This window comes from Pseudoalteromonas sp. Bsw20308 (genome assembly GCF_000310105.2).
Taxonomy (GTDB): Bacteria; Pseudomonadota; Gammaproteobacteria; order Enterobacterales; family Alteromonadaceae; genus Pseudoalteromonas; species Pseudoalteromonas fuliginea.
Genome location: NZ_CP013139.1, coordinates 576,712 through 634,382 on the forward strand (window position 1 = coordinate 576,712; position 57,671 = coordinate 634,382).

50 protein-coding genes (2 of these 50 only partly in view) are annotated in these 57,671 nt (G+C 38.7%); 28 read left to right on the top strand and 22 right to left on the bottom strand.

Annotated features, from left to right (window positions below):
* A protein-coding gene (locus tag D172_RS19750; protein WP_007376302.1) for an O-acetylhomoserine aminocarboxypropyltransferase/cysteine synthase family protein crosses the window boundary here: on the top strand, window positions 1-740 show its 3' portion. The gene continues 532 nt to the left of window position 1, outside the view; the window shows 740 of its 1,272 coding nt (coding positions 533-1,272); its start codon lies beyond the left edge, outside the window; it ends in the stop codon at window positions 738-740.
* Between the two features lie 41 nt (window positions 741-781).
* Here D172_RS19750 and D172_RS19755 read toward each other — a convergent pair whose 3' ends face one another.
* The 10 genes from D172_RS19755 to hisG form a co-directional block, all read right to left on the bottom strand.
* Window positions 782-973: a DUF1289 domain-containing protein gene (locus D172_RS19755; protein ID WP_007376301.1), complete on the bottom strand. Its 192-nt coding sequence runs from the start codon at window positions 971-973 to the stop codon at window positions 782-784.
* Window positions 974-975: 2 nt separating this feature from the next.
* Window positions 976-1,506 (bottom strand): hypothetical protein, encoded by a 531-nt coding sequence (locus D172_RS19760; RefSeq protein WP_007376300.1) that lies wholly within the window; start codon window positions 1,504-1,506, stop codon window positions 976-978.
* Window positions 1,507-1,625: 119 nt separating this feature from the next.
* Complete coding sequence (gene hisIE / locus D172_RS19765; protein ID WP_007376299.1) at window positions 1,626-2,240, bottom strand: bifunctional phosphoribosyl-AMP cyclohydrolase/phosphoribosyl-ATP diphosphatase HisIE; 615 nt, start codon at window positions 2,238-2,240, stop codon at window positions 1,626-1,628.
* On the bottom strand, window positions 2,231-3,010 hold the full coding sequence (gene hisF / locus D172_RS19770; RefSeq protein WP_007376298.1) for an imidazole glycerol phosphate synthase subunit HisF: 780 nt from the start codon (window positions 3,008-3,010) through the stop codon (window positions 2,231-2,233). Before hisF ends, hisIE begins: the two co-directional genes overlap by 10 nt.
* Complete coding sequence (locus D172_RS19775) at window positions 2,992-3,726, bottom strand: 1-(5-phosphoribosyl)-5-[(5-phosphoribosylamino)methylideneamino] imidazole-4-carboxamide isomerase (protein WP_007376297.1); 735 nt, start codon at window positions 3,724-3,726, stop codon at window positions 2,992-2,994. Before D172_RS19775 ends, hisF begins: the two co-directional genes overlap by 19 nt.
* Before the next feature lie 33 nt (window positions 3,727-3,759).
* Window positions 3,760-4,350, bottom strand: coding sequence for an imidazole glycerol phosphate synthase subunit HisH (gene hisH / locus D172_RS19780; RefSeq protein ID WP_002960265.1), 591 nt, complete (start codon window positions 4,348-4,350; stop codon window positions 3,760-3,762).
* Window positions 4,347-5,408, bottom strand: a complete 1,062-nt coding sequence (hisB, locus tag D172_RS19785) for a bifunctional histidinol-phosphatase/imidazoleglycerol-phosphate dehydratase HisB (RefSeq protein WP_002960263.1) — start codon at window positions 5,406-5,408, stop codon at window positions 4,347-4,349. Before hisB ends, hisH begins: the two co-directional genes overlap by 4 nt.
* On the bottom strand, window positions 5,405-6,514 hold the full coding sequence (hisC, locus tag D172_RS19790) for a histidinol-phosphate transaminase (protein ID WP_007376296.1): 1,110 nt from the start codon (window positions 6,512-6,514) through the stop codon (window positions 5,405-5,407). Before hisC ends, hisB begins: the two co-directional genes overlap by 4 nt.
* Window positions 6,504-7,805 carry a histidinol dehydrogenase gene (hisD, locus tag D172_RS19795; protein WP_007376295.1) on the bottom strand — a complete coding sequence of 434 codons (1,302 nt, stop codon included), beginning with the start codon at window positions 7,803-7,805 and terminating at the stop codon, window positions 6,504-6,506. The genes hisC and hisD overlap by 11 nt, the downstream gene beginning before the upstream one ends.
* 5 nt (window positions 7,806-7,810) lie before the next feature.
* Entirely contained in the window at window positions 7,811-8,710 is a 900-nt protein-coding gene (gene hisG / locus D172_RS19800) for an ATP phosphoribosyltransferase (RefSeq protein ID WP_007376294.1), read from the bottom strand.
* Between the two features lie 419 nt (window positions 8,711-9,129).
* On the opposite strand from hisG, the gene D172_RS19805 reads away from it, so the two are divergent.
* Window positions 9,130-9,366: a hypothetical protein gene (locus D172_RS19805; RefSeq protein ID WP_007376293.1), complete on the top strand. Its 237-nt coding sequence runs from the start codon at window positions 9,130-9,132 to the stop codon at window positions 9,364-9,366.
* Between the two features lie 356 nt (window positions 9,367-9,722).
* Here D172_RS19805 and D172_RS19810 read toward each other — a convergent pair whose 3' ends face one another.
* A complete protein-coding gene (locus D172_RS19810; RefSeq protein WP_007376292.1) occupies window positions 9,723-11,579 on the bottom strand; it encodes a cytochrome c/FTR1 family iron permease in 1,857 nt (618 codons plus the stop codon).
* Window positions 11,580-11,862: 283 nt separating this feature from the next.
* Entirely contained in the window at window positions 11,863-13,146 is a 1,284-nt protein-coding gene (locus D172_RS19815) for a cation:proton antiporter (RefSeq protein ID WP_007376291.1), read from the bottom strand.
* A gap of 519 nt (window positions 13,147-13,665) precedes the next feature.
* Here D172_RS19815 and D172_RS19820 point away from each other — a divergent pair.
* From D172_RS19820 to D172_RS19840, 5 genes are all read left to right on the top strand, one after another.
* Window positions 13,666-15,858 carry a M4 family metallopeptidase gene (locus D172_RS19820; protein ID WP_007376290.1) on the top strand — a complete coding sequence of 731 codons (2,193 nt, stop codon included), beginning with the start codon at window positions 13,666-13,668 and terminating at the stop codon, window positions 15,856-15,858.
* 89 nt (window positions 15,859-15,947) lie between these two features.
* Window positions 15,948-17,810, top strand: coding sequence for a M28 family metallopeptidase (locus D172_RS19825; protein WP_007376289.1), 1,863 nt, complete (start codon window positions 15,948-15,950; stop codon window positions 17,808-17,810).
* A gap of 106 nt (window positions 17,811-17,916) precedes the next feature.
* Entirely contained in the window at window positions 17,917-19,833 is a 1,917-nt protein-coding gene (locus D172_RS19830; RefSeq protein ID WP_007376288.1) for an ATP-dependent DNA helicase, read from the top strand.
* Between the two features lie 9 nt (window positions 19,834-19,842).
* Window positions 19,843-20,544, top strand: a complete 702-nt coding sequence (tsaB, locus tag D172_RS19835; protein WP_007376287.1) for a tRNA (adenosine(37)-N6)-threonylcarbamoyltransferase complex dimerization subunit type 1 TsaB — start codon at window positions 19,843-19,845, stop codon at window positions 20,542-20,544.
* A 68-nt stretch (window positions 20,545-20,612) separates the two neighbouring features.
* The gene (locus tag D172_RS19840; protein WP_007376286.1) at window positions 20,613-20,942 is read left to right on the top strand and encodes a hypothetical protein; all 330 of its coding nucleotides are present in this window, start codon (window positions 20,613-20,615) and stop codon (window positions 20,940-20,942) included.
* A gap of 98 nt (window positions 20,943-21,040) precedes the next feature.
* Here the strand turns inward: D172_RS19840 and D172_RS19845 are convergent, their stop codons facing one another.
* The 3 genes from D172_RS19845 to D172_RS19850 form a co-directional block, all read right to left on the bottom strand.
* Entirely contained in the window at window positions 21,041-22,330 is a 1,290-nt protein-coding gene (locus D172_RS19845; protein WP_007376285.1) for an alkaline phosphatase, read from the bottom strand.
* A 353-nt stretch (window positions 22,331-22,683) separates the two neighbouring features.
* A complete protein-coding gene (locus D172_RS21830; RefSeq protein ID WP_250636904.1) occupies window positions 22,684-23,145 on the bottom strand; it encodes a transposase in 462 nt (153 codons plus the stop codon).
* A complete protein-coding gene (locus tag D172_RS19850) occupies window positions 23,112-23,954 on the bottom strand; it encodes an IS4 family transposase (protein WP_007376284.1) in 843 nt (280 codons plus the stop codon). The genes D172_RS21830 and D172_RS19850 overlap by 34 nt, the downstream gene beginning before the upstream one ends.
* A gap of 539 nt (window positions 23,955-24,493) precedes the next feature.
* On the opposite strand from D172_RS19850, the gene D172_RS19855 reads away from it, so the two are divergent.
* From D172_RS19855 to rnd, 3 genes are all read left to right on the top strand, one after another.
* On the top strand, window positions 24,494-25,345 hold the full coding sequence (locus tag D172_RS19855; RefSeq protein ID WP_007376283.1) for an alpha/beta hydrolase: 852 nt from the start codon (window positions 24,494-24,496) through the stop codon (window positions 25,343-25,345).
* A 115-nt stretch (window positions 25,346-25,460) separates the two neighbouring features.
* On the top strand, window positions 25,461-27,113 hold the full coding sequence (fadD, locus tag D172_RS19860; RefSeq protein WP_007376282.1) for a long-chain-fatty-acid--CoA ligase FadD: 1,653 nt from the start codon (window positions 25,461-25,463) through the stop codon (window positions 27,111-27,113).
* A gap of 51 nt (window positions 27,114-27,164) precedes the next feature.
* Complete coding sequence (gene rnd, locus D172_RS19865; RefSeq protein WP_007377620.1) at window positions 27,165-28,295, top strand: ribonuclease D; 1,131 nt, start codon at window positions 27,165-27,167, stop codon at window positions 28,293-28,295.
* Window positions 28,296-28,450: 155 nt separating this feature from the next.
* On the opposite strand, the gene minE is transcribed toward rnd, so the two are convergent.
* Genes minE through minC form a run of 3 tightly spaced genes read right to left on the bottom strand, consistent with a single transcriptional unit; the run spans window position 28,451 to window position 30,235 of the window.
* Complete coding sequence (gene minE, locus D172_RS19870) at window positions 28,451-28,714, bottom strand: cell division topological specificity factor MinE (protein ID WP_007377619.1); 264 nt, start codon at window positions 28,712-28,714, stop codon at window positions 28,451-28,453.
* 1 nt (window position 28,715) lies between these two features.
* A complete protein-coding gene (gene minD, locus D172_RS19875) occupies window positions 28,716-29,525 on the bottom strand; it encodes a septum site-determining protein MinD (protein WP_007377618.1) in 810 nt (269 codons plus the stop codon).
* A gap of 5 nt (window positions 29,526-29,530) precedes the next feature.
* Window positions 29,531-30,235: a septum site-determining protein MinC gene (gene minC / locus D172_RS19880; RefSeq protein ID WP_007377617.1), complete on the bottom strand. Its 705-nt coding sequence runs from the start codon at window positions 30,233-30,235 to the stop codon at window positions 29,531-29,533.
* 155 nt (window positions 30,236-30,390) lie between these two features.
* Between minC and D172_RS19885 the strand changes: the two genes are divergently transcribed.
* Together D172_RS19885 and D172_RS19890 are read left to right on the top strand one after the other, a co-directional pair.
* A complete protein-coding gene (locus tag D172_RS19885; RefSeq protein ID WP_007377616.1) occupies window positions 30,391-30,678 on the top strand; it encodes a YcgL domain-containing protein in 288 nt (95 codons plus the stop codon).
* A complete protein-coding gene (locus D172_RS19890) occupies window positions 30,671-31,687 on the top strand; it encodes a lytic murein transglycosylase (RefSeq protein ID WP_007377615.1) in 1,017 nt (338 codons plus the stop codon). Before D172_RS19885 ends, D172_RS19890 begins: the two co-directional genes overlap by 8 nt.
* A 40-nt stretch (window positions 31,688-31,727) precedes the next feature.
* On the opposite strand, the gene D172_RS19895 is transcribed toward D172_RS19890, so the two are convergent.
* Window positions 31,728-32,273, bottom strand: a complete 546-nt coding sequence (locus tag D172_RS19895; RefSeq protein WP_010552940.1) for a GbsR/MarR family transcriptional regulator — start codon at window positions 32,271-32,273, stop codon at window positions 31,728-31,730.
* Window positions 32,274-32,478: 205 nt separating this feature from the next.
* Between D172_RS19895 and adhP the strand changes: the two genes are divergently transcribed.
* Entirely contained in the window at window positions 32,479-33,489 is a 1,011-nt protein-coding gene (gene adhP / locus D172_RS19900; RefSeq protein WP_007377613.1) for an alcohol dehydrogenase AdhP, read from the top strand.
* A 100-nt stretch (window positions 33,490-33,589) separates the two neighbouring features.
* Here the strand turns inward: adhP and D172_RS19905 are convergent, their stop codons facing one another.
* Together D172_RS19905 and D172_RS19910 are read right to left on the bottom strand one after the other, a co-directional pair.
* Window positions 33,590-36,007 carry a TonB-dependent receptor gene (locus D172_RS19905; protein WP_033023744.1) on the bottom strand — a complete coding sequence of 806 codons (2,418 nt, stop codon included), beginning with the start codon at window positions 36,005-36,007 and terminating at the stop codon, window positions 33,590-33,592.
* A 252-nt stretch (window positions 36,008-36,259) separates the two neighbouring features.
* On the bottom strand, window positions 36,260-37,537 hold the full coding sequence (locus D172_RS19910; RefSeq protein WP_007377611.1) for a metal-dependent hydrolase family protein: 1,278 nt from the start codon (window positions 37,535-37,537) through the stop codon (window positions 36,260-36,262).
* A 154-nt stretch (window positions 37,538-37,691) separates the two neighbouring features.
* On the opposite strand from D172_RS19910, the gene D172_RS19915 reads away from it, so the two are divergent.
* The 15 genes from D172_RS19915 (at window position 37,692) to D172_RS19985 (ending at window position 57,273) form a co-directional block, all read left to right on the top strand.
* Window positions 37,692-39,533: a DUF885 domain-containing protein gene (locus D172_RS19915; protein ID WP_007377610.1), complete on the top strand. Its 1,842-nt coding sequence runs from the start codon at window positions 37,692-37,694 to the stop codon at window positions 39,531-39,533.
* Window positions 39,534-39,630: 97 nt separating this feature from the next.
* The gene (locus tag D172_RS19920; protein ID WP_007377608.1) at window positions 39,631-40,143 is read left to right on the top strand and encodes a YcgN family cysteine cluster protein; all 513 of its coding nucleotides are present in this window, start codon (window positions 39,631-39,633) and stop codon (window positions 40,141-40,143) included.
* Window positions 40,143-40,655, top strand: a complete 513-nt coding sequence (locus D172_RS19925; RefSeq protein ID WP_007377607.1) for an RNA methyltransferase — start codon at window positions 40,143-40,145, stop codon at window positions 40,653-40,655. Before D172_RS19920 ends, D172_RS19925 begins: the two co-directional genes overlap by 1 nt.
* Window positions 40,656-41,019: 364 nt before the next feature.
* On the top strand, window positions 41,020-41,913 hold the full coding sequence (locus tag D172_RS19930) for a substrate-binding periplasmic protein (protein ID WP_007377606.1): 894 nt from the start codon (window positions 41,020-41,022) through the stop codon (window positions 41,911-41,913).
* Window positions 41,914-42,204: 291 nt separating this feature from the next.
* Complete coding sequence (locus tag D172_RS19935) at window positions 42,205-43,458, top strand: sugar MFS transporter (protein WP_007377605.1); 1,254 nt, start codon at window positions 42,205-42,207, stop codon at window positions 43,456-43,458.
* Window positions 43,459-44,389: 931 nt separating this feature from the next.
* Window positions 44,390-45,478, top strand: a complete 1,089-nt coding sequence (locus D172_RS19940; protein WP_033023743.1) for a GGDEF domain-containing protein — start codon at window positions 44,390-44,392, stop codon at window positions 45,476-45,478.
* A gap of 8 nt (window positions 45,479-45,486) precedes the next feature.
* Window positions 45,487-46,101, top strand: coding sequence for a DsbA family protein (locus D172_RS19945; protein WP_007377603.1), 615 nt, complete (start codon window positions 45,487-45,489; stop codon window positions 46,099-46,101).
* 231 nt (window positions 46,102-46,332) lie between these two features.
* Complete coding sequence (locus D172_RS19950; protein WP_007377602.1) at window positions 46,333-47,085, top strand: DUF3450 domain-containing protein; 753 nt, start codon at window positions 46,333-46,335, stop codon at window positions 47,083-47,085.
* A 10-nt stretch (window positions 47,086-47,095) separates the two neighbouring features.
* Window positions 47,096-48,463, top strand: coding sequence for a MotA/TolQ/ExbB proton channel family protein (locus tag D172_RS19955; RefSeq protein ID WP_007377601.1), 1,368 nt, complete (start codon window positions 47,096-47,098; stop codon window positions 48,461-48,463).
* Window positions 48,464-48,466: 3 nt separating this feature from the next.
* Window positions 48,467-48,994 (top strand): MotA/TolQ/ExbB proton channel family protein, encoded by a 528-nt coding sequence (locus D172_RS19960; RefSeq protein ID WP_007377600.1) that lies wholly within the window; start codon window positions 48,467-48,469, stop codon window positions 48,992-48,994.
* Between the two features lie 51 nt (window positions 48,995-49,045).
* Window positions 49,046-49,456, top strand: coding sequence for an ExbD/TolR family protein (locus D172_RS19965; protein ID WP_007377599.1), 411 nt, complete (start codon window positions 49,046-49,048; stop codon window positions 49,454-49,456).
* A 9-nt stretch (window positions 49,457-49,465) separates the two neighbouring features.
* Window positions 49,466-50,071, top strand: coding sequence for an energy transducer TonB (locus D172_RS19970; RefSeq protein WP_007377598.1), 606 nt, complete (start codon window positions 49,466-49,468; stop codon window positions 50,069-50,071).
* Between the two features lie 51 nt (window positions 50,072-50,122).
* Window positions 50,123-51,463, top strand: coding sequence for a tetratricopeptide repeat protein (locus D172_RS19975; RefSeq protein ID WP_007377597.1), 1,341 nt, complete (start codon window positions 50,123-50,125; stop codon window positions 51,461-51,463).
* Window positions 51,464-51,769: 306 nt separating this feature from the next.
* The gene (locus tag D172_RS19980) at window positions 51,770-54,565 is read left to right on the top strand and encodes a hypothetical protein (protein WP_007377596.1); all 2,796 of its coding nucleotides are present in this window, start codon (window positions 51,770-51,772) and stop codon (window positions 54,563-54,565) included.
* Between the two features lie 74 nt (window positions 54,566-54,639).
* Entirely contained in the window at window positions 54,640-57,273 is a 2,634-nt protein-coding gene (locus tag D172_RS19985; protein ID WP_007377595.1) for a TonB-dependent receptor domain-containing protein, read from the top strand.
* 92 nt (window positions 57,274-57,365) lie between these two features.
* On the opposite strand, the gene D172_RS19990 is transcribed toward D172_RS19985, so the two are convergent.
* Window positions 57,366-57,671, bottom strand: the 3' portion of a protein-coding gene (locus D172_RS19990; RefSeq protein WP_007377594.1) for a hypothetical protein. Its footprint extends 114 nt past the window's final position; the window shows 306 of its 420 coding nt (coding positions 115-420); the start codon falls outside the window, past its right edge; its stop codon occupies window positions 57,366-57,368.

Consider the following 57,671-nt stretch of genomic DNA (forward strand, 5'->3'; position numbering starts at 1 on the left):
TTGATAATACCGTGGCTACGCCGTATTTATGCCGCCCATTTGAGCTAGGCGCCGATATAGTGGTTCACTCACTGACAAAGTATATAAACGGGCACGGTACTGCCATTGGCGGCATGATTGTCGACTCAGGAAAATTTGATTGGAAAGCGAATGCTACGCGCTTTGCAATGATGAACGAGCCCGATCCGTCTTATCACAACGTGGTGTATACCGAAGCCTTCGCTGAAGCTGCATTTATTGGACGCTGCAGAGTAGTGCCACTTAGAAATACCGGCGCAGCGCTTGCGCCTAAAAACGCATCTGATATTTTAATTGGCCTTGAAACTTTAGGCTTGAGAATGGATCGCCACTGCGAAAATGCACAGCATCTGGCTGAGTATTTAGAAAATCATCCAAAAGTGCTTTGGGTTAATTACGCAGGGCTTAAATCAAGCCCGTATAACGAAATGAGTCAAAAAATTACCAGTGGTAAAGCATCCGGTATTTTAAGTTTTGGTATTGCTGGTGGACTAGAGGCTGGTACTCGTTTTATTGATGCGCTAAACATGATTTTACGCTTAGTTAATATTGGCGATGCCAAGTCGCTTGCGTGCCATCCTGCGTCAACCACACACCGCCAATTAAATGATGGAGAGCTTGCTAATGCGGGTGTAAGCCGCGATTTAATTCGTTTGTCGGTTGGTATTGAAAACATTGCAGATATAATTGCCGATGTAAGCCAAGCGCTCGATAAAGCATAACGTTAATTTAAAGCCTTGAGGTATCGAGGCTTTTAGCTCTATTACGCTTTTGTGATATCGGCTCGTGGTGTTTCTAAAATCGCTTTTTTTTCATCTTCAGATAATATTATCCAATCAAATATTTCTTCGTTGGTACGCCCACAACCGGTGCAGTAACCGCTGCGCCTTTCGCATATTCCTAGGCAATCAGTTTTAAATTTAGATGGTTTTTTGTTTTGATTTAATTGGCGCATTGTTAAAGTCCTAATGGTGGTGCAATTTCAAAGCGAGTAGAAAACTCAATACCTTCTTGATTAGTAGCAAGTGTAATGACAGGGGTTTTAGTATCAAGTACAAAGGTGCTGTAAATTGAACTTGCTGTTTCTTTTTGGCTTTCAAACCAGCCTGCTTTGGTTAAGCATTGGCGTAATTGCTTAGCCAGTTTTTGATGTGACTTTATTGTTTGCGTTTGTGTTTTAACAGGTGTTTGGCATTGGTAGCTTGCTTGCCCTGACTTATTTAAAGTAACCGTACAGTTTGCTCCAATCATATGAGTATTAGTACGCCATTGATTAGTAAACTGGTTATTTACTTTATCTGTTTTTATTGAATTAAAACCAGACTCATAACCATTTATTAGGTTATTAATGGTGCTGCATTCATCGGGTATTACTGAGGTTTTTACAGACTGATTTGTTGTATTAGTGGTTGCTGTAGTCTGATTAGTTTTGCTGGTACAGCCCGCTAAAATAAACGCGATGATAAGAAGAATAATATAGTTTTTCATAGTTCACAGTAACCGATTAATTGAGCCTCGCACTATACCATACATAATTTACTCAACTAAAAGCGAAAAACAAAAAGGCCCATAAAATATGGGCCTTTTGTAATTTGCTTTAGCAGGTGCTATTTATGGCGACCTTGCAAGCATTTAACTACATCTTCAAGGGCTAAGCCTTGGCGTTGTAGCAATACTGTCAGGTGATAAATTAAATCAGCAGATTCGTTTGTTAGCTCATCGTTATCGTGTTTCATAGCGGCAAGGGCAACTTCTACGCCTTCTTCACCTACTTTTTGACAACTACGGCTTAAGTCTTTTGCAAATAGTGACGCAGTGTAGCTTTTTTCAGGGTCGTCGTTTTTACGCGCTACAATCACATCTTCTAACTGTGCTAAAAAGCTTAAACTTGGTTTTGCTTCATCACCAAAACAGCTTTGTGTGCCTAAGTGGCACGTTGGGCCTTCTGGGTTGGCAAGGACTAAAATTGAATCGTAGTCACAATCTGTATGCACAGATACTACGTTTAAGTAGTTTTCTGATGACTCACCTTTAGTCCATAAACGCGATTTTGAACGCGAGTAAAACGTTACCTTATTGGTATCAAGCGTAACAGCGAGTGCTTCGCTGTTCATAAAGCCTTGCATTAAAATAACACCCGAGCGGGCATCTTGAATAATAGCAGGGATCATGTCACTTTTAGCGAAATCGACTTGAGCTTGGTTTTGTTGTGTTACTTGCATAATCTTGCTGCCACTTGGTTATCTGTTAAAAATTGTTTTAGTTCGCCAATGTTAATCACATTTTTATGAAAAACGCTGGCGGCTAGTGCACCATCTACTTTGCTTTGTTTAAATACATCAACAAAATCTTGCATACTACCCGCACCGCCAGAGGCGATTAAAGGAATGTCACACAGCTCGCGAATTTTACTTAGTTGCTCGTTGTCGTAACCGTTACGAACGCCATCTTGGTTCATACAGTTTAATACAATTTCGCCTGCGCCTAGGTCTTGTACGCGTTTAACCCATTCTTGTGTTTTATAGCGCGTACGGCTAGATGCATTAGGATCGCCGGTTAATTGATACACTAAATACTCGCCGGTAATTTCATCAAAAAAGCTGTCAATGCCGACTACAACACATTGCTTGCCAAACTCATCGTGTAATTCTTTAATGAGTTCAGGTCGCGCAATAGCAGGGCTGTTAATGCTTATTTTGTCAGCGCCGCGCTCAAGTACCCGCGCTGCATCAGCCACTGATTTAATACCGCCCGCTACACAAAATGGAATATCGATATTTCGTGCAATACTTTCTACCCAATTTACATCAAGTAGGCGTTTTTCAACGCTTGCACTGATTTCGTAAAAAACCAGTTCATCGGCGCCAGCTTCGCTGTAGGCTTTAGCCATTGTTAAAATATCGCCAACAACTTCATGGCCTTTAAACTTAACGCCTTTAACTACTTGGCCGTCTTTAACGTCTAAACACGGGATTATGCGTTTTGATAACATGCCAGTGCCTCCTCAACGCTAAATGCGCCATCAAGCAATGATTTACCTAAAATAACGCCGCCAACACCCAGCTCTTTAAGCTTTTTAATGTCATCTAGTGAGCTTACGCCCCCTGAGGCTTGCACTTTAATTGTGCTGTTATGGCGAGTTAAATCTTCATATAATTCAAACGATGGGCCCGTCATAGTGCCATCTTTACTGATGTCCGTGCATAAAAAATCGATAACACCTAAGCTTACATAAAAATCTACCAGCTCAAGTAAACCAAATTCAGATTCATTTAACCAACCGTGTGTTGCTGGTGCCCAGCCCGTGGCTGTTTTATTTACATCAAGAGCAATTACAAAATGCTCTGCGCCAAATTGCTCAATCCAGGCTTTTACTTGTTCGCGTTTTTCTACTGCCATTGAACCAATAACAACTTGGTTTGCACCGGCTTTTAGCCAATCACTTACATCTTGCTCTGAGCGAATACCGCCGCCCACTTGGTAAGGTACGTTAAGTGCTTTGGTTGCAGCTTGAATATGTTTCCACTGTTTTTTACTTGGATCGCGTGCACCTTCTAAATCTACAAGGTGTAGTTTACCTGCGCCACTGTCGGCGTATTCTTTTAAACGCGCGCCAAGTTCGAAAGGGTAAAACTGTGCTGTGTCGTATTTACCTTGGTACAAGCGCACAATTTGATTTTGTAATACGTCTAATGCTGGAATAATCACAAATAATCTCTTTTTTGTTAGTTAATGGGCAGCTTATAACTGCCAATCAACAAAATTTTGTAATAAACGTGCGCCAACTTTTGCGCTGCGCTCTGGGTGAAATTGCATGCCTGCGTAATTGTCTTTAGCAACAATGGCTGAAAAGGTTTGACCATATTCGCCGCTCACTAGTGTGGCGTCGTTTACGGTGTGCGCAAAGCTGTGAACAAAATACACTTGCTCATCAAGCGTTAGCCCTTTAGTTAATGCATGCTCTTTGTTAACGCTTAAGTTATTCCAACCCATATGCGGCGACGTTAAATTGCCTACATCAAGCGCTTTTACTTGCCCTGGTATTTTACCTAGGCACTGTACGTTACCTTCTTCGGTGCTTTCGCACAGTAACTGCATACCTAAGCAAATCCCCATAAGCGGGCGCTGGTATTCATTTATTGCTTGTTGCCAGCCGTTATCTACTAGGCGTTTCATAGCAACCGACGCGTGACCTACACCTGGCAATATAGCGCGCTCAAAACCCGCTAATTGCTCTGGTGAAGTAATTACTGTTGGCGTTTGGCCTAAACGTTCAAACGCAAAACGTACTGAATTTATATTGGCACAACCGGTATTAATTATGGCAATCATAAACATCCCTTAGAGCTGGCTGTTTGTTGGGTCGTGTCTTGTGCTACTGCCATACGAAGAGCACGTGAAAACGCTTTAAATAAGCCTTCTACTTGGTGATGACAGTTACCGTCGCTTACCGATAAAATAAGGCTAATAGCGGCATTATCACTTAAGCTTTTGAAAAAGTGCTCAACCATTTGCACGTCTAAGTCGCCGGCTTTTTCGCGGCTAAAATTAGCGTTTAATACAAATGATGCACGGCCCGATAAATCAATTTGTGCTTCAGCTTTACATTCATCCATCGGCAGCGCAAAACCATAGCGTGCAATTTGCGATTTAGTGCCAAGCGCTTGTTTAAGTGCAACACCTAAGGCAATACCAATGTCTTCAACAAGGTGGTGCTCGTCTATGTGTAAATCGCCTTTGGCTTTAATGTTTAAACCAATGTTTGCGTGCGTGCGAATTTGATCAAGCATGTGATCAAAAAAGCCAAGTCCGGTGTCTATGCTGCCATTTTTAGTTTGATCTAAATTTATGGCTACATCAATTTGGGTTTCTTTAGTGTTGCGTGTAACACGACCTTCGCGGTTTGCGGTAGTTAATTTTGTCACTATCGCACTCCAATCGCCGTCGTATAAAATACCTTCACAACATAAGTTTTGAGCAAGGCCAATATCGGTCTGGCGATCGCCAATAACAAAAGAGCGCGCTAAGTCTACTTTGCCAGAGCGCATAAGCTCGGTAAGTAAGCCCGTTTTAGGTTTACGGCAGTCACAATTTTGCTCGTCAAAGTGTGGGCAAATTAATACGGTCTCAAAGCTAATGCCTTGGCTTTGCATTATGTCCATCATTTTGTCTTGTGCTATGTCAAAATCAGCAGTCGGGAAGCTGTCTGTGCCTAAACCATCTTGATTCGATACCATTACTAAACGATAACCTGCGGCTTGTAATTGTAATAACGCAGGGATAACACCAGGTAAAAATGCTAGCTTTTCAAGGCTATCTACCTGTTTGTCGGTAATTGGCTCTTCAATAATAGTGCCGTCGCGGTCTATAAATAAATAGGGGTTACTCATGATACTTCGTTTCCTGCTAAAGATGCTGCGGTAGCCGGCGTTTGTAAGCCATCTAACCAAATTTTTACTTGTTCAAGTTCTTGTTCACTGCCAATTGAAATTCGTAGCCAGTCGTCTTCACCGTATAGTGTAAAAGCGCGCATAACCAAATCTTGCTCAAGTGCAATTTTAAAGTAGTTTTTATCGGCTAATTTTAAAGTAACAAAGTTACCTTCACCAGTGAGAATTTTTAATGCAGCAGGGGAGGCGTTTAGCCAATCTACCAACTTAGCTTTTAAGCTATTTAAAATAGTAACTTGGCGGCGCATTGATGTAATTGCATCGGGTGCAATTGCTTGCGCTGCAATACTTGCTACTACGCCCGATACCGGATACGGCGCAATGACTTTACGAATTGGCGCAAGAGTTGCTGCTTGTGCAAGCGTAAAGCCCGTTCTGAGCCCTGCTAGCGCAAAGGCTTTAGAAAGCGTGCGCAGAACCACTACATTACTAAACTCATTAATAAGTTTTGTGGCGCTTTGCTTTGGGCAGAACTCTATATAGGCTTCGTCAACAATAACCAGTGCTTTACCCATAAGTGCTGTTGCAATCGCTTTTACTTTATCAAGTGGTGTTAGGCTGCCCGTTGGATTATTTGGGTTACAAATAAATACCAGTTTTGAGCTGCCAACAGCTGCAACTATTTCGTCAGCACTGCCACTTAATAATAATTCTTGGGTAAGCGCGTTAATACCAACGTTGTGTGTATCGGCGGTAACTTTGTACATACCGTAGGTTGGTAAAAATAGCGCAATACTATCTTTAGCTGGCTCACAGTATGTGCGCACTAAAAGCTCAATGCCTTCATCTGCGCCGCGCGTCATTAATACATTTTCGCTTTCAAGCTCTGTATAAGCGGCGTAACGGTCAATAACCAGTTGCGGTTGTGGATCGGGGTAGCGATTTAAATCCTCAATACTCAGTTCAAGGTTTTTAGCATACGGGCTTTCGTTAGCATTGAGCCACGTAGTACCGGTTAGCTTTTCACTTTTTGCAGAGCTGTATGCAGCAAGGGCTGCAATATTCTTAGGTAATAAGCTAGACGCTTGTGCGCTCTCATTGCTCATTTTTAATTGCCTCTAAACGAATTGAAACCGCATTAGCGTGGGCATCAAGGCCTTCTGCATCTGCAAGTGGTAAAATTGCTTTTGAAAGCTGCGTTAAACCACTTTTAGTAATTGTTTGCACTGTGTATGTACGAAAAAAATCAAGCAAGTTTAAACTCGAGTATGTTGCACTGTAACCATATGTTGGTAACACGTGGTTAGTACCCGATGCGTAATCGCCTGCAGATTCTGGTGTGTAGTCACCTACAAATACTGAGCCTGCATTTTTAACTTTATCTAGGTAAGGTGTTGCATCGCCTAGTTGTAAAATTAAGTGCTCTGGGCCGTATTGCGCCGATACATCAAATGCTTGCTCAACTGAATCAACCAAAATAAGTGAAGAATTAGCGAGCGCTTGTTCGGCTGTTTCTTTACGGCTCAAATTAGCTAACTGGCGTGTAAGTGCCTGCTGAGTTTGTTCTATAATTCTTTCGCTGTTACATAGTAAAATAACTTGCGAGTCTGCGCCGTGCTCTGCTTGTGAGAGTAAATCGGCGGCTATAAATTCTGGGTTTGCACGTTCATCTGCAATAACTAATACTTCAGACGGACCTGCTGGCATGTCAATTGCCATACCTGGGATAGTTTGCGCAACGAGCTGTTTAGCCATTGTTACGAAGCTATTACCTGGGCCAAAAATTTTGTTTACTTTAGGAACCGATTCGGTGCCATAAGCCATTGCTGCAATTGCGCCTGCGCCACCACTTTCTATCAAAGTAGTAATGCCACATAACTTAGCTGCATATAAAATAGCAGGGTTAATTGCTTTATCACCTTGTACCGGCGTAGCTAGTACAACGGTTTTTGCGCCACTTAACTGTGCTAATACACCTTGCATAATAACCGACGATGGCAGTGGAGCACTGCCACCGGGTACATAAATACCGACTGCTTCGATGGCTTGATATTTCAGTTCACATACAACGCCTGGTTGGGTTGATAATTTAATATCTTTTGGCAACTGCGCTTCGTGAAAACGTTTAACATTTGCATAAGCGGTGTCAATTGCGTATTTAAGCTCAGCACTTAGTGCTTGCTCAGATGCGTTAATTTCATCTAGCGGTACGCGCAAACGTGGGTTAGCTCTATTATCAAACTCTTTGGCCATGCTAAGTAAGGCCTCATCGCCTTGCTCTTTTACATTAGCTAAAATAGTTTTGCATATTGCTTCAACCTTTGCGCTTACAGAAACTGCAGGGCGCATTAGCGCCGCGGCTTGTACTTGTGAAGATTCCTCATTCCAACGAAGCATGGTACTTACTCCATCATTTTTTCAATTGGCATAACTAAAATAGAGTTAGCGCCTAGGGCCTTTAACTGCTCCATTGTTTCCCAAAATAATGTTTCGCTGCTTACCATGTGGAGTGCTACGTATTCTTCATTACCCGCAAGGGCAAGTAGAGTCGGTTGACCAGAACCAGGTAAAATTTCACAAATTTCATCAAGTTTATTTTTTGGTGCGTGTAGCATGATGTATTTGCTTTCTTTAGCTTGTCTAACACCACGTAGGCGCGGCATAAGCTTATTGATTAGTGCTAGTTTGTCAGCGTCTTGCAGATCTTTATTTTGAATTAAACATGCGTTTGATTCTAAAATTGTATCACCTTGAATTAAGCCGTTAGCTTCAAGTGTTGCGCCAGTAGATACCAAATCACAAATTGCATCAGATAAACCTGCACGTGGTGCTACTTCAACAGAGCCAGTAAGCATTACTGTACTTGCGTTAATGCCTTCGCGCTTTAACCACTGAGTTAAAATTTCTGGGTAGGTAGTTGCAATACGTTTGCCTTCAAACCAGCTCTTATCGCGAGCGCCTAGCTCTTGTGGCCATGCAAGTGCAAGACGACAGTAACCAAAATCTAGTTTTGAAAGTTTGTTTACTTCGCTGGGAACACCTTGACGTTCACGTTCTGCTTGAACTTCTACTAGTACGTTTTCGCCAACAATACCTAAGTCACATACACCGTCCATTACTAAACCCGGAATATCGTCATCGCGCACACGTAGTACGTCAATTGGCATATTAGTTGAGTGTGCAATTAAGCGTTGTTCACGAAGGTTAAGTTTAACACCTAACTGTTTTAGTAGATCTTGACAATCTTTAGATAGGCGGCCGCCTTTTTGGATGGCGATACGTAGACGATTACTGTTGTTCATTATTCATTTTCCTTTAATTTAAAAACTAAAAACCCCGAGGGGAACCTCAGGGCGAAAATGAATCAATGTTATTTGAATCGCCAGAGGTTCCTTTTAGGAATAACCTCTCAGCGAAAGACCTGACAGGTTATTCCGGTGAATGGTGGTGATGATGTACTGTTGTCAGGTTTAAGCGCATTTTTTGTCCTATGTAACTGCCCGTAAGTTCGCAAACGTGCAGTTGTTATTCGTTTAAATAAATTTCGCATTCATAAAAACATAAACGGCCATATTATGGCAAGTTTTTTTTAGCTTAATTAAAGCATATGTTATAACTGTCGATAATATTAAGATAATAAGCGCAATTTTAGCGAATAATTGTTTGTTTATCATTCAAATTTAGCATTTTGATAATCAAACAGTTAAATAAGGAAGTACGTATGGATATCATGATCCCTTATTTAGGAAGAATCACCAGGCTAGAAGTTGAGTCAAAAGGCGCTTTCCATATTGCGGGTGTGCAAAGTGGATCGGCTACTGAAAAAGTTGAACTAGAGAATAAAAAAAGGCGTGAGTTACAAAAAAAGAAACAGCTCAATATGCTTGATGATCAAAGTAGTAAAAAAAAGTCTAACGTAGACGATGACGAAAACCCCCATTTAGATACATGGGCATAGGTTACGGTTAATAGGTAACAGTTACTTATATATTGCTAGAGTTTAAAAAGGGAAGCCTAGGGCGTGTTGATCTTTGAGGATTAAAATTTGTTCAATCTAGGGGCGATTTAATCGCGGCGCGAGGTTTGTAACCTAGTGGGCTAAGTAAAAACCGAGCAACAAAGAGTTAATCGTCCCTAGAAAGAACCCAAAGGGCAGCGTATGTTTGGTATTTATGCTGCGTTATCGCCAATTTATGGGGAATAACCACACTACATAGGCTCTGCCTTGCCTGAAAACCAAACATACTGCTGCAAATTCAACCTCGGAAGGTCAACACGCCCTAGTAAATAGGCTTCCCTTTTCTGTTGAACTAATTAGTTTTGACTTTTACTTTTTAATAGATAAAAGCTAAATATTGCAAACACACATACCTGAGCCACAATACCTTGCCATGTCGATTTTATACCAAGCCATGCTATATCAAAGCTCATCGGCAGCGACGCAATACCTATTATATCGGCCTCTTGTAATGCAATAACGGCTTTGCCCATAAGCACAAACGAGAGTGCAAATAGTAGGTAAGTGGTAATGGCAAAAAACTTAGCCACCGGTAATTTAATTGAGTATTTAATTAATACCCACGTAATAATAGCCAGTATTGCTATAGCTATCGCAAAACCCGATGCAATAGATGAATATTGAGCAGGTGAGCTTTGCGTTAATAAAGACTGATAAAACAATACGGTTTCGAATACTTCACGGTATACGGCAATAAAAGAAAGCCCCGCTAATCCCCATAATGTACCCGACTCAAGGCGCTTATCTATATTGTCTTTTATGTATTTTTGCCATTGTTGCGCACTTGTTTTACTGTGCATCCATACGCCAACATACAGTAAAATTACAGCGGCAAATAATGCGCCAACACCTTCCATTACTTCGCGGCTCGCACCACTTATTTCTATTAATGTTTGCGCAGCAGCCCACGTTAAACCACCAGCAATAAGTGCTGTTATCCAACCAATATGTACATATTTTAGCGCATCTTTGCGTTTAGTTTTAATAAGCACAGTCATAAGGGCAATAATAACTAAGAGTGCTTCTAAGCCTTCTCGCAGTAATATAACTAAACTTGCTGAAAGTAGCGCGCCGTCAGTTAGCTTAGTTTCGTTTAGCATGCTATCTGCTTTAGCGAGTTGAGTTAGTGCCGCACTTACTTTTTCGGCAACAACGGCCGTATCTTTTTCGTTTTTGAATGTTTGGCGCAGGTTCATCAGTCGTACTTCGATGTTTTTACGCAGTGTTTCATCGTAGGCATTTAAGTTGTTTTCAACAAGCTCAAAGCCATCTAAGTATGCGCTAATTGCTAAATCACTTGCTTGTGAGTAATTGCCTTTAGCATGCGCTGCTTGCGCTGCAAGTAACTGCGTGCGAGTAACTGTTATCGGATTTTTGTTAGCGCTAAATAATTGCTCTGGATTACCACGAAGCCATTTAACGTAATGTGCTTGTGCTTCACTTTGACCTGCCGATAATTGTGCGGGGTTTAGGTTTACAATCTGCGAAGCGGTAATGTTTTGTTCTACAGTTTGTGGTTTTTGAACATCTTTAAATGCCAAGCTACCTACATAAAAAGCTAAAGACCATCGTTGTTGTTCATTAAATTGGGTAAAAGCAACCATAGGTGTGTCGTCAATGCCGTTGCTTACAGCGTCAAACAACCCCATTAAAGAGCGGTTTGTTGCGCGTTCTTCATCGGTAAAGTTGGTAGGCTCTGGCGATAAGTTTTTTGCAAGCGGGCCGTCGCCTTGACCATTTGGGCCGTGGCACATTGAACAGTTAGCAGCAAAAAGCGCTTTGGTTTGCTCAACGGAAAGTAGTGATGTAGGTAACGATAATTGCGGCATAAAGGTAAGTAGTGACTCACGAAGTGCTGAGCTTGCTGCACGTACATCTACAACACTCGCTTTATTAGCAATCGCTGTATGCAGTGCTTTAGCTTGTGCCTTTACTGTATCAAACTCATTGGTTTGGCTTGATAGCTGTCCAGCTTGCTCAATAATGACGTGCGAAAATTCAGTCATTTCTTGATATTCGTCAGGGTCTAGTATTTCACCATTTCCAACAGCTGCCACGTAATCTACACCTACATACTCTGCAAGCTGTGCAATTTGTTTTATTTTTGTTTGCTCATTAGGTGAGGCCGACACATTAAAGCTTGCCATAGCCATTATAAAAAACACAAAAAAACAATGAAATTGATGTTTGCCTAGAGATACAAAATTAAAAAACACGTGAGAATTATTTTTGGACATTGAAAAGCCCTACAGAGGAAAAGCCAAAATTATAATTGTTTTCATTTGTATTTCAAGCGGATTAATTTAAACAAGGCAGATAAATAAAAAGGATAACAATTTATAGAACTTTAAAGTGTTTTTGTAACACGAGAGTAACAGTAACCAAGTGATTTATATAATAACTTGGTTACTGATTTGATTGCTCACAAAGCATTTATTACTTTGCTTGCTCAGCTGATTTAATGCTGCTTTGAATAAGCGGCGAGATAGTTAAACCTTGTACAATAATAGAAAATATAACCACAACGTAAGTAACAATAACAATAAGGTTGTGTAAGTCAGAGCCGCCTACAAAAACTTGCTCGCGAGGGATTGCTGCCGCCATTGCAAGTGCAAGTCCGCCACGTAAACCACCCCAAGTTAATATTTTAACACTGTGCTTGTCGTAAGTTCTAAAGCGTTTAAAGATAACAAAGGGTGCGCCTACGCTAATAAAGCGTGCTAGTAATACTGCAGGTACCATTAGTAAGCCTAAGCCAATTTCCCCGATTGTAATAGGCATAGTCACAATTAGCATACCTATTATTAAAAACAGTAGGGCATTTAAAAAGCTATCGGTTGCATGCCAAAAATCTTTTACGTAACGAGTATCTTCAGGCCCCGTGCGCTCGGTTGCTTTAGTACGAGTAATGTTACCCATTAATATGCCGCTCGTTACCATGGCAAGTGCGCCTGATATTTCCCAAATATTTGCAGCAGCAAAACCTGCAGTAGGAATAGTTAAGGTTATCAATAAACGAATATTTACATCGCGGCTGTTAATAATTAAAAAGTGGCCAACCAAAGCGATAACCAAACCAAACGCAATACCGCCTAGGGCGTCTACAAAAAAGAGTTCTGCTATATCGCCAAATTGTGCATCGGTGCCATAAAAAGCAACCGAAAAAATGGTCGTAAATATTACTAAACCAATACCGTCGTTAAATAGCGACTCACCTTCTACTTGAACTGAGATTCCTTCTGGCGCTCGCATTTGTTTAATAATAGCAAGTACAGCAATAGGGTCGGTTGGGCTAATAAGCGCACCAAATAATAAACAATAAATAAAAGGCACTGGCCAGCCAAGAAAAGCAAATAAGTAAAAGCTTAAGTAGCCAACAATAAAAGTAGAAACAAGAGTGGAAAACAGTACCAACACCGTTATTTCCAAGCGTTGTTTTCTAAGTGCTAACAGGTTTATTTCCAGTGCACCTGCATAAAGCAAGAAACCTAACATACCTTTGAGGAGTAATTCGTTAAAGTTAATACTCGAGACGATTTTTGTCATTTCAAGTGCGTTTTGATCGCCTAATAATTTTACTGCAACAATCAAAAGTAAAGAAATAACAACCGAGCCTGTAGTTATTGCAATAGTAGTTTGCATTTTGAGGATGTACTGATTTGCAAATGCAATAAAAATTGCAAGTGCAGAGAGAAAACAAATGAGGTACCAAGCATTCATTTAATAACCTTAATTAACGAGAAAAACATATGATTAAGCGGGATCTAAACATGCCTATGTTACTCCCGAGATATAGCTATGTCACAGTGTTTGTTAGACAATTTGTATTTTTATTTTTAATAAAAATAGTTTTGGTAAATAAGAAATTAAAGATGTTAAAGCTTCAGTCGCGCCTTTAAAAATAGGTTTTTTTTTAGGCCTTTTGTTAAATTTAATAGTGTTTGTATTGTAAAAATCACTTTATTAAATTTATACACTTAATTGTATTATTTTTATTTCAATATGTTACCCAAAGTAAATAAATGTTTACATTATGTTAATTAAATGTTTTCAATATTTGGTGGGTTTTTATTAAGCTGTTGAATTAAAGGCTTTTAATTTGTTTTTTAATACTTTAATTGTAAATTTTTTGTTTCATTTTCAATTGTATGATTTGTAGCCTAGGATTGCTTTAATCGGGAACAAGATGTACCGATTAATAAAAGTATATTCAAACAAATAAACAAATGGAGCGTAAACGTGAATTTATCAAAAATCACAATAGCAACACTTGCTGCCTTTACTTTGGTACAAGCAACAAGCGCAGTAGCTGCAAATAAAAAATATTTAAATCAACAAGCAAATATAAATAATTCAGCACAAAATGGTGTGTCTTCTGTATTGATGGTTAGCCCTGATCAGTTAGTAGGTTTAGAGGCAGGAAATGAGCTGGTTGTATTAAAAGAAATAAAAAGTAATAACGGTGATACAACTCGTCGTTATCAACAAGTATATAATGGATTACCGGTAATTGGAGATACGGTGAGCTTGACGTTTAACAATAATGGGCAACTTAAACGTGCTCATGGTGCTGCTGTATATGATATATCAAGCGATATTGACACAGTTACTCCAAAGTTAAATCAAAAATTGGCAGTAGCTAAGGGATTGCAAAAATCATCTGCAGCGATAAAGTCTGTTGGCTTAGAAAAACATAATGAAAAATCACAATTAGCCATTTGGGTTGATGAGCAAGGTGAAGCGCATTTGGTTTATGAAGTGTCTTATGTTACTTACGGAAGTAACCCATCACGTCCATATCAAATCATAGATGCAAATTCTGGAGATGTACTTTTTAGCTTTGATAACCTTCAACATGCTGATGCGACAGGCCCAGGTGGTAATCTAAAAACCGGGAAATACATTTATGGCACTGATTTTGACAGCTTAAATGTAAGTCAGACGGGCAATAACTGTTCAATGAATACCACAAATGTAAAAACCATTAACCTAAATGGTGGTACTAGTGGCTCAAGTGCATATTCATTTACATGTCCTGAAAATACCTTTAAAGAAATTAATGGTGCCTATTCGCCACTTAATGATGCACATTATTTTGGTAACGTAATTTTTAATATGTATAACGATTGGATTGGTACGCCGCCGCTTTCATTCCAACTGCAAATGCGAGTTCACTATAGTAGTAACTATGAAAATGCATTTTGGGATGGCAGTGCGATGACCTTTGGTGATGGCCAAAATACGTTTTATCCACTTGTTAGCCTAGACGTATCAGCTCATGAAGTAAGCCACGGCTTTACTGAGCAAAACTCAGGTTTAGTTTACAGTGGAAAGTCAGGTGGTTTAAACGAAGCATTCTCTGATATGGCTGGTGAAGCGGCTGAATTTTACATGAAAGGCACAAACGATTGGTTAGTTGGTAAAGATATATTTAAAGGCAACGGTGCTCTTCGTTACATGAATAATCCAACACAAGATGGTAGATCAATTGATAATCAATCAAGCTACTCTTCAGGAATGGATGTTCATTATAGTTCTGGGGTGTTTAATAAAGCATTTTATAACTTAGCAACTACATCTGGTTGGGATACTGAAAAGGCATTTAAAGTGATGGCTCGTGCAAACCAATTATATTGGACTGCAAGCACTAACTGGGATCTTGCTGGTAACGGCGTTATGGATGCAGCTTGTGATTTAAATTACGATCCAAGTGCTGTTAAAGCAGCCCTAAGTGCTGTTGGCGTAAACTCTAATTTAAGTTCGGGTAGTTCATGTGGCACAACCACTCCGCCAGCGGAAGATGAAGCGTTATCTAATGGCGTTACTCGTACTGGTATAAGTGGCTCAGCTAAAGAGCAGTTGTTTTTTACACTTGATGTACCAGCGGGTGCTAGCAATTTAGTATTTAATACTAATGGCGGCTCTGGTGATGCAGATTTATACGTACGATTTGGAAGCAAACCGACACTTAGCACTTATGATTGCAACAGTACAACTTCTACAAGTACTGAAAGCTGCTCTATAGCTAGTGCTCAAGCGGGTACATACTACGTTATGGTAGAGGCATGGAATGCTATTTCAGGCGTTTCATTAACAGGTAGTTATGACGGGTCTACTGGCGGAGGTGTTTCGCCAATTAACCGTACAGAAAGCAATGTGAGTGTTGCTTCAGGTGGTTGGACACGCTTTACGCAAAATTTAGATGCAGGGTATTCTTCACTCGATATTTCAATGGCCGGTGGTTCTGGTGATGCTGATTTATATGTAAATTTTGGTTCAGCATCTAGTACTAGCTCTTATGAGTGCCGCCCATATAAAAATGGAAACGTTGAAACGTGTACGATAGAAAATCCTCAAGCAGGTACATGGTATATAGACTTACAAGGTTATAGCGCGGCAAGCGGTATAACATTAAGTATTTCAGCCAATTAAGTTAATTTCTAGGGAGCATTCGCTCCCTTTTTTATTTTTCAAAACTCCCTCGTCTCAAAGGCAATACTCGACTTAAAAGGTATCAATTAATGAAACACGCGATAAAAATTATGCTATTCAGTGCTAGTACTTTATTACTTACCCAACCCTCATACGCACAAGACACTGAAAGTGTTTGGGTAACGATAGATCCCGTTGCAGCCAAACATTATAAACAGGTTCAAAACTCGTTTAAACCAAATGATGAATTATTGAGTATACAAGATACAACATTACAAACAGTGAATTTGTTAAAAATAAGGCCTGCAAATATTGCTCATTTAAGTGAGTTTATGCATGATAATTATCATCGCTGTGGAGGGTTTGTTGCTCACGATTCGTTAATCGAGGCTAATGAATACACTCAGCAGTTAGCTGCCGTTCAAAATCAAAATCTAAGTGCGTTAGCTGCTACATATAGCATTGACAATCCGCAAACAACTCAGCAATTAATAAATAGTATTAGTCCAAATAATTTGACGAACACAGTTAATTCGATGAGTAGCTTTTATAATCGCTATTACACGGCTCAAACTGGGGTAGATGCCTCACAATGGCTAAAAGATTACTGGCAACAGTTAGCAGCTACACGTAATGATATAAATGTTGATTACTTTACTCATAGCTGGGCGCAGTCGTCGGTCATTGTTACTATTGCAGGAGATGAAGAGGCTGATGAAATTGTCATTATTGGTGGGCATTTAGACTCAATTAATCAATCAAATCCAAGCAACGGTCGCTCACCAGGGGCTGATGATAATGCATCGGGGATTGCTGTATTATCTGAAGTGTTAAGATCGATTGTTGAAAATGATTATAAACCGCAAAAAACAATTCATATAATGGCTTTTGCTGCAGAGGAAGTTGGTTTAAGAGGTTCAAAAGATATTGCTTCATCTTATAAATCACAAGGAAAAAATGTGATCGGCATGGTGCAATTTGATATGACTGGAAACAATGGCAGTAGCGAAGATATTGTAATGATGACTGATTACACTACAAATGCTCAAAACCAATTTTTAGGTCAGTTAATTGATACCTACTTACCTAACATTACCTATGGTTTTGACCAATGTGGGTATGGGTGTTCTGATCATGCATCATGGTATCAACAAGGCTTTGCAGCATCAATGCCATTTGAATCTAGGATGGCTGATATTAATCCGCTAATTCATACACAGAATGACGCTAATTTTGATGCTGACCACGCTAGTAAATTTGCAAAACTTGCTGTGAGTTATTTAGCTGAAATGGCAAAAAATGCTGGTGATATAGTGCCACCAGCTAATAATGAGTTACAAAATGGTGTTGCAGTTTCTGGCCTTGCAGGTGATGCTAAAGCGCAGCTTATCTATACGCTACAGGTACCTAATAATGCAAGTAACTTAAACTTTACTACCTCAGGTGGCAGCGGTGATGCAGACCTATATGTTAAATTTAATACAGCGCCTACATTAGAAAATTTTGATTGTAAAAGTACAACATCATCGAGCAATGAAAGTTGTGATATTGCGAGTGCCCAAAACGGTATTTATTACGTTATGGTAGAAGCATGGAACGCTATTGCTAATGTTTCTCTTATTGCCAGTTATAGTGAAACAACAGCGATTGAACCCATTAATCGAACAGAAACTGATATTAGTGTTGCTACGGGAGATTGGGGGCGGTTTACACAAGACTTAGAAGCAGGGTATTCCTCTTTAAATATAACTATGGCTGGTGGCTCAGGCGATGCCGATTTATATGTGAATTTTGCCAGTCAATCAACTGAATCTGTATATCAATGTAGACCGTATAAAAATGGTAATGCTGAAACGTGTAGTATTACCAGCCCGCAAGCGGGCAAGTGGTATATTGACTTAAAGGGGTACAGCGCAGCTAGTGGAATAACCTTAACTATAAATGCGCAATAATAACTAATGGGAGCTCTGCTCCCTTATTTATATACTCAAACCGATTACTTAATTACTTGCCCTTGATGTTTAGCTTACGTAAAATCCCGCTATTATTTATTGTAAAGTGATTGGTATTATCAAACAACTGTTTAGCGCAACCGGACCTTTGGCGTTGTCTTTAGATGGATACACTCCTCGCCAACCTCAAATAGATATGGCTGTCGCCGTTGCTGATGCATTAAAAAACAGTTCGCAATTGGTCGTTGAAGCCGGTACTGGTACGGGTAAAACGTTTGCATATTTAGCCCCAGCACTTAAATCAAAAGGCCGAACGATAATATCGACAGGCTCTAAAGCCCTACAAGAGCAGCTGTACCATCGCGATTTACCTCAATTAGTGAAAGCGCTCAGCGCCTCTAAAAAAACGGCCCTATTAAAAGGTCGTGCAAACTATCTATGTACATACAGGCTTAATCAGCATGTTGCACATGTACCTACGGACGACTCTGATGTTATGCATCAACTAGCCATGGTTGCTAAATTTGCCAGCGAAACGCAATCAGGCGATTTAGCTGATTGTATTGGTATAGAAGATGATGCCAAAGTACTGCCTTATGTAAATTCAACAGCCGATAATTGTTTAGGTAAAGAATGCCCAGACTTTCAAAGTTGTTATATACGCAAAGCACGTTTAACTGCGGCCGATGCCGATGTTGTCGTGATTAACCATCATTTGTTTTTTGCCGATATGGCCGTAAAAGAAAGCGGCTTTGCCGAGCTTATGCCAAAAGCAGATGCTTACATATTTGATGAAGCCCATCAGTTAAGCGAAATTGCCAGCGATTACTTTGGTGAAAGTGTTAGCACTAAAAAGCTGGTGGACTTAATTAATGACTTACGTGCTATTTATAGAGCCGAAATTCCCGATATGCTGCAGCTCGGTAAAAGCTTAAATAAGCTTGAGACAAGCGTTGCTGATTTACGATTACAGTTTGGCGTTGATGGCGGCCGTGGCGATTGGCGTGAAAAGCTCAGTGATAAACAAATATGCGCAGCACTTCATCGTGTCATAAGCGATTTGGACTTTGTTTACCAAGTACTTAAGCTTTGCCTAGACAGAAGCGATAAAATAGAACACCCTTTTGAGCGTGCACTCGCTTTTAAAGGCCAATTAGAGCGGGTTTTTGATACGGCTCAAACCGGCTTTAGTTATTGGTATGAAACAACGCGCCGTTATTTAACGATTAATATAACGCCATTAAATGTATCAGCTAAGTTTGCTCAAATGATGCAAGACACGGGCGCAGGTTTTGTATTCACTTCAGCAACACTTTCGGTTGACAACAAACTAGCGCATTTTAATGCAAGCCTAGGTTTAAAACCAAAACAAAGCATGATGGTAGATAGCCCATTTGATTACCCTAATCAGGCGCTGCTGTGTTTACCTCGCTACTTACCCGAATCACACGCTGATAATATGCCCCATGCAATTGTAAAATTAACGCTTGAGCTTATAAAATCAGCACAAGGGCGTTGTTTTGTATTATTTACTAGCTATCGAATGATGCATTTGGTAGCCGAAGGGCTAACTACACAAATAGACTACCCAGTTTATATGCAAGGGCAAATGTCTAAGCGTATTATTTTAGAGAAATTTACCCGCCATGGTAATGCGGTATTACTCGGCACGGCTTCTTTTTGGGAAGGTGTTGATGTACGCGGCAGTACGTTAAGTTGTGTTATTATTGATAAATTGCCATTTGCAGCACCCGATGACCCATTATTACAAGCTAAAATGCAAGATTGCCAAATGCAGGGGAAAGACCCTTTTGCGCATATACAATTGCCACAAGCTGTTATTGCACTTAAACAAGGTGTTGGGCGTTTAATACGCGATAGCAAAGATAAAGGTGTACTTGTCATATGTGATAATCGCTTAGTTACACGACAATATGGCCAAGTATTTTTAAAAAGCTTACCGCCAATGCGCCGAACACGAAGTTTAGAAGATGCCAATAAATTTTTACAACAAATTAATTAGAGTAATAAAATGATAAAAAGTAACATTCTAGCCCTTGATGCTTCTACTGAGGCGCTTTCAATTGTTTTACATTTTCAGGGCCAAACATTTCATCATTTTGAAGAGTGTCCGCAGCAGCACAGCCAAAAAATACTTCCACTCGTGGATGAGCTGTTAACTAAAGCAAACTGCAAATTAAAAGATTTAGATGTAATCGGTTTTGGCCAAGGGCCAGGTAGTTTCACTGGTGTACGTATTAGTGTAGCAATAGCGCAGGGTTTAGCGTACTCAACTAACTTACCGCTAGTAGGTGTTTCAACATTGGCTATTATGGCGCAACAAGCGTTTGAACAAAACGGCAGTCTTAGTGTTTACCCAAGTATAGATGCGCGTATGGGTGAAATATATTTTGCCCATTACCAAGCGCAAAATAATTTAATGCTTTTAGTTAACCAAGAATGCGTTATAAAACCTGATTTACTAAACAATGAGTATATAGCAACCACTGAGCCATCTGTAGCGGTGGGCACGGGTTTTAAAACCTATTCTGATGCGCTTAATGACTTTGAAAATGTGACAATTAATAGTGAAATTACATTACCCGATGCACGTTATATGCTAGCGCATGTTGAAGCCGCTTTTTTAGCGGGTGATGTTGTAAAAGCGAGCGACGCTCAACCTAAATATGTGCGCGATACGGTGACTTGGAAAAAGCTACCAGGACGTGAGTAATCATATTATTTGCAAATTGGTTGTTTTTAAATCATAATTTTATGCATTATTAAGGTTGGAGACGCGTAATGACGCTGCCTATTGGTTCAGGTTTTTTTACCGGAGATATTCCGGGTAGGGTTAGCTCTACCAAAGTTGTTACTAATAAACCACAGAACTTATTAGACCAACCGGCTGCTAAAAAAACGAATACCGATTATGTAAAAAGCAGTGTCGAGGGTGTTGAACTGGCTAATCAGCTGTTTAAAAGCAGTGCTAAAAGCAATGAGTACAGGCAAACAATTTACGACCAACCGACAGCTCAAGTAAGCAAAGCGATTTCTACTTATACTGAATTTGCTAATTTAGAACGCAGAGCAGAAGTACAAAATTTAATAGGCGTTGATATATACGCTTAAAGTGCATTACCGCGCTTTACTTGAATATAGCTATAAGATTTAATAAAAAGCCCGAACATGTGTTCGGGCTTTTTGTCATTCAAAATGAAATACAATTTTTATTTTTCAATAAAGCCGATTAGTTTATCAGCAATATCGGTATTGTTTTGCGATCCAATAAATTGTTCACTGCCTTTACCATAAGCAAATACCTGCACGTCTACAGCGGTGTGTCCGCCGGTTGTCCAGCCAGTAAAGCTTGCATCGCTAATAATGCTTTTAACAGCTAAATTAAGCGCTTTTTCACCCGTTTTTTTAGCTTGCTCAAGTTTTATTTGGTTTTCAGTTGTAAATTCAATATTGGTGTTAGCAGTCCATACTGGTTTTAAATCATCAGAATCCAGTAAAAGTTGAGTTAGTTTACCAGCAGTTGCTTTAACACCTTTTACTACATCAGTTTCCCATTTGTATTGACCATGTGCGCCAAGGGTTAACCCGCCTGTTGAATGATCGGCCGTTATGACTAATATAGTGTCTTTGTTTTTATCAACATACGCTTTTGCTTGTTCTATTGATTTAGCAAAATCATCCATCTCAGCCATAGCACAGGCTATATCGTTTGCGTGACCACACCAATCAATTTGGCTGCCTTCAATCATTACAAAAAAACCATTCTTGTTTTGGTCATCTAGCAAATTGAGCGCTTTAGATGTGAGCTGAGTTAGGCGAGTTGGATTTTCATCAAGTGCGAAAGGCAGTCCTTTAGGTGCGTATAAGCCAATGGCTGGTATTTTTGTTATCTGGCTAAGGTTTTTAATATCGTCACCGTATTGATAACCAGCAGCTTTAAACTCATCAACTAAATTACGATCGTCTCTAATAAAGTATTGAGTACCACCACCGAGCATTAAATCGACAGGTAATTTACCTACAATTTTATTATCAATATAGTCGTTGGCAATGTCATTATAATTATTACGCGATTCATTATGTGCAGCAAAGCTTGCTGGAGTGGCATGATTTATTTGTGATGTTGCTACAAGCGCTGTTGTCATACCGCGCTCTTTTGCTATTTCAAGCATGGTTTTAACTGATTTTTTGTCTGTATCTACTGCAATTGCGCCATTGTAACTTTTATGACCGCTACTCAGTGCTGTTGCACCTGCTGCGCTGTCGGTTACATAAGTATGATCGTCAGGGTAAGTATGTGCCATACCTTTCAAAATTGTATCGAAAACAGTTCCTTCAATCTCTTTAGTCGCAGGGTCATCTTTAAAATAGCGATAAGCAGTGGTGTAAGCCGGACCCATGCCGTCACCAATCATATAAATTACATTTTTAGGTGCTGATTCTGCGTAAACACCTGATGTGGCGCATAAAAGTGCCAATAAGCTGATCTGTTTTTTCATGGTTGTACCTTATGAGTGTACCTTATTTAATAGCCGCTTTTATTGTATAGACTTAGTATGATAAATAAATGAATATTTGTAAGAAACCATTTCGGTAGGTGGATTATTTAAGCCGATAGGTTATAAATAGTAATTAGGGCGTGTTGATCTTTGGTGGGTGAATTTGCAGCAGTATGTTTGGTTTTTAGGCAAGGCAGAGCCTATGTTGTGTGTTTATTCCCCATGAATAGGCGATAACGCCGCATAAATACCAAACATGCGCTGCCCTTTGGGTTCTTTCTAGGGACGATCAACTCTTTGTTGCCTACATGGATGTCATAGGTAGGTACTTAAGAAAAATATTAAGTACAGCCTTAAAAATTTGGCTCTACCCCATACTGAAATACTCCTGTTTTTCGATCGCGTTTGGGGTGCGCCCTAGCTGCATTTTTCCTCAGAAAGTCAAATGCTCCATTAACTGCATTTAACAATCCTTTCCTATGCTTCCTAATAATCGCTGTTAATATGCCAATCCACCAAACACCCGTTGTTTTTGCTACTGTCATTGTAGACATTTCAGTTTTGAATATCTTTTCAATACAGCCAGTTAAAAACCTTTTAAGCGTGGTTACTATTAAACTTACATAAATTAGCGCCTCTTGTAAGGTTGCGTTTGATGTTTGAAAGCCGCGTAAATTATTATAAGACTTACACTCCTTAAAAAGTAATTCAACCTGCCAGCGTAACCTATATAATTTGCCTATTTCAGTCGCTGTAAATTCATCAATAGATAAATTAGTGACTAAAAATGTATATTGTTTTTCTTTTTTGACCAATACCCAACGACTCTTGTTAGCTTGTTTTTTATGCTAACATTCATATCAATAAGATCATTTTTAGGTAATTCGGGGAGCAATTCACATAACTTTGGGGAATGACTTCCTGTTAATTCCTGTCCATTTTGCTTAAAAGCATTATGTACTCTGACTGCTTTTAACCCCTTCGCTCTTAATACGTAAAATCCTCCTGCTTTATCTAATTCATGAATATAACTACCTGAATAATACCCTCTATCAGCAAGTAACAACTGTCCTTTCAACTCTTTAAATGTTGAAAGTTCTTCACGTTCAGAGTAACTGTCTGGTGTTATGCCTGCTTTTTCAAAGCAACCTTGCGTTAAATTTAAAGTAGCATGCAATTCAATCGCTGCTGGACACGTATTTGAAAATCGCCCAGGAAAAACATCTTTTAAAGAACGATGAAGCATAATAGAGCTACCGTCCTGAATTAAAATATTCTCAAACTTGAACAAATCTTTTTTCGTGTACTTAAGCGCATCATTTATCCAACAATTAAAAACTCTATTTGTTACCTCTCGCATTAGTTCAGCTAGTTCAGGTTTAACTAACTGGTTATGAAAAGGCTTATACTTAATAGACTGCCCTGTTAGCTGATTATAAACTCTTAATATTTCGGATAAATAGATCGTTTTTTTATCCCCAAGCGCAGCAACAAGACTAACAACCATATGAAATGCGGTAATATTTCTTTCTCTTTTAGTAAATGCTACTTGTTTACCAAGTCGGTTCAGTTTTTTTTCACTTAGGATACTTTTTAACTTATTAATAAAAATGTTAGCATTCATTTGAAGCTCTTTTCTTGATTCTGTGGTTTGTGTGGTAACAACCATTTGATCATGAATTGAGCTTCAACTCAATTTCTTAAGATCTTACCTATGACATGGATGTAGGTAAGGGGCGTGAGCAGGACGCGGAAGCTTTGCTCGGTTTTTACTTATTCTTACATGGATGTAAGCCATTAGGGTAACGCAGGAGCAGTTACCGAGCCCACTAGGTTACAAACCTCGCGCCGCGATTTAATCGTCCCTAGATTGAACAAATTTCAATCCACAAAGGTCAACACGCGCTAAAGTTGTCATTCACAGTATTTATACTCGTTATTATTTATAAAAACATGCAATAGATTAAAACGCTGTTTAGTTTTTAGAAAATTGATCTTTTCTTAAATTTAGGGTTTATTTAACTTATTGAAAATTAATGGTTACTTTGTTTTTTATTTATTGAGTGAAAGTCTCATCAAGGCTGAACAAATAGGGAGATGTTAGTGGTCTGACAACTTGTATGCTATAAATGACAATGCATTAAAAACAACAAGAGGTTTGGTGTGCAGCCATTTAATATTCAAACCAACAATTTAAATATTCATGGTCAAAAGAAAGGGTCGGGCGCTGATGTTGTAATTGCACTGCACGGTTGGCTCGATAATAGTAATAGCTTTGCTCCTATGCTTGATGGCGTTGAGCCTGAGCATACTTGGTACTGTATTGACTTTGCAGGCCACGGTTTGTCATCTTGGCGAAGTCAAGATGCTCACTATTATTTTGTTGATTATATTGATGATTTATACCAGTTTATAAATGCGCTTGGTGTAAAAAAAGTACATTTAGTTGGTCACTCGATGGGAGCCATGGTGGCAGGACTTTTTGCTAGCTGTTTTAACGATTATGTTAAGTCGGTTACCTTTATTGAAGGCATTGGCTGCGTTACAACCCCTAGCCAAGATGTATGCGAACAGTTAAAAAACGCGGTATTAAATAGAACAAGATTAAAAAATAAGAAATCGAGAATTTATAAATCGAAAACGCTAATTTATGAAGCACGCTCACAAACTACCGATTTGAATAATGAACTAATTATGCTTTTAATGAATCGAAACATAAAAGCAATCGATGGAGGGTTTGAATTAACGACTGACCCAAAGCTTAAAAATCACTCAGGTTTTAGGTTTGATGAAGCGCAATGTATTGGTGCAATAAAAGATTTAATTGCACCATGTCAATTAATTATAGGTAATGAAGGTTATACGTTTGTAAAACAGAATTTAGCTAAGTATATTAGTTATTACAGTGACTTAAGTGTAATTAATGTTGATGGTGGACATCATTGTCATATGCAAAGTAGTAACGAATGTTTTGAATATATTCAAGCATTTATGGTGCAAAGTGGTGCACGTTAATTGTATATTGTCGATAAATGTGGGATTATTCCCGCATTAGAGTATTTGCTCAATTGTTAAAGTGCCTTACTTAGATTAAGGTTAATAAAAATATAATTATAAACAGGGGCTAAGAGTGGAAAAAATCTGGCTTAAGCGCTACCCAGAGGGTATGCCTGAAACAATCGATCCTGAGCATTACAACTCGTTACTCGAAGTGTTCGAAAAAAGTTTTAGTGACTACAAAGATTTACCTGCATTTACTAATATGGGTAAAACACTGTCTTATGACGAAATTGATACAGCAACCAAAAAAGTTGCTTCTTACATTCAAAATAATTTAGGTCTCAAAAAAGGCGACAAAGTCGCTGTTATGATGCCCAATTTATTGCAAACGCCGATATCAATTTTAGGTATTTTACGTGCGGGTTGTGTGGTTGTTAACGTTAATCCACTTTATACCGTGCGTGAGTTAGAGCATCAATTAAAAGACTCTGATACCACCGCAATTTTTATTCTTGCAAACTTTGCAGATACGCTTGAAAAATCACTTGCACATACTGATGTTAAACATATCGTAGTTACGCAAGTAGGCGATTTGGTTGGTGGCCTTAAAAAACACATAGTAAACTTTGTTGTTAAGCACGTTAAAAAAATGGTGCCTACATACAATTTACCTAATACGATTAAGTTTTCTGACTTGTTAGAAGCAGATGCAGATGCATATAAACGCCCGGAAATGAACTTAAGCGATTTAGCTTTTTTGCAATACACTGGTGGTACAACGGGTGTATCTAAAGGAGCAATGCTGAGCCACGGTAATATGGTGGGGAATCTTGAGCAAGTATCGGGCTGTTTAGATAAAGTATTGGAACGAGGTAAAGAAGTTGTTGTTACCGCATTGCCGCTTTATCATATTTTTGCATTAACGGCTAACTGCTTAACCTTTATGAAATATGGTGGTTTAAACTTATTAATTACTAATCCGCGCGATATGCCCGGGTTTGTTAAAGAATTAGGACAAACAAAATTTACTGCCATTACGGGTGTTAATACGTTATTTAATGGCTTGTTAAATACTCCAGGTTTTGCTGAACTTGATTTTAGCCATTTGAAAATGTCATTAGGCGGCGGTATGGCCGTTCAACGTCCAGTCGCTGAAAAATGGCAAAAAGTAACTGGCTCAAAATTAATGGAAGGCTACGGCCTTACTGAATGTGCTCCTTTAGTGACTATCAGTCCTTACGATTTGAAAGCGTACAACGGTTCTATTGGCTTACCAGCGCCAAATACTGATATGAAGTTAATTCTTGATAATGGTGAAGAGGCTGCACAAGGTGAGCCTGGTGAGCTATGCGTTAAGGGACCTCAGGTAATGCTTGGTTACTACAAGCGACCAGATGCAACCGCTGAATGTTTAAAAGATGGTTGGTTTGCAACAGGTGATATTGCAACCTATGATGAGGAAGGTTTCTTTTTTATCGTCGATCGTAAAAAAGACATGATTATTGTTTCTGGTTTCAATGTTTTCCCAAATGAAATTGAAGAAGTTATCGCTATGCACGAAGGTGTGCTTGAAGTAGCAGCTATTGGTATTCCACATGATGCAAGCGGTGAACAAGTTAAAGTTTTTGTTGTAAAAAAAGACCCTTCTTTGACTGAAAAAGATATAATAAATCACTGTCGTGATAATTTAACTAATTATAAGGTTCCCAAGCTCGTTGAGTTTAGGGATGAATTACCTAAAACTAATGTAGGTAAAATACTCAGAAGAGCCTTGAAAGATTAGCAACCTATAAAAAAGCCGGCAATAGCCGGCTTTTTTATTGTAGGAGACTAAGTGCAATATCAATTAATCGAAACACAAAATCAACTGAACACTTTTGTTGAACAAATAAAAAACAAGCCTATTTTAGCTATTGATACCGAGTTTATGCGTCGTCGCACTTTGTATCCAGAAGTTGCACTTATCCAAGTATTTGATGGCGAGCATTTAGCTTTGATTGATCCACTGGCTGAACTTTCTTTGTTTGATTTTTGGCAAATATTAAAAGACCCCACCGTACTAAAAGTATTACATTCACCTTCAGAGGATATTGAAGTATTTCAAAAATACGCAGGCTTTGTCCCTGCGCCGTTATTTGATACACAATTTGCACTGCAATTGCTAGGTGAAGGCAACTGTATGGGTTTTGCGCTTATGGTAAAAGAGCTGCTGGGTATTGAAATAGATAAAAGTGAATCGCGTACTAATTGGTTGCAACGTCCGTTAACGACTAAACAACTTGATTATGCAGCAGCTGACACATTTCATTTGCTGCCGTGTTTTAAATTAATTATTGAACGTATTAAAGCAGCTGATTTATTTGATATTGTTATTAATGAAAGCGAATTAATTGCTAATAAACGTGCGTTTCAAACACCCGATGAGCTTTTATATAAAGATATTAAAAATGCATGGCAACTTAAACCACATGAGCTGGCTGTATTAAAAGAGCTTGCTGTATGGCGACGAAATAAAGCAATTAGAAAAAATTTAGCGCTTAATTTTGTTTTAAAAGAACATAACATGACTGAAATTGCAAAACGTGGCCCTTCTAGTCTAAATGCTCTTCGTCAAATTCCTGGTGTTGAAGCTATAGAAGTTAATCGTTCTGGTGTTGAGGTACTAAAATGTATTGAAGCAGCTAAAGCAATACCTGAGAGCGAGCACCCCGAAGTACTTAAGCGCTTAATTGATTTTCCTACTTACAAAAAAGTTGCTAAAGATATAAAGCAAAAAATCACCAAAGTAGCTAAAGAGCACAATATACCAGAAGACGTTATGGCTTCTAAAAAGCAAATTAATCAATTGATCAGTTGGAATTGGAAGCTTACTAATGAGCAAAAAAGGAGTCATATAAAGCCTGACTTACTTAGCTCTTGGCGTTATTCATATGTTCAAGATGCGCTAAAAGAGTGGGATACTTAAGATTAAATATACCCTTTAATTGTGTGACATTTATCTGTTGATTTGCATGGTGAAAAACTTTTAGTTCAGCGCAGAGGATCAAAGCATAGGTATTTAGAGCCGCTATTACAAAGCAGATATAAATAAAATGGGCGCTTTAAGCGCCCATTTTATATTTACTTCTTTTCTTCATCAGGTAACGTAACGTTTAGCTCAAGAACAGCTAGATCATCTTCGTTTTGATCGAATTGAACTTGTACCGCATCGCTACTTACGTTCACGTATTTACGGATCACATCTAAAATATCTTGTTTTAATTGTGGTAAGTAATCCGGCGTTCCTCGTTGAGAACGCTCGTGCGCGACAATGATCTGCAATCGCTCTTTTGCTAATGACGCACTGTTTTTCTTTTCTGAGCGGAAGTAGTCAAGTAAAGACACGTTAACCTCCAAAAATCCGTTTAAATAAGCCTTTTTTCTCTACATCTAAGAAGCGAAAATCGACGGTTTCACCGAGTAAGCGGTTAATAGCATCTGCATAAGCTTGCCCAGCGTCAGATTCACTGTCTAATATAACTGGCTGACCTGAGTTAGATGCACTTAGTACCGCTTGAGATTCTGGAATAACACCTAATAAATCAATAGCTAAAATGTCTTGTACGTCTTCGACTGATAACATTTCACCTTTAGCAACTCGATCAGGATTGTAGCGTGTTAATAGTAAGTGTTCTTTAATGTTTTCTAGGCCTTCTTCAGCACGTTTCGATTTGCTGTGTAAAATACCTAAAATACGATCCGAATCTCGAACTGACGACACTTCTGGATTAGTTGTCACAATTGCTTCGTCAGCAAAATACATTGCCATCATCGCACCGGCTTCAATACCAGCTGGCGAGTCACAAACAATGTAATCAAAGTCTTCTTTTAATTCGTTTAGTACTCGTTCAACACCTTCACGTGTTAATGCGTCTTTATCACGCGTTTGCGATGCAGGGAGTAAAAACAATTTATCAACACGCTTGTCTTTAATAAGCGCCTGATTAAGTTTTGCTTCACCGTTGATTACGTTTACAAAGTCATAAACCACACGGCGTTCACAACCCATAATTAAGTCTAGGTTACGTAAACCAATATCAAAATCTATAATAACAGTTTTATAGCCTTTTAGTGCTAAGCCTGTGCCGATTGCAGCACTTGATGTTGTTTTTCCAACACCGCCTTTACCTGAGGTAACGACAATTACTTTTGCCATGAGATTTATCCTTTAACCAAAGCTGAAATTTCTAATGATTCATTTTTTTGTTGTATTTGCACGGCGTTTCCCCAATGCTCACCTTGGAGTGAATCACTGATCCAATAATTACCATTAATGGAAACAAGCTCTGCCTCTAATTTTTGGCAGAATATATGTGCATTTTTTAATCCTTTTGCACCGGCGATAGCCCGCCCGCGAAGAGTTCCGTATATATGCACATTACCATCGGCAATAACTTCGGCGCCATGACTTACAGCACCTAACACAATTAGGTCTCTGTCTTTTGCATAAACTTGCTGTCCCGAACGTACAGCACCATTGATAATTTGTGCTGGTAAAATTACATTTTTTTCAATGATAGACGTATTAGTTTCCTGTTTAACAGGTTCACTCTTAACGTCTTGTGAATAATTTAAAACAGAGAGCCCAGCAGCTTTCGCATCTATGTGTTGTTCATCAGAACCATTACACACACCAACAGCATTAAAACTCATCCGCTCGATTAATGATTTTAAGTGAACAAAATCGAGTGAACTATTTTTTATCTCAATTAAGTTAACAACAATAGGTGCACCCTCAAAAAACTTAGGTGCTTGGGCTATTTTTATATACAGTTGTTCTGCTAAAAGGTTTATATCAGTAGTATAGAGATGCAAAACTGATAACGTAAAAAGATTCCCTTTTAACTCAAAAATTTGGTCCGACATACACGCTCAATTGAATTGTCTGATCAGAAATTAATCTTAGATAAACATAGGCTGAATAAGGCCTTTAATGAAATTTCTAATCTAATTTTTCTAACTTATTATTACTCTCATGTTATAGTGTGCGGCATTGTTAAGCAAGAATTTATAGGGCCATAATGCTCACTGCAGTATATAAAAGTAAGAAAAAAGCGGATACGTTCTTATTTGTTGAAAAAAGAGATGATTTTAGTAAAGTTCCGGAACCTTTGATGACTATGTTTGGTCAACCTGTTTATGTGATGATCATCAATTTAGCAAAACGTGAGCATTTAGGTGGGGCAGATTTAGAAACTGTAAAAGCAGCGTTATCAAACCCTGATAAAGGCTACTACTTACAAATTCCACCACCTGAGCAAAATTTGCTAAGCCAATTACAAAAAGACAATGGAGTTGATAGTGATTAAAAAACTTATCGTTATATTATGTGGTGTATGTTTAAGCTCACCTGTGATTGCAAAAACTCAGGCTGATTTTCAAGATTATTTAGCTAATTTAAAGCAAGAAGCTATTGCAAAAGGTTATGAGGCCAAACTTATTGACGATGCGTTTGCAACAGCAACGTATAAAGAAAAAGTGGTTTCGGCTGACAAAAACCAGCCAGAAGTAAAAGAAACCCTTGAAACGTATTTACCAAAACGTGTACCACAATGGAAAATTGACCGCGCACGTAAGCTTTACGCAGAAAACAAAGAGGTACTTGAAAAAGTAGCGAAAGAGTTTGGCGTACAATCACGCTTTATAGTCGCGCTTTGGGGACTTGAAAGTAACTTTGGCACTATACAAGGTGGTCATAACGTTATCTCATCATTAGTGACGCTTGCTTTTGATGGACGCCGAGAAGCACTTTATAAACGCCAGCTTTGGGCTGCACTGGATATTTTAAAATCAGGTCACATAACGCTTGATAAATTTAAAGGCTCATGGGCAGGCGCAATGGGGCAAACACAATTTATGCCTACTTCATTTAATGCCTACGCGGTTGATTACAACAACGATGGCCGCAAAGATATTTGGACTACAAAGGAAGATGCATTTGCTTCAATTGCTAATTATTTAAAGCAAGAGGGTTGGAATGACTCACTTACTTGGGGTCGCCAAGTTCAGTTACCTGAAGATTTTGATAGTAAATATGTTTTAGTTCGTGGAACAAAAACACGCAAGCAGTGGTTAGAATATTGGAACGACTCAGAGCGCTCATTAGCTGATTGGCAAGCACTGGGTGTCCGTAAAGCTGATGGTTCTGATTTACCTAATGTAGACGTACGTGCTGCGCTGGTTATGCCTGATGACATAAATGGTCGTATGTATTTAGCGTACGATAACTACAAAGTGTTTATGCATTGGAATCGCTCGTATTACTTTGCTACTAGCGTAGGTTACTTGTCGGATAGAATTGGTTATCCAAAAATCTAATTTTTGAAATATACCTATAAATAAAGCCGCAATTGCGGCTTTATTCTTTTTTGAATATCTTATCTTTTAAGTCAATAACTTTACCAATTCCAGAACCTAGCTTCATCAGCTTATTAAGTTGCTCTGGCGTTAAACGTTGCAGCTCTGATGACCATTTAGTGACAGTTTCAAGTAGGTTGTGAATTTCCCCCATTTGTTTTTGTGCATAAAGCTCATCGTCGTTACTGGCTTCATCTAATAAGTTATCGCGTAGTAATGTTAAGGTGGGCTCAATTTCGCGCTTTTTACGTTCTTCAAATACGCGATTTGCCATATCCCAAATATCGCCAGCAGGGGCGTAGTACTCTTTTCGATCGCCAGGAATATGCTGCACTTTAATTAATTGCCACGATTGCAACTCTTTAATACCCATGCTTACATTACCGCGAGAAATACTAAGCGCATCTGCAATCTCATTGGCTGTCATTGGATTTTTAGTAATAATCAGCAAACCACACATTTGCCCAATCGTACGATTGAATCCCCAGCGGCTGCCCATCTCACCACAATGCATTACAAAGGCAAAATTCTTTTCGGATAAACTCATAGCTTAGTAACTTTCAGTAATTTCAGAAAGTAAATGCTAGCACGCTCATTTTGGATAGCAAGTTCTTAGCCATTTTATAAATTGATTTTAACGACTAAAGTATGATTTAGATTAATATTTATACATCTATATTGGGGTATGTTGTACACAACAATACGTAAATAAATCCTTATTTTTAATTTTTTTCACATACGATGGAATGACTATGAAAGCTGCAATTAATAATGAATACAAAGGTAAATTACAAATAACAGATCTGCCAATTCCTGAGGTTGGAATAAACGACGTTTTAGTAAAAATAGCCGCTTGTGGCGTTTGCCACACCGATTTACATGCCTGTCATGGTGATTGGCCGGTAAAGCCAAAAATGCCATTAGTTCCAGGGCATGAAGGAGTTGGTGTTATTGATAAAGTTGGAAGCAACATTAAGCACTTAGAAGTTGGCGATAGAGTGGGTATTCCTTGGCTCTATAGTGCATGTGGGCACTGTGAGTTTTGCCTAGATGGCAAAGAAACACTGTGTTTATCGCAGCACAATACTGGTTATTCTATTGATGGTAGTTATGCAGAGTATTGCTTAGCGCACGGAGACTACGTTATAAAAATACCCGATGAACTTGGGTTTTCTGAAGCTGCACCGCTATTTTGCGCAGGCGTTACAACGTATAAAGCATTAAAAGTATCAGATGCGAAACCAGGCCAATGGGTTGCTATTGTTGGTGTGGGCGGGCTTGGGCACTTAGCTGTGCAATATGCCAAAGCGATGGGCTTTAACGTTATAGCCGTTGATACCGGCAAAGAAAAGCTTGCGCTCGCTAAAGAACTCGGTGCCGATATAACACTCGATTTTAAAGAGGGGGTTCCGAGCGACGCTATCTTTGAGCAAGTAGGTGGCGCGCACGGCGTTGTGTGTACTGCGGTATCAAAAGCGGGGTTTGAACAAGCATATAAGAGTGTACGCCGTGGCGGTAAATGTGTATTAGTGGGGTTACCTCCAGAGGATATGCCGTTGCCTATTTTTGATACCGTGCTTAATGGAGTCTCGGTAGTTGGCTCTATTGTTGGTACGCGTAAAGATTTACAAGAATGTTTAGAATTTGCCGCTCAGGGTAAAGTTAAAGCCATCATTGAAGAAAAACGCTTAGAGGATATTAATGAAATTTTTGACGATATGCTCAAAGGGGAAATTAATGGTCGCATAGTAGTTACGATTTAATATTAGACCCCATATATAAGCAGATTGGTATAAGTCTTTTTACATACAAAAAAGCACGGTGTCTGAATTAGAATACCGTGCTTTTTAATTGTTTAAACTATTAAAGTGTGTAACTAAAGCTTAGCTTCGCATTGCGCTCTTCCCCTGGCATACCACCTAGAAACATTGCTTTTGAATAATACTTTTTATTAAACAGGTTATTTAGGTTTAATTGTATATGCCATTTGTCTGTAGTGTACGAAACAGCGGTATCGTAAAGCGTGTAACTTGGTACATAACCATCAGGAATACCAAATGATGTTGAGTTAGTGCTACGCTGTGCAACATATGACACACCGCCGCTAATATTTATCGCTTGAGGTAAGTCAAACATATTCGCGTAGTAAGTCACCCATGTACTTGCTGTTACATATGGTACGCCTTTTTGACGCGTATCGTAGCTGCTGCTATTTGGATTCTTTTTGTCGCGGGCATCTTGGTAAACACTGTTTAAGTTGATTTTCCACTTATCGTTTAAGTACGCGTTTAAATCAAGCTCAATACCTTTGGTCTCTTCTTTGCCATCAAAAAAGCTTTCGCTGACATTCGGGGCTGATACGCCAGCTTCATACAGTGGGTTACTGTATTGTAGGTTTGTCCGAGCGCTTTCAAATATAACAACTGAGGCAAGTAATTGATCATCAAATGCCTTGAAACGAACCCCTAAATCATTACTTAATGATTCAGAATCTTTTCGGTCGGCTTCGTTACCTGTCACTGTGCCTAAAACACTATAAGCCGTGCGGCCTTTAGAGTGGTTGACAAAAATAGATAGGTCTTCATTGGGTTGATATGTTGCGCCTAAATTATACGTCAAACCTCCGTCAGAGGTATTCGCTTTAGACTTAGGTGCTGCAAGGCTCTGTCTATAACGTGCATCAACGCCAAGGTGTTCATAGCTTTGTTTAATTTGGTTATAAGCTGCACCTATACGCGTAGTAAATTGATCATTTATATACGCTACATGTTGAATACCTAAGCCCCATGCTTGTACTTTTTTATTGTAATTACTTGTTTTAAGTGGATCGTAATCTTCAAAGTTACCCGTTGGCCAGTTTGGGTTTCTAATATCAAAAATGTACGGAAGCTTACCCTGGTAACTAATCGCTTTGTTTTTATCTCTAATAATATAGTCTTTATCGTAAATTGAATATTGCTCAAAGCGAATATCACGATCTTCATAATTTGCGTTTAAAAGTAGCTCATTGTCTACGCCGCCCAACATAAAGTCATAGCGTAAATCAGCAAAATATTGCCACGACTTTTCATCCGCTTCAACTTGACGATATTCTTGTCGGCGAGCTGCAAAAGGGTAAAGTACATCGTCAACCACTAATGGCGCTCTTGGATCTTGATTAATTACCCCTCTACGATCCCAATATACATAGTTATAAGCACCTGTTTGGCGTGCAAAACTTGATGTGTAATTACGATATTGTAACTGCTGATTTAAAAACAAATCGTCGGTAATGTAATAGTTATGCGTTAATTTAAAGCGTAGTTCTTCACCTTTGTTATCTTTAGCCATCGGTGAAATAATACCGTTTGTGCCAAAGCTATAAGGCGTTAAGCCATCTGATGCGGATAACGAACTTGCTAATTGGTCGCGTTGTGATTCATTGAGTTGTAAACCTGCTGATGTGGCATCATTTACTAAATCGGCACCAGTTACTTCTCCTGCTGTTAAACCATTTACCGACGCAGAGTTGAATATACGAATAGGGTGACCGATAGAGTCAACCGCAATCGCATCTTTAATGTACGCAGCTGAAAGCATGATGTTTTGCTTATCACTAAATACATATTTTAATGACGTAAAAATTTCATCACGGTTTTCTTTTAAATCACGAAAGCCATTGCTTGATGCTGTTTTAGCAACAACACGGTACGCTAAATCATCGGTAATCGCATTTGTGCTATCAACAGACAGTGCATAACTATCCCACTGACCAAGCTCGACAGCCACTTTGTGATTTTCGTTAAACTCAGGTTTTTTTTCTATTAAATTGATGACGCCACCGGCACTGCCCATACCGTATAAACCCGTTGCAGGGCCTTTTAATATTTCGACAGAGTCCACATTGGTCAACGAACGCGTAGGGTTAAATGTGTTGCCAAGTCCTGCACCACCATACATGCCATCGTAGGTGTAGTTAGCGCCTAAACCACGAACGATTAAATTATCACCAATGCCGTAGTTGTTTCCAGCTTGTGTTAAGCCACTTACGTTTCTAACTAAATCTTGTAAATTATCAACGCCTTGGGATTCAATGAGTTCTCGGTCAATAATCACAACCGGTGCTGGCGTTTCCATTAATGACATGTCAGATTTAGTCGCAAGTCCTGAACTCATAACCACGCGGTTTTGTTTTTCGTATACGCTTATACGTTCAATGTCTTCTTCCGCTGTGGTAACTGCAATAGCTGCCTGTGCATTTAAGCATGCAAGAGTAAGTAGTGAGTATTTAAATTTTTTCATGGGGTGATAATTATTCGCATTTAACAAATTTGCGCGAATGATAATGGTTATTATTTTTAAAGTGAATAAAAAGTTCAATTATTTTTCTAAAATAGAACTGTTTGATTGATATTTGAGCTTTAAACGCTTTTTAAGCAACTTTAATTTAAACTAGTTAACATTTAGTTCAAGTTGAGATGTATATAAGGGAGTAAACACGCTGGCTTTAAAAATAATAAAGGCGTGCACTGAGAGTACACCGCCTTTATTTCATTATTTATTTTCTTTATAAATAATGCCTGCTTTCATTACAAAAGGAATTTGCTCTAATAAGGCGATGTTTTTTAATGGGTTGCCTTTTACAGCAATTAAATCTGCGGCAAAGCCTGTTTTAATTTGTCCTAACTGATCATCCATTTTTAATAGTTTCGCGCTACTAATCGTTGATGCTTGGATTGCCTGCAGCTCCGTCATGCCAAATTCAACCATACGTGAAAATTGCTTTGCGTTATCACCATGGGGATAAATTGCTGCATCAGTACCGAATACCATTTTCACACCCGCTTTAACCGCACGGCTAAAGCTATCGCGTTGTTTTTTAGATACTTGGCGTTCTTTATCGAGGTTTTCTTCGTCTACGCCGTTTTGCTCGCCATAAGTTAGCGTGTATTCGGTATTATAAATATCCATAGAAAGCCAAGTACCATGCTTTTTGGCAAGCGCTATGGCCTCGTCATCTAAAAAGCTGGCGTGCTCTACGCTATCAACACCTGCTTTAATGGCTGTTTTAATCCCGCTTGTACCGTGTGCATGAGCAGCTACTGGTAAATCTCGCATATGGGCTTCATCAACAATGGCTTTCATTTCTTCAAAAGAATACTGCTGTGCACCTACTTTAGTCCCTTTTGAAAATACTCCACCTGTGGCGCAAAACTTAATAGCATTTGCCCCGTATTTAATATTTTCGCGTACTTTTATACGCGCAGCCCATGGACCGTCTGCGACGCCACTTGAAGTATATTTAAGCTCAGGAGGTAATCGGTTGTTATCACAGTGCCCGCCAGTAATGCCGAGTGATGGGCCTGCAGCCCAAATACGAGGGCCAACTATGTCACCCGTATTTATGCCGTCACGCACGGCTATGACGCTGTAACCTTCTGCGCCAACATTACGTACTGTTGTAAATCCGGCTTCTAAGGTTTTTTTAGCAAAATGAGCCGCTTTAATCGCCATTCTAGGAACTGACTGGCCTAAACGTTCACTGCGCGGCACCGTAGGATCGCTTGTTAGATGCACATGCATATCCATTAAACCTGGCATAAGGGTTAAATCAGGTAGCTGGATATGTTTATCATCTTTAGTCAGCGTTGGTTTTTTATTTTGTTCAATATTAGTGATCACGCCATCATCAATAGTAATTAAGGGCGATTTAATGAGCTTGCCATCTTCAACATCGACCATGGCTTTTGCTGATAAGTAAGTAACGGCATGGGTATTAAAAGTGGTTAAGCAAAGTAAGGCAATAGAGGTGCTGAGTAGTTGTTTTTTCATTTTATTTTTCTTTTAAATCATATTTGAATTAATAGAAATGTAACAAGTTCAGATAAAAGTGCAAATTTAATACGATGAATGCAATCTATCGTAATTTCTTTATTAAGCACGGTTTAATGCGCATAATTGAACAACGATATTAAAAAGGATTATCATGAAATCAATTAAATTAGCATTAGTTGCCAGCGGCGTTATGTTTGCTTTAAGTGGCTGTATGAATACTGGGTTTAGTACACACACTAATACCAGTGCGCAGCCAAACAGAGTTAACGCATCGGCAGGTATTGTTTCAGAGCTTTCGGCAGAGCAACAACTCGATGTACTTGTTGCACAGTATTACGATGAATCGCTCACATATAGCCCCATCAGAGCAACGTACAATGGTCGTAATGAGTTTAACGATCAATTTACGCCTGTGATTTCAAAAGAAAATAGAGCAAAGAAAGCGGCTTTTTATAAAAAATATCAACAGCGCTTAAACTTTATTGATAAAGCACAGTTAACAGGGCAGTCGCTTTTAAGTTTTGAAATATTAGAGCGCGACCTCGCTCTTAAATTAGAAGGTATGCAGTTCCCTGATTATTTACTACCAATTAACCAAATGGCGGGTGCGCATAACACCTTTGCAGGTTTTGGTTCAGGCCAAAGTGCTCAGCCGTTTAATACCGTTGAAGATTACACTGCTTTTATCTCGCGTAGCGAAGGTTTTGTAAAGTGGCTTGCCAGTGTAGAGCGTTCAATGGCGCAAGGCATTAAACTAGGTATTACGTTACCAAAACCACTTGCTGAAAAATTGCAGCCACAATTTGCAGCTCATGTAGTTAAAAATGCCGAAAATTCACTATTTTGGGGACCAATTAAAAAATTACCAGAATCATTTAGCGCACAGCAAAAGCAAAAAACTACAGCGCAGTATCGTCAATTGATTATGCAGCACTTAGTACCGGCTTATAAAAGCATGAGTGATTTTTTAGCTAATCAGTATATTCCTAATAGTCGAGAAAGCGTAGGTTACAGTGATTTACCAAACGGTAAAGCGTGGTACGAATACCAAATTAAGAAAAACACAACGCTTAGCTTATCTGCAGACGAAATTCATGACATTGGTTTAAGTGAAGTGTCGCGCATTTTAAGCGAAATGAAAAAAGTAAAAGAAACCGTAGGCTTTAAAGGTGAACTATCTGAATTTTTTGATCATTTACGTGATTCAGATGAATTTTACTACGACACGCCTGAGGAGTTAATTGCGGCATATGAAAACGTTAAGAAAAAAATAGACGCGCGTTTGCCTCTGCTTTTTGACATCGCACCCAAAGCACCTTACGTTGTAAAAGCGGTTGAAGCATACAGAGCACAGTCTGCAGCTGGTGCATCATACGCATCACCGGCACCTGATGGCTCTCGCCCAGGTATTTTTTATATCAATGCTTATAACTTAAAAGCGCAGCCTAAATTTTTACTCGAAACTTTATCGATTCACGAAGCAGCCCCAGGTCATCACTTTCAAATAGCACTTCAGCAAGAAATAGAGGGGTTACCTGATTTTCGTAAATTTGGTGGTTACACTGTGTTTGCAGAAGGTTGGGCGCTTTACGCAGAAAGCTTAGGCAAAGAGCTAGGTTTATTTACCGACCCTTACATGTGGTACGGGCGTTTATCGGATGAGCAATTACGTGCAATGCGTTTAGTGCTTGATACCGGTTTTCATGCAAAAGGGTGGACGCGTCAGCAGGGAATAGATTACATGCTTACAAATTCGTCTATGGCAAAGAGCGATGTAATTGCAGAAGTTGAGCGATATATTGCATGGCCAGGACAAGCGCTTTCTTACAAGTTAGGGCAATTTAAAATTCAAGAGTTACGTGATTTTTCTAAAAAACAACTGGGTGATAAATTTGATATTAAAGCGTTTCACACGCAAATATTAATAGATGGCGCATTACCAATGCCAATATTAGAGGAAAAAATTAAGCGTTGGGTTAAATCTCAAAGCTAATTTGTAGCGCAAAGCCAGTACTTTGAAAGGGTATTGGCTTTGCGCCATTTACAGCAATACGGTAGAATGCGCGCTCTTTAGGGGGCACGAGTAAACTATGTTTGATCAACAATTAGCAAATACACAATTTTGGCTTAAAAAAAGCTTAAGCGACATGAGTCAAAACGAATGGGAAGCCATTTGTGATGGATGCGGAAAATGTTGTTTAAATACGTTTATTGATAGCGAAGATGAAGACGAATTTACCGCCACCGATCAGTTACGCGAAGGTGAGCAATTAATATTTACCAATATTGTATGTCAGTATCTCGATAACAACACCTGTGGTTGTAGCGAATACGAAAACCGCCAAACGCTTGTTCCTTCTTGTGTAAAACTCACAAAAGAAAACCTTAAAGACATCTTTTTTATGCCACAAAGCTGCAGTTACCGTCGTTTACACGAAGGTCGTGGTTTGGCTTCTTGGCACCCGTTATTAAATAATGGCGATAAAACGAGTATGCATGAGTTAGGTATTTCTGTAAAAGACAAAACAGTAAAAGATTGTGATGTAAAACTCGACGACTTTGATTTGTACATTGCTGAGTGGCCAACAAAGGACGTAAATTAATGAGTAAGCAACAAGCCGTAATTGGTTTAATCAATCCTAAAAGCCCGACTAATGTTGGCGGTGTATTGCGTGCAGCAGGTTGTTACGATGCTAAACAAGTTTTTTTTACAGGTAATCGTTACTTAAATGCTAAAAAATTTCATACAGATACAAAAAATGTGGTTGAACGTATCCCTTTAACTGAAACCGACAGTTTAGAGACGGTAAAACCAGAGGGCGCTACCGTTGTTGTTATTGAGCTTATTGAAGGTGCAACACCTTTACCTGAGTTTAAACATCCTGAAAATGCATTTTATGTATTTGGCCCCGAAGATGGCTCTGTATCAAAAGACGTTCTAAAGTGGTGTGATGAAGTTGTGTATATTCCAACTATTGGCTGTATGAACCTAGCGGCTACTTGTAATGTGGTTTTGTACGACCGCTTGGCTAAATTAGGCGGTGTTGAGAGCAGCGATACAACAATTATAAGCTCACGTGATACCAACAATAAAATGAAATGGGTGAAATGTTAGCTCATCTTTCCTCTTGCGTAAATTGTCGTAAGCATTTGAATTAATTTATCAATTAAGTTTCCCCACATCTAAATAGGTTGGTGTTTATTTTGCCTATTTAAAAATGATAACCCTAATTCAGCATGCCGCAGTTAATATATTTGTGCTTAAAAGATTTGGACATAGAGTAAACGAATTACACTTGCTTGCTCTCACTTGCGTAGAAGTTGGCTTCGATGATTTAAGTAAGCTGGTAAGTATTAAGTAAAGTCGTGTTTAACATTATTAACTTTTTAATTAGGCTAATTAAAGAGAATATAAACACACAAGGCTAAATTTTCTCCTACACTTATTGCTATTAATACTATTTTTTAATAGGTATGCCATGCGATTTTTGTTTATTCTCCTTTTGATCTTTACTGCGGAGACGGCTGCTGAAATACCGATTACTTATCAAAGTAGCGGTAATAATATTATGCTGCACGGTGAACCTTATAAATCAGGGACGCTCTATAAAGCAAATAACAGTAAACAAACGCTTCATATTGCGACATTAGATTGGCCCCCATACATTGGTGATAAATTATGCAATAAAGGGTGGGTGTACCAATTTGCAGTTTCACTACTTAATAGTCAAGGTTATAGCGTCCATATTGAATTTTTACCTTGGGCACGAGCGGTAAGAAATGTTGAGTTAGGCAAAGCAGATATTTTAATGCCTGAATATTTTATTGAAGACACAGCACCTTCTGATTATGTATTAGGAAAAACTCGCAGCGACTTATTAGGTTTATCAAATTCATTTAAAGGCGGCGAAATTGCGTTTCTAAAAAGAAAGCATGAGGCTGACCGCTTTTCTGGCAATTTGAAATCACTCAAAGGTCAACGGATTGGTGTGGTCCGTGGCTATCAAAATACGCCTGAGTTTGATGCAATGATGGACAATAATGAATTTCAAATAATGCATTCAGTTGATGACTTACAGCTTGTTCAGCTATTAGTGGCGAAAAGAGTTGATTTAATTATTGGCGATCCGACAGTGTTAAAGTTTTCAGTTCAATACTCATCGTTAAGTCATTCACAAAAACAATTTTTATTAAATTCAATCGAAGAAGAAAGTATCCCACTACAAAATAACCCTCTGTATTTTGCAATAAGTAAATTGAGTCATAATTGGCTTGGTGTTTTGGAGGATATTAATAAGGGATTATATAAATTTAATAATAGCGGCGAAACTCAACGTTTAATTGATAGCCTTAATTCTGAGTGTGGATACTAGTTAACCTAAACTGTGAATAATAAATCTATCTCGAGCAGCTATTTTCAGCGCTGTCTGCGTTGGGTTACTGCAATAGGTCAGCTATTGACGCGTAAATTCGCCTTGTCCCCACTTAAAATCTCCGGTTAGAGAAAATAAATTTAATCATAATTCAATACATTAGTAAATCTCTTGACCAGAGTTTAGGTTAGTAACAATAAATGTTGTAGTGGAACGTTCCTAGTAGGTGGCGTATTATTTACAAATAAACATGTAAAATCGTTTTCAATTTGTTAATGGAGTGAAAACGACGTGAGTGAAATAAATACAAAACAATCATTTTCGGTCAACGAACAGCAAAAGAAAAATTATCTGTTTCCGCTGACTGCAATGACAACCCTATTTTTTTTATGGGGTTTTATAACGGTATTAAATGATGTACTAATACCCCGCTTAAAGAGCGTATTTGATTTAAGCTACTTTGAAGCAATGCTTGTGCAATTTTGCTTTTTTGGTGCTTATTTTATTGTATCGTTACCCGCTGGAATTTTAGTTAAACAACTAGGCTATAAAAAAGGTATTTTAACTGGCTTAGTTGTGGCATCGATTGGGTGCATGTTATTTTATCCTGCTGTGGTTGTGCATGAATATTGGCTTTTTTTAAGTGCGCTATTTGTCCTTGCTTCAGGTATTACAGTTTTACAGGTATCTGCAAACCCTTATGTGGCCGCTCTTGGTCCTGAAAAAACAGCCTCGTCGCGCTTAAACTTAGCACAAGCTCTTAATGCATTAGGTACCACCGTTGGTCCTTATGTTGGTGGGTTATTGTTTTTTGGCGCTGCAGGTAGCCTTGCTGTCTCAGTAGTTTCTGCAGAATCAGTGAAAATTCCTTACTTACTGCTAGCAGCAGCTCTGTTGTCAATTGCTATTATTTTTGCCTTTATTAAATTACCAGAAATAGAAGCGCATAAAGACAATAACGATCAACAAACTCAAACTCGCTCATTAACTCAAGCGCCTCATTTAACAATGGGTGTGTTAGCTATATTTTGTTATGTAGGAGGAGAGGTTGCTATAGGAAGCTTCTTAGTTAATTACTTTGGCGAGGCACATATTGCAGGTCTTGAAGAACACTCAGCAGCTAAACTCATTAGTTATTACTGGGGAGGTGCCATGGTCGGTCGCTTTATTGGTTCTGCACTTTTACAAAAAATTGCGCCATCTAAAGCTATTGCTTTTAATGCATGCAGTGTCATTGTTTTATTATTGATAACAATATTTAGCGACGGCGACGTTGCATTATATTCAGTATTAGCAGTTGGTTTATTTAATTCTATTATGTTTCCAACCATCTTTTCTGTTGCAATAGAACGATTAGGCTCATTAACGAGTAAAGGATCTGGTTGGTTGTGTCTTGCAATTGTCGGTGGCGCGTTGATCCCTCTGATACAAGGGTACTTTGCTGACACGGTTAATATACAAGCTAGTTTCTTTGTCCCAATGTTGTGTTATGTATTTATTGCTTGGTACGGTTTAAACGTAGTTAAACTAGCGAAAAAATGGTGATTGAGCTGTTGTACTTAATCTTTTTAATTTCATAAGATTAAGCTTTTATTATATTAGGTTTAAATAATACCGATCTGCTTAGATACGGGGTAATTTAGTTTGTTAAGTTATCCAAATACCTATGCAGATTGGTACAAGTAAACTAGCTCAGCTTGTTGCCTTTATAAAAGGCGATTGAAGGTTTTATTAGGGCTTACTAACTTTTACAATTCGAAAGTTGCTCTAACGAGTAAATTTAATTACCGCGCTGCGCATGTTTGGCGTTTACACTGTATTCTCGGTTATTTACGGGAAATAACGACACCACATAGGTCTGCCTGAAAATAAGCCGACCATGGTAAATACTCCTTTGCAGTGATTAAACCTTATTTAGTTAACGTACATTCATCCCTTCATGCACAATGTTTTTAGTGATTGAATACGTATTCAATTACTAATCAAGTCGTTACTTTGTAGAACGTTCCAATTTTATGTTTAACTCATCACACAGATAATCCACGTTCTGTCAGTTAGTCCTTTACTCTTATTTTTAACGAAATCGCAGCTTACAGGGGTTATTAAGTAAGAAAACTTTCTAAATTTTGCTAAAATTAACAGGCTAACGAATATAAGAATAATGCATTTATGTCCCCTAAGCCTGAACTTTATAGAAAGGTGACTATTGCAGCGTTATGCATTTAAGCTTTCGTATTTTAGCCGTATTCGATTAATTACATGTATGTGAATAAATTTAGTCGGTTATTTTTACTAAATGATGAAGCGGTTTTATTTTGATAGGCTATACGTATAAATAAGTTGAAGAAAAATTAAAAATGGCTTTCGCTTTACTTTATACCAGTATGATGACGAGTGAAAACCCTCCTTGTCGACTATTCTTATTGAACTACAAGGCATTCAACAACTCTCATAAAGTATTTAAAGCAATAAAATAATGGTGAATAAAATTTCTAACAAACAAAGCTGGCTAAACTTAATTAACATTGACAGTGTTTATAGTTCTGACAAACAACGTCAAGCGTTTTCTTTATTCACTATGATTGCTATATCTATTGTTGTTATTAGCATTCTAATTTTTTTGAATTATGATGTTTACTCACCAATATTAACAAGTGCATTAATTGCAGTTAATGTAACCATTATTTGTAGTATGTTTTACTTTATAAAAACTGGGAAATTAGAAACTGTCGCATTAATTTGTATGAGTATTGTTTTTATATTGTGTATTGTCCTTACTTATACTGGAGGAAAGGAAAATACTGCATTGTATTGGCTCATGTTCTACCCTGTTGTTACCTTTTCTTCTTTAGGTGTAAGACTGGGCACATGGCTAGGTTTAACTTTATTACTGTGTTGTATCGCCATTTTATATGGTCCAAATTTCGGTCAAGTTGTGTATGGTGATATTGAAAAAACACGATTTATAGCATCGTTTACCTTAGTGTACATATTTTCATTTATTGGTGAGTTTTTTAGGTATCGAAGTCATATGGCAATTGCTGATATTACACTGGAACAAAAACAAGATGCTTATACCGATCAACTTACAGGGATTGCTAATAGACGCTTTATTACTTCTCATTTTTTAAAGCTTGTTGATAGTCGACCGAATGAATACCTTCCATTTTCATTATTATTACTGGATTTAGATCATTTTAAACGACTTAACGATACGTACGGCCATGATTTTGGTGATATTGTGTTAATTGAATTTACCAAAATACTCGAATCACAATTTCCTACATCAGCAGTAAAAGCACGGTACGGCGGTGAAGAATTTGTTGTTATTTTACCAAAAGAAACAAGTGCAAATGCTGTTGATATTGCTAACCGTTTTCGTGAACACGTAGCAGCACAAGTGTTATTAGCTGAAGATAACCTACAAATATCACTTACCTGTAGTATTGGTGTGGTACAAGTTGATAAAGTAGGCGATTATAATAGTGCGCTAAAACAAGCTGATGAGTATCTTTATAACGCCAAAGCGCTTGGTCGTAACAAGGTTGTTTCTACAAAAGATTAAGGATTAATATGAATCAATGTAAACTTATTTATATCCATGACCCAATGTGCAGCTGGTGTTGGGGCTACACACCAACCTGGCTTAAATTAAAAGCTGAGCTTGAAAATAAACTGACGGTTGAATATAAAGTAGGTGGTTTAGCCCCTGATAGCCAAACTGCAATGACGCAAAATATGAAAGAGCGGCTTGAAAGTATATGGCATAAAATAGAGAGCGAATTAGGCACACAATTTAATTTCGAATTTTGGCAGAAAAACCAACCAAGACGTTCAACATACCCAGCATGTAGAGCTGCATTAATTGCACGAAAAAAAAATAAAGAAAGTGAAATGATTGAAGCAATTCAACATGCTTATTATTTAAATGCACAAAACCCGTCAGATGATAGTGTTTTAATTTGTTTAGCTGAACAAATAGGTTTAAATAAAAATGAATTTACCGTCGCTTTCCTATCAGATGAAGTTAATAATGAACTCAAAGCTGAATTACAATATACACGGAGTTTACCTATTCATGGATTCCCATCTTTAGTATTTCTTCGTGAGGATAAGCTGTATTCAATTGAGATTAATTATAAAGACTGGCGCCACACGTATAATCAAATTATTAAACTGTTAGATTAATTTATCTCTTTATTGTGTGTGTTTGCTCAACAAGTGATCACTCCTTCCTTTTAAGTCTCAATTGTTTCAGTTGTCATAAAATAGACTTTTTTGCGCAACATCCCTGTCATGTTTTATCTATAAACTTCTGCTCATTGGAAATCTCAAGCCATAAATTATTTGTCTAACAAAGTTTTTAGGCTTGAAAAATAAACTAGCAAATCTGCTAATTAACGAGTGAAGGTGTATGCGATGAAAGGCGTTAAACCATTAATCTTAGCTGGTATTGTGGCCGCAAGTGCAGCAGTACAGGCAAACGATTTAAATAAGGTTATTGATAAAAGCAGTGAAATTAATATATCCGCTGCGCAATCACAAACAAAAATAGACAAGATTGCAGATTCAATGCAGGGACGTTTACAGCAATTTAAAACCCTAAATAAAGAAATTGACGGCTTAGCTGTTTACAACTCTCAGCTAACTAAGCAATTAAATAATCAAATCGAAGAAATGGAATCATTGAATTTATCAATGGATCAGGTTTCGATTATTGAACGTCAAATAACACCTTTAATGATGCGCATGATCACTGGTCTTGAACAGTTCATATCTCTTGATGTGCCATTTTTACAAGATGAACGTGCAAAACGTTTAACGTCTTTAAAAACGATGATGGATCGTGCTGATATTACTTCAAGCGAAAAGTTTCGTCGTGTTCTCGAAGCGTACCAAGTAGAAGTTGATTACGGCCGTACAATCGAAGCGTACACCGCTTTGTTAGAAGTTAGTGGCAAAGAACGTGAAGTTGATTTCTTACGCATAGGCCGTTTAGAACTTATTTACTTAACACGTGATGGCAAACAAGCAGGTAGCTGGAATATAGAAACGAAATCGTTTGCAGCACTGCCTGATTCGACAATAAGTCAAATTAACAAAGGTTTGCGCATAGCGCGTAAACAACTTGCCCCAGATATGCTAACTCTGCCAGTACACGCAGCAGAATAAGAGGTTGAAAATGAAATTGTTTACTCAAATGACAAAAATGGCTTTATTCGTTGCAAGCCTTAGCTTTACCGGTTCGAGTTTAGCTGCTGAGCCAATGAACCTTGATTCATTACTTAAAACGTTAGAAGAGGGTAAATCAGCCCAAAGCGTACAAAACCAACAACGAGAGCAAGCGTTTGCAACGCGTCAAAATGAACAAGTGCAAATGTTAAAAAACACACAAGCAAAACGTAATCAAATGCTTGTTGAGTCAGAGCAACTGGAAACGCAGTTTGAAGAAAATGAAGTTAAATTAGCCAATTTAACGGATACTTTATCAAAGCGTATGGGCTCACTTAAAGAACTATTTGGTGTATTACAGCAGGTTGCTGGTGATTCGAGTAATAAATTTGCGACATCTGTCGTATCGGCGCAAATCCCTGGTCGCAGCGCATTTATGGATGAGTTAGCACAAAAAATGGGGTCGACGTCTAAACTTGCATCAATCGAAGATATTGAAAAAGTATGGTACGAATTACAACGTGAAATGACTGAGCAGGGCAAAGTAAGTCGCTTTAATACCACCGTCATAGTCGAAGGTGGTAACAAGGCAGAGCAAGAAGTACTTCGTGTTGGTGCATTTAATTTAATCTCAAATGGTAAATACTTAGAGTACAATCCAGGTACAAACACGTTAAGTGAACTTACTCGTCAGCCTGTTTCACGTTTTACCGCAACAGCGAGTGATCTACAAAATGCTAAAAGTGGTGCAGTTCAGTTTGCACTTGACCCAACAGGCGGTTCAATTTTAGGTTTATTAGTACAAGCCCCAGATACTGCCGAGCAAGTACACCAAGGTGGTGCGGTTGGTTATGTTATTTTAGGTGTAGGTTTACTTGCACTGTTGATTGCGATAGAACGCTTTGTATCTTTATTACTTGTTGGTGGAAAAATTCGTCGTCAGCTAAAAGATAATGTAGCGCGAGATGACAATCCACTGGGTCGTGTTATGAAAGTAAAAGACGACTATCCAAATGTGGCCTACGACACGCTTGAACTAAAATTAAGCGAAGCTATTCTACGTGAAATGCCAAAAATAACACGTAACCTTACTCTCATTAAAATCATCTCTGTTGTTGCACCGTTATTAGGTTTACTAGGTACGGTAACCGGTATGATAAATACTTTCCAAGCAATTACTTTATTTGGCACAGGCGACCCAAAACTCATGGCGGGTGGTATTTCACAAGCACTAGTAACAACGGTCCTAGGTTTAGTTGTCGCGATTCCTACTGTGTTCATATATACGCTGCTTAATACACGTTCAAAAGGGTTACTGCTTATTTTACAAGAGCAGAGCGCAGGTATTATCGCAGAGCGAAGCGAGAAGGGAGCATAAACCATGGTGCTATTGATTGATTCAATCAATGCTATCCGTGATTTTCTCGACACCGGTGGCCAAGTTCTGTTGGTCATCGGGGTGTTAATCTTCGCGATGTGGTTATTGATACTCGAGCGATTTATTTACTTTTTCAATGGTTTTCGCAGTTATAAAAAAGGTGTTAAAAGCACATGGACTATTCGTGATGAGCGTAATAGCTGGAATGCTGAACAAATACGTCAAGCTATGATCTCGCGAGCAAGTATGCGCCTTAATACCAATTTGCCTTTAATTAATGTGATGGTGGCGTTATGCCCGCTACTCGGTTTATTAGGAACGGTAACCGGAATGATAGAAGTATTTGATGTTATGGCAATTACAGGTACCGGTAGTGCTCGTTCAATGGCGTCAGGTGTATCTAAAGCAACTATTCCAACAATGGCAGGTATGGTAGGTGCGTTATCAGGAGTGTTTGCCTCAACGTACTTACAACGTAAAGCTAAGCGCGAAGTAGAGCTTCTTGAAGACAGCATGGTGTTAGACCATTAAATAAATTTTGATAAGCGCCTTACAAGTTCGCTTACCCTAGGAGAATAAAAAATGAGAGCCCCTTTAGGTAATTTAATGCAAGAAGATGAAGCAGAAGAAATAAACATGACACCTATGTTAGATGTTGTTTTTATAATGCTTATTTTCTTTATTGTGACAGCATCGTTTGTCAAAGAAGCTGGTATTGATGTAAATCGTCCAGAAGCTGCAACAGCTGTAAAAAAGGAACGTGCAAACATACTAGTGGCTATTTCAGACAAAGGTGAGATTTGGATCAATAAACGTCAAATTGATATACGAGCTGTTCAAGCAAACATTGAGCGTTTGAAAGCTGAAAACCCTCAAGGCAGTGTTGTAATTCAGGCAGACAAAAAATCTACAACAGATACATTGATAAAGGTAATGGATGCAGCACGTGCCGCAGGTGTGTTTGATGTGTCGATTGCAGCTCAAGAAGCATAAGGGTTAGCAATGCGTTATTTAGTAGCATTAATTATAGCTGGTGTAGTGACTTTCATGCTTTTTTTAGGCATGCAAGCACTTATAACTGGCGGCGATGGAGCGATGAGTGAACCCGCTAAAGGGAACGTACTTGATTTTGTAAGGCTTAAAAAAGAAGAAAGCGTACAAAAAAAAGAACGTAAACCACAAAAGCCACCCACACCAAAAGAACCGCCTCCACCAATGGAGTCACCGCAAATGCAAAGTAGTGATGCTAATGCAAATGCTAACAACTTTGACTTTGGTGCCAATGTTGATGCGGATGTCAATTTATCAGGTGGCTTATCGCTGGACTCAAGTGATGGCGAATATTTACCGATAGTAAAAGTGGCTCCAGTTTACCCGCGCCGTGCATTGTCACGTGGTATTGAGGGTTACGTTATTGTTGAATTCACTGTAACTAAACAAGGTACTGTGCGTGAGCCCCACGTTTTAAAAGCAGAGCCTGAGTCACTATTTGATAAAGCTGCAATGGATGCAGCCCTTAAATTTAAATACAAACCGCGCGTAGTTAATGGCGAAGCTGTTGAAGTTGCGGGTGTTCAGAACAAAATTTCTTTCCAGATCAGTGGTTAATTTAGCGATTAATTAAACCTACGAGTAAATGGTTCGAAAAGCGAGGCGATTATGAAATCAATGACAACATTACGACCTGTGGCAAAACTTTTAAAATTAACACTGTTTTGTACCGCAGCGATAAGTACAAGTATTATTACTCCTAGTGCAGTGAGCATTTTACCCAGTGTAGATGTAGCTACAGCCAATGCGGCGCAAGAACAAAAAACTAAACGTGTGCCAGCTTTACGTGAAAAAGTATACAGCCAGCTGGCACGTGCACAAAAGCTCGCCGATGATGGCGATGTTAAGGCAGGACTTGAAGCACTTGATAGCATAAATGAGCGCTCATCGAGTATGAACTCGTACGAAATTGCGATGATGCATAATTTTTATGGTTTCATATATTACAATGAAAATGACTTACCAAAAGCTATTGCAGCGTTTGAAAAAGTAGTTGCTGAGGAAGGTATCCCAGAATCACTGCGTGTGAGCACGACGTTCAGTTTAGCTCAATTGGCAATGGCTAATAGTGACTATGAAAAAGTGATTGCATTTTTAGACCAATGGGATGCTATTAATACTAAACCAATTACTGATGGTTATTATGTATTGCGAGCACAAACCTATTATCAGTTAAAAGATTTTAAGCAAGGCCTTAATTATATTACCCAAGCAATTACTCTAAGCGATAGTGAAGGTAAAACACCTAAAGAAAATTGGCTAGTTTTACAGCGTGCAATGTATTACTCGCTTAACCAAACAGATAAAGTGGTTGATGTATTGGAACGTATGGTAAAGCTTTACAACAAACCTGAATACTGGGTTCAGTTATCGGGTATGTATGGTGAATTAGGGAAAGAAAGGCAACAGCTTAGTGTTATTGAAGCCGCGTATCAGCAAGGTTTTTTAACCTCTAAATCTGATTTACGCCAATTGGCTCAGGTGTATTTATATAATGGCTTAGCGTATAAAGCCGCCACTGTTATGAGTAAAGCTATAGATGCTGGAATTGCTGAGCAAACTGCAAAAAATTATGCTTTTGTTGCTGAGGCGATGATCCAGGCAAAAGAAGATGAAAAATCAATCACGTATTTTGCTAAGGCGGCTGATTTATCGCCAAGTGGTAAGTACGACCAACGTTTAGCCGAAGTGTATGTAAATACTGAGCAGTTTGAAGAAGCTGCCGATGCTGCGCGTAAAGCGCTTGATAAAGGTGACCTTGATTTTGAATCAAACGCTTTTGTTGCTTTGGGAATGGCGCAGTACAATTTACAAAATTTTGATGCATCAATTTTAGCGTTTGAACAAGCCCAAAAGCATAAAAAGTCACAGCGTTTAGCACAGCAATGGATCAAATATGTGAAGCGTGAAAAAGTACATGCAGAAACACTCAGAACAGCGTTACTTTAATTTTTAACTAGCGTGATTATTTGGTAACAGGTATACACGTCAAGCTATTTCATAATCGCACTATGCAAACCGCCTTAAATTTATTTTTGGCGGTTTTTTTGTTTTGTTTTAATTAACCATTTGAAATTTATGAAAATAACTTTGTCATCTTATGTTTATTAAAGTGTAACGGCTCTGTCATACAGCTCCCGTAAGGTAGTCGCAGCTAAGAACTCAAGTGACCTTAATGCATTAAAAAGTGCCTTAAGGTGACTTGAGTTTAATAAAGCGCTAACAAAATAATTAAATACTTTAACGGAGTGAACAATGAAATTATCTGACTTATTCAAGGTCAGCCTTGTGGCTACTGCAATTACATTAGCCGGCTGTGGCGGTGATATAAATCTAAATGTTGAAGAAACGGTTGAACAACCAACTTCACCTACAAATCCAACACCACCAACAGCTGAAGAGTTACCCGGTACATTTAGCCAAAGTTTATCAACTGAGGTATCTACTGCCTTAGGTCGTTCTGTTACTGTTCAGGTTCTTTCTGGTGTTATAACACAAGATACAACACTTTCAACTGATGCAATTTGGGCACTTGATGGCGCTGTTTTTGTTGGTAAAGATAAATCAGAAAGTGCAACGCTTACTATTGAGCCAGGCGCTGTCGTCTTTGGTAATAATGGAGGCGATTACATTGTTGTTAGTCGCGACTCAAAAATTGAAGCGTCAGGAACTAAAAACGACCCAATTATCTTTACATCTAAGCAAGATGTTTTAGGTGAATCAACTGCTGCAGGTCAATGGGGCGGTATGGTGTTATTAGGCAATGGTATTTCAAATAAATGTCCTGCTGAAGGCGATTGTGCACTTCAAGTAGAAGGTGTTGAGTCTGGTGCTGTGTTTGGCGGTACTGATAACACTGATAGTTCAGGTACTCTTAAATACGTAGTCGTTAAAAATGCGGGTTTTGAACTTTCTGTTGGTAATGAGTTAAACGGCATTACATTTGGTGCGGTAGGCTCTGGTACAACAGTTGATTACTTACAAGTTCATAATAATGCGGATGATGGCGTTGAATTTTTTGGTGGCGCGGTTAATTTAAAACACGTTGTTTTAACAAGTATCGATGATGATAGCATTGACTGGGATAATGGCTTCCAAGGAAAAATGCAGTTTGTTTACGTCGAGCAAGATAAAAACTCTACTGATGCAAACCGAGGAATTGAAGCTGATAACGACGGTAAAATCCCTTCTAAAGATCCAAAATCGTTGCCTATGATTTCTAATCTAACCATTGTTGGTAATAACTTTAATGGTGAAGACGATGCTGAAGGTATTTACTTACGTGAAGGCACCGGTTTACACCTATACAACTCAGTGATCACAGGCTCTGATGAAATGGGTGAGTGTTTAGAGCTTGAAGGTATTGCATTGGCCGATGATGGCACGGCTTTATTTTCTGATAGCGAAACAGTAAATAATGCTAACGATGGCACTATATTAATGCAAAACACTTTTATGTCTTGTACTAATGGTGAAAACTTTAAAGACCCTAAAGGTGCAGATGGTTCAGTACTTTTAGCGTTAGAAGGGTGGTTTACGGCGCAATCTGGTAACGTTATTAATGACAAACCTATGCTAGGTGTTAATGGTCAGCCTATTGCCGGCTCTCCTTTGTTAGGTGCTGGTCAGGATGTTGCTAATACCGTTGACGCATTTTTCGACACAGTTGATTTTGCGGGTGCATTGAATGATTCTGATGATTGGCGTGAAGGCTGGGCATTTGGTTATGGTGGCGGAATTGTTACCGCACCTGAAGCCGTTGCAGGTTGCCCTACAGGAACAACTTCAATTTCACCAGGTGATGGCACAACGACAACGTGTGAAATATCGGGTCGTATTACAGCTGATTTAACACTAACCGCTGGTAACCTTTATGCACTTGACGGCGCTGTATTCGTTGGGGGTGATAAAACAGACTCTGCTACTTTGACAATTGAACCTGGTGTTACCGTTTATGGTAGAAACGGTAAAGATTATTTAGTTGTTGGTCGTGATTCTAAAATAGAAGCTAACGGCACAAAAGATAAGCCTATTTCGTTTACATCTAGTCAAGATGTAGCTGGCGAAGCAACAGCTGCAGGACAATGGGGCGGTTTAGTGCTTCTTGGTAATGCCCCGTCTAACAAATGCCCAGATACTGGTGATTGTGCTCTTCAAGTAGAGGGCGTAGAAAGTGGAGCGGTATTTGGTGGTACAGAGACGACTGATAATTCAGGCACTTTGCGTTATGTTCGCGTAATGAATGGTGGCTACTTACTTTCACCGGGTAATGAAATAAACGGTATTACTTTTGGCGGTGTTGGCTCTGGTACAACCGTTGAATACTTACAGGTTCACCAAAATGCAGATGATGGAATAGAGTTTTTTGGCGGTAACGTTCAAGCAAAATACGTTGTGCTTACAAGTATTCAAGATGACAGTATTGACTGGGATAATGGATTCCAAGGTAAATTACAACATGTACTTGTAAAGCAAGCTGCTGATAATTCGGATGCAAACCGTGGTATTGAATCAGATAACGATGGTAAATCACCGTCAAAATTACCTAAATCAAATCCGACTATTGCTAACTTAACTATCATAGGTAATACCTTTGATGGTGAAGATGATAGTGAAGGTATGTATTTCCGTGAAGGCACAGGCGCTCAAATCTATAACACTATTGTTACCGGTCCAGTAGGGATGGGTGAGTGTTTAGAAATTGAAGGTATTGCAAAAGATGACTCTGGAACCCCGTTATTTACTGAAAGCGAAACAGTGAATAATGCCAACGACGGAACTTTATTGATTAAGTCTTCAGTTATTGCTTGCTCAGAAAACTTTAAAGACCCAAGTGGCGTTACTTTTGATACGCAAAACTGGTGGACGACAACCTTAGGTAATCTAGTTGCAACAGGACAACCTGATGTTGTAAATGGTATTTTTACAATAGATACAACAGTTCCAACAGACGTAAAGGCAATCGATAGCTTCTTTGATACTACTGACCATATAGGTGCAGTTTCAAGTACTAATGATTGGACCGCTGGTTGGACTGTAGGTCTGGAATAACACAGTAAGAACAGGTGTTAAATTTGTTTAACACCTTTTTATAACTTTCTGTTTTATATCAGATAGAGGTAAACATGAAACAATTTTCCAAACATTTTAGTTTATCAGCTTTAAGTACCGCAATTTTATGTAGTCTAAGCATGTCAGTTAATGCTGCTGAAGTTGATGATGAAGCTGTACTCGAAGAAGTTGTGGTGAGTGCTAGTCGTTTAAAAGGCACTGCAACGGCTGTACTTGAAGAGCGTAAGCAACAAGCATTTGTTGCCGATATCATGGGAGCAGAGCAAATATCCCGTAGTGGTGACAGCGATGCTGCGGGCGCTTTGCGCCGTGTAACGGGTCTTACATTAGTTGACGGTAAGTTTATATATGTACGGGGTTTAGGCGAGCGCTATTCGAGTACGCAATTAAATAGTGCTGCTGTGCCAAGTCCTGATCCAACACGTTCAGTTATCCCTTTGGATTTATTTCCAGCAGGTATAATCGAGAGCTTATCAGTACAAAAATCTTATTCACCATCAATGCCTGCTTCATTTGGTGGTGGTAATGTAGATATAAGATTAAAAAGTATTCCGAATCAGTTTGTTTTTGATGTTACAGGTCAGTTAGGTTACAACAGCAACAATTTTGATGATGGCCTTGAATACAATGGCGGTTCTGATGATTGGTATGGTTTTGATGACGGCACACGTGAAATGCCCGATTCTATTAAAGCTATTTATAAATCAGGTCAATCAATTGATGATGTTACACCTGAGCAAAGTCGTGCATTAGCACTTGATTTAAATAGAGATTATGACCCAACTGAAACGAGTTTAGACCCAAATACTAAATTTACTGTAACACTGGGTAATAGCTTTGAGTCAGGTGATTGGCGTTATGGGTTTTTATCTGCTGTAAGTTACGATAATAAATATTTTGTAGGTGAAGAATACCAAGGGCAAGATTTCCGTCTAGGGGAGTCTACTGCTGCGCTTACGCGAGGTTATGACAAAGTGACCTCTAGTGAGCATAACGTAAAGCTTTCTGGGATGTTTAATTTTGGTATTGAGTACGATAAGTCTCATCGTATTGATATTAGTTCGCTGATACTTCGCGATACTGAAGACAAAGTTAGAGACCGGTTAGGTATTGATGAGAACAACAATCAATCGGATAACAAACGCATTCGTTCTTACGATATTAGCTACGAAGAGCGTGAGTTAATTGTAAATCAGATTAAAGGCACGCATACGTTTGATTGGTTAAACTTTGCAGGCTTTGATTGGAAATACTCTAATGGTCGTTCAAATCGTTATGCACCAGGTAACTTAACAACGCGATTTATTGTTACTGATGAAAACGAAGATGGTAATTATGATGTTCAAAATGAAATCGCTTTAACTAATGCAACAACGGCAGCACGCTATACGTATCAAGATTTAAATGATGAAGTAGAGAATTACGGGTTTAACTTCACGTTCCCTATTATGCTTGATGGCGTTGATATTGAATTAAAATCAGGTGCTGATTTTATATCAAAAGAACGCTCAGCGTCTAATCGTCGTTTTGACATTAATACGCGTGCCTTTAGCGGTGTAGATTTAAATGGCAATAAATTAAACAGCATTTTATCTGACGATGTGATTGCTAATGCTCAGCTTAATTTACCTATTTTAAATGATACGACTGTTTCCGGTGATGATTATAGGTCGGCTCAAAAAACGGATGCTTATTATTTTGAAGCAGATTTTTTCTTTAATAATAAATGGCGTATAAGTGGTGGTATTCGTTGGGAAGACTTTAGGCAAGTGTCTGTCCCTTTAGATCCATTTACAGGGGGTCTTGACTCATCAATTGAGTACGACGAGCTTGCAGATTTAGCTTTTCAAGAAGATGATGTTTATGGTGCGTTAGCATTTACATATGTTTATGATGATGAAACCCAATATCGTTTAAGCTATGGTGAAACAGTTGTACGCCCTGATTTACGTGAGATTTCAGAATCAACATATATCGATCCACTTACAGAATATCCAGTAGGGGGAACACCGGGCCTGCGTACAACACAAATCAAAAACTATGATTTCCGATGGGAAAATTACTACGATACAGGTGAAAACTTTTCAGTAGGTTTATTTTATAAAGATATGACTGACCCTATTGAATCAGTGCAATCACCTTCACAAGACGGTCCTCCATTAGTACGTATAGCGAATGCTGAGGAAGGTTATGTAGCAGGCATTGAATTTGATTACCTAAAAGATTTTACTTTTTTAGGTGGTATCGGCCAAGATATCTTTTTAAGTGGTAATGTTACATTAAGTGATTCTGAAATAAAGTTAGATAGACAAGCAATTGTGGATCAAACTGGGGTTTCAGCTGCTGTAACAAATACAAAGAGACGTTTAACCGGACACTCTAAATACGTGGTAAATATGCAGTTAGGCTACGATGCGCCAAGTGGAGAGCATGCCGCGACAATTATTTATAATGTATTTGGTGAACGTATCATTATACCGGGTATTGAAGGTCAAGAGGATTGGATGGAGCAGCCATTTCATTCTGTAGACTTAAACTATACTTACTTCCCTGATTTCAATTCGAGCATTAAGTTTAAAGTGTTGAATATTTTAGGCCAAGATCAAAAAATTGAAGCGGATGGAGTATTAACTCGTTCTAAGGAAAAAGGAACTGAGTTTTCGGTTGAGTATAAGTATCAATTTTAACGCATAGCTTTGCCCAAGGAAGGGAATTATAATAACCATAGTTACCGATTAGCCCCGTTATTTAACGGGGCTTTTTTGTGTCAATATTTTTTCTATTTGCACTTTATAGTTGCATAGAGCTGATAACATTGGTTTTTACTACCAGTACTTTTCATGCCCCATGATTGGTTATACCAATCGAAGTCTCCGTAGGCGCTTTCATCCTCTCCGCAGGTAATTGTGCTTCCAGAAATTTCTTGATTGTGACCACGCTCTTCACAAAATTGATTTCCATTTGTAGAACCCACAAAAAACAGCTCTAAGCGCCCATTTATCCAAACCTGTGGTGCGTAATAGGTTGTTGCAGTATTTACCAATATACCTTGTTGCTGTTCCATATTTATTTCTGCGCGCTCAAA

Bases quoted from the DNA above. Each gene is read 5' to 3' on its own strand.
- D172_RS19945 (WP_007377603.1), top strand. From the start codon at position 45,487: ATGAATCAATGTAAACTTATTTATATCCATGACCCAATGTGCAGCTGG.
- D172_RS19895 (WP_010552940.1), bottom strand. From the start codon at position 32,273: ATGAGTTTATCCGAAAAGAATTTTGCCTTTGTAATGCATTGTGGTGAG.
- D172_RS19910 (WP_007377611.1), bottom strand. From the start codon at position 37,537: ATGAAAAAACAACTACTCAGCACCTCTATTGCCTTACTTTGCTTAACC.
- D172_RS19815 (WP_007376291.1), bottom strand. From the start codon at position 13,146: ATGAATGCTTGGTACCTCATTTGTTTTCTCTCTGCACTTGCAATTTTT.
- hisG (WP_007376294.1), bottom strand. From the start codon at position 8,710: ATGAACAACAGTAATCGTCTACGTATCGCCATCCAAAAAGGCGGCCGC.
- D172_RS19940 (WP_033023743.1), top strand. From the start codon at position 44,390: ATGGTGAATAAAATTTCTAACAAACAAAGCTGGCTAAACTTAATTAAC.
- D172_RS19975 (WP_007377597.1), top strand. From the start codon at position 50,123: ATGAAATCAATGACAACATTACGACCTGTGGCAAAACTTTTAAAATTA.
- minC (WP_007377617.1), bottom strand. From the start codon at position 30,235: ATGTCGGACCAAATTTTTGAGTTAAAAGGGAATCTTTTTACGTTATCA.
- D172_RS19985 (WP_007377595.1), top strand. From the start codon at position 54,640: ATGAAACAATTTTCCAAACATTTTAGTTTATCAGCTTTAAGTACCGCA.
- D172_RS19805 (WP_007376293.1), top strand. From the start codon at position 9,130: ATGGATATCATGATCCCTTATTTAGGAAGAATCACCAGGCTAGAAGTT.
- D172_RS19885 (WP_007377616.1), top strand. From the start codon at position 30,391: ATGCTCACTGCAGTATATAAAAGTAAGAAAAAAGCGGATACGTTCTTA.
- D172_RS19755 (WP_007376301.1), bottom strand. From the start codon at position 973: ATGCGCCAATTAAATCAAAACAAAAAACCATCTAAATTTAAAACTGAT.
- D172_RS19965 (WP_007377599.1), top strand. From the start codon at position 49,046: ATGAGAGCCCCTTTAGGTAATTTAATGCAAGAAGATGAAGCAGAAGAA.
- D172_RS19925 (WP_007377607.1), top strand. From the start codon at position 40,143: ATGAGTAAGCAACAAGCCGTAATTGGTTTAATCAATCCTAAAAGCCCG.
- adhP (WP_007377613.1), top strand. From the start codon at position 32,479: ATGAAAGCTGCAATTAATAATGAATACAAAGGTAAATTACAAATAACA.
- D172_RS19840 (WP_007376286.1), top strand. From the start codon at position 20,613: ATGACGCTGCCTATTGGTTCAGGTTTTTTTACCGGAGATATTCCGGGT.
- D172_RS19970 (WP_007377598.1), top strand. From the start codon at position 49,466: ATGCGTTATTTAGTAGCATTAATTATAGCTGGTGTAGTGACTTTCATG.
- D172_RS19980 (WP_007377596.1), top strand. From the start codon at position 51,770: ATGAAATTATCTGACTTATTCAAGGTCAGCCTTGTGGCTACTGCAATT.
- D172_RS19760 (WP_007376300.1), bottom strand. From the start codon at position 1,506: ATGAAAAACTATATTATTCTTCTTATCATCGCGTTTATTTTAGCGGGC.
- D172_RS19905 (WP_033023744.1), bottom strand. From the start codon at position 36,007: ATGAAAAAATTTAAATACTCACTACTTACTCTTGCATGCTTAAATGCA.
- hisC (WP_007376296.1), bottom strand. From the start codon at position 6,514: ATGAGCAATGAGAGCGCACAAGCGTCTAGCTTATTACCTAAGAATATT.
- D172_RS19920 (WP_007377608.1), top strand. From the start codon at position 39,631: ATGTTTGATCAACAATTAGCAAATACACAATTTTGGCTTAAAAAAAGC.
- hisH (WP_002960265.1), bottom strand. From the start codon at position 4,350: ATGATTGCCATAATTAATACCGGTTGTGCCAATATAAATTCAGTACGT.
- D172_RS19955 (WP_007377601.1), top strand. From the start codon at position 47,096: ATGAAATTGTTTACTCAAATGACAAAAATGGCTTTATTCGTTGCAAGC.
- D172_RS19915 (WP_007377610.1), top strand. From the start codon at position 37,692: ATGAAATCAATTAAATTAGCATTAGTTGCCAGCGGCGTTATGTTTGCT.
- D172_RS19950 (WP_007377602.1), top strand. From the start codon at position 46,333: ATGAAAGGCGTTAAACCATTAATCTTAGCTGGTATTGTGGCCGCAAGT.
- hisIE (WP_007376299.1), bottom strand. From the start codon at position 2,240: ATGCAAGTAACACAACAAAACCAAGCTCAAGTCGATTTCGCTAAAAGT.
- D172_RS19825 (WP_007376289.1), top strand. From the start codon at position 15,948: ATGAAACACGCGATAAAAATTATGCTATTCAGTGCTAGTACTTTATTA.
- D172_RS19850 (WP_007376284.1), bottom strand. From the start codon at position 23,954: ATGAATGCTAACATTTTTATTAATAAGTTAAAAAGTATCCTAAGTGAA.
- minD (WP_007377618.1), bottom strand. From the start codon at position 29,525: ATGGCAAAAGTAATTGTCGTTACCTCAGGTAAAGGCGGTGTTGGAAAA.
- D172_RS19810 (WP_007376292.1), bottom strand. From the start codon at position 11,579: ATGGCTATGGCAAGCTTTAATGTGTCGGCCTCACCTAATGAGCAAACA.
- D172_RS19930 (WP_007377606.1), top strand. From the start codon at position 41,020: ATGCGATTTTTGTTTATTCTCCTTTTGATCTTTACTGCGGAGACGGCT.
- D172_RS19960 (WP_007377600.1), top strand. From the start codon at position 48,467: ATGGTGCTATTGATTGATTCAATCAATGCTATCCGTGATTTTCTCGAC.
- hisF (WP_007376298.1), bottom strand. From the start codon at position 3,010: ATGTTATCAAAACGCATAATCCCGTGTTTAGACGTTAAAGACGGCCAA.
- D172_RS19845 (WP_007376285.1), bottom strand. From the start codon at position 22,330: ATGAAAAAACAGATCAGCTTATTGGCACTTTTATGCGCCACATCAGGT.
- hisB (WP_002960263.1), bottom strand. From the start codon at position 5,408: ATGAGTAACCCCTATTTATTTATAGACCGCGACGGCACTATTATTGAA.
- hisD (WP_007376295.1), bottom strand. From the start codon at position 7,805: ATGCTTCGTTGGAATGAGGAATCTTCACAAGTACAAGCCGCGGCGCTA.
- tsaB (WP_007376287.1), top strand. From the start codon at position 19,843: ATGATAAAAAGTAACATTCTAGCCCTTGATGCTTCTACTGAGGCGCTT.